General features: G+C 68.8%; 49 protein-coding genes (1 of these 49 cut by a window edge). 27 read left to right on the top strand and 22 right to left on the bottom strand.

Going from position 1 to position 55,660, the window contains the following annotated elements:
* Positions 1–471, top strand: partial view of a LysR family transcriptional regulator gene (locus AC3WVS_RS15160; RefSeq protein WP_010814049.1) — the 3' portion only. It extends 420 nt beyond the left edge of the window; the window shows 471 of its 891 coding nt (coding positions 421–891); its start codon lies off the left edge, out of view; the stop codon is at positions 469–471.
* Here the strand turns inward: AC3WVS_RS15160 and AC3WVS_RS15155 are convergent.
* Positions 468–818, bottom strand: a complete 351-nt coding sequence (locus tag AC3WVS_RS15155; RefSeq protein ID WP_010814048.1) for a four-helix bundle copper-binding protein — start codon at positions 816–818, stop codon at positions 468–470. The genes AC3WVS_RS15160 and AC3WVS_RS15155 overlap by 4 nt on opposite strands.
* Before the next feature lie 322 nt (positions 819–1,140).
* Between AC3WVS_RS15155 and AC3WVS_RS15150 the strand changes: the two genes are divergently transcribed.
* The gene (locus AC3WVS_RS15150; protein WP_010814047.1) at positions 1,141–1,515 is read left to right on the top strand and encodes a hypothetical protein; all 375 of its coding nucleotides are present in this window, start codon (positions 1,141–1,143) and stop codon (positions 1,513–1,515) included.
* Positions 1,516–1,533: 18 nt separating this feature from the next.
* Here AC3WVS_RS15150 and AC3WVS_RS15145 read toward each other — a convergent pair whose 3' ends face one another.
* Positions 1,534–3,525, bottom strand: a complete 1,992-nt coding sequence (locus AC3WVS_RS15145; protein WP_492319316.1) for a sensor domain-containing diguanylate cyclase — start codon at positions 3,523–3,525, stop codon at positions 1,534–1,536.
* Positions 3,526–3,754: 229 nt separating this feature from the next.
* Between AC3WVS_RS15145 and AC3WVS_RS15140 the strand changes: the two genes are divergently transcribed.
* The 4 genes from AC3WVS_RS15140 to AC3WVS_RS15125 all read left to right on the top strand — a co-directional run bounded on the left by AC3WVS_RS15140 (position 3,755) and on the right by AC3WVS_RS15125 (position 11,085).
* Complete coding sequence (locus tag AC3WVS_RS15140) at positions 3,755–7,012, top strand: bifunctional diguanylate cyclase/phosphodiesterase (protein WP_492319315.1); 3,258 nt, start codon at positions 3,755–3,757, stop codon at positions 7,010–7,012.
* Positions 7,013–7,175: 163 nt separating this feature from the next.
* Entirely contained in the window at positions 7,176–8,270 is a 1,095-nt protein-coding gene (locus tag AC3WVS_RS15135; RefSeq protein ID WP_492319314.1) for a putative 2-aminoethylphosphonate ABC transporter ATP-binding protein, read from the top strand.
* Positions 8,267–9,994: a putative 2-aminoethylphosphonate ABC transporter permease subunit gene (locus AC3WVS_RS15130; RefSeq protein ID WP_492319313.1), complete on the top strand. Its 1,728-nt coding sequence runs from the start codon at positions 8,267–8,269 to the stop codon at positions 9,992–9,994. The genes AC3WVS_RS15135 and AC3WVS_RS15130 overlap by 4 nt, the downstream gene beginning before the upstream one ends.
* Positions 9,995–10,056: 62 nt before the next feature.
* The gene (locus AC3WVS_RS15125) at positions 10,057–11,085 is read left to right on the top strand and encodes a putative 2-aminoethylphosphonate ABC transporter substrate-binding protein (RefSeq protein WP_492319312.1); all 1,029 of its coding nucleotides are present in this window, start codon (positions 10,057–10,059) and stop codon (positions 11,083–11,085) included.
* An 82-nt stretch (positions 11,086–11,167) separates the two neighbouring features.
* On the opposite strand, the gene AC3WVS_RS15120 is transcribed toward AC3WVS_RS15125, so the two are convergent.
* Positions 11,168–11,491: a PadR family transcriptional regulator gene (locus AC3WVS_RS15120; protein ID WP_492319311.1), complete on the bottom strand. Its 324-nt coding sequence runs from the start codon at positions 11,489–11,491 to the stop codon at positions 11,168–11,170.
* Positions 11,492–12,007: 516 nt separating this feature from the next.
* On the opposite strand from AC3WVS_RS15120, the gene AC3WVS_RS15115 reads away from it, so the two are divergent.
* The 3 genes from AC3WVS_RS15115 to AC3WVS_RS15105 all read left to right on the top strand — a co-directional run bounded on the left by AC3WVS_RS15115 (position 12,008) and on the right by AC3WVS_RS15105 (position 13,581).
* Complete coding sequence (locus AC3WVS_RS15115) at positions 12,008–12,937, top strand: DMT family transporter (RefSeq protein ID WP_492319310.1); 930 nt, start codon at positions 12,008–12,010, stop codon at positions 12,935–12,937.
* A 76-nt stretch (positions 12,938–13,013) separates the two neighbouring features.
* Entirely contained in the window at positions 13,014–13,268 is a 255-nt protein-coding gene (locus tag AC3WVS_RS15110; protein WP_492319309.1) for a type II toxin-antitoxin system RelE family toxin, read from the top strand.
* Positions 13,252–13,581, top strand: coding sequence for a helix-turn-helix domain-containing protein (locus tag AC3WVS_RS15105; protein ID WP_492319308.1), 330 nt, complete (start codon positions 13,252–13,254; stop codon positions 13,579–13,581). The genes AC3WVS_RS15110 and AC3WVS_RS15105 overlap by 17 nt, the downstream gene beginning before the upstream one ends.
* Positions 13,582–13,603: 22 nt before the next feature.
* Here AC3WVS_RS15105 and AC3WVS_RS15100 read toward each other — a convergent pair whose 3' ends face one another.
* Both AC3WVS_RS15100 and fur read right to left on the bottom strand, forming a co-directional pair.
* On the bottom strand, positions 13,604–13,867 hold the full coding sequence (locus AC3WVS_RS15100) for a hypothetical protein (RefSeq protein ID WP_492319307.1): 264 nt from the start codon (positions 13,865–13,867) through the stop codon (positions 13,604–13,606).
* A 23-nt stretch (positions 13,868–13,890) separates the two neighbouring features.
* Positions 13,891–14,379, bottom strand: a complete 489-nt coding sequence (gene fur / locus AC3WVS_RS15095) for a ferric iron uptake transcriptional regulator (protein ID WP_492319306.1) — start codon at positions 14,377–14,379, stop codon at positions 13,891–13,893.
* A gap of 677 nt (positions 14,380–15,056) precedes the next feature.
* Between fur and AC3WVS_RS15090 the strand changes: the two genes are divergently transcribed.
* The 3 genes from AC3WVS_RS15090 to AC3WVS_RS15080 are packed head-to-tail and all read left to right on the top strand — an operon-like array spanning position 15,057 to position 17,340.
* A complete protein-coding gene (locus AC3WVS_RS15090; RefSeq protein ID WP_492319305.1) occupies positions 15,057–15,350 on the top strand; it encodes a DUF3649 domain-containing protein in 294 nt (97 codons plus the stop codon).
* Positions 15,350–16,993, top strand: coding sequence for a PepSY-associated TM helix domain-containing protein (locus AC3WVS_RS15085; RefSeq protein ID WP_492319304.1), 1,644 nt, complete (start codon positions 15,350–15,352; stop codon positions 16,991–16,993). Before AC3WVS_RS15090 ends, AC3WVS_RS15085 begins: the two co-directional genes overlap by 1 nt.
* On the top strand, positions 16,990–17,340 hold the full coding sequence (locus AC3WVS_RS15080; protein WP_492319303.1) for a DUF3325 domain-containing protein: 351 nt from the start codon (positions 16,990–16,992) through the stop codon (positions 17,338–17,340). Before AC3WVS_RS15085 ends, AC3WVS_RS15080 begins: the two co-directional genes overlap by 4 nt.
* Positions 17,341–17,359: 19 nt before the next feature.
* Here the strand turns inward: AC3WVS_RS15080 and AC3WVS_RS15075 are convergent, their stop codons facing one another.
* The 3 genes from AC3WVS_RS15075 to AC3WVS_RS15065 form a co-directional block, all read right to left on the bottom strand.
* Positions 17,360–17,785, bottom strand: coding sequence for a PRC-barrel domain-containing protein (locus tag AC3WVS_RS15075; protein ID WP_492319302.1), 426 nt, complete (start codon positions 17,783–17,785; stop codon positions 17,360–17,362).
* Between the two features lie 199 nt (positions 17,786–17,984).
* Positions 17,985–19,088 (bottom strand): porin, encoded by a 1,104-nt coding sequence (locus AC3WVS_RS15070; RefSeq protein ID WP_492319301.1) that lies wholly within the window; start codon positions 19,086–19,088, stop codon positions 17,985–17,987.
* Positions 19,089–19,511: 423 nt separating this feature from the next.
* Positions 19,512–20,429: a LysR substrate-binding domain-containing protein gene (locus AC3WVS_RS15065; protein ID WP_010814030.1), complete on the bottom strand. Its 918-nt coding sequence runs from the start codon at positions 20,427–20,429 to the stop codon at positions 19,512–19,514.
* A 188-nt stretch (positions 20,430–20,617) separates the two neighbouring features.
* Here AC3WVS_RS15065 and AC3WVS_RS15060 point away from each other — a divergent pair, with 188 nt between their 5' ends.
* Positions 20,618–21,640, top strand: a complete 1,023-nt coding sequence (locus tag AC3WVS_RS15060; protein WP_492319300.1) for a DUF1338 domain-containing protein — start codon at positions 20,618–20,620, stop codon at positions 21,638–21,640.
* 92 nt (positions 21,641–21,732) lie between these two features.
* Here the strand turns inward: AC3WVS_RS15060 and fusA are convergent, their stop codons facing one another.
* On the bottom strand, positions 21,733–23,838 hold the full coding sequence (gene fusA / locus AC3WVS_RS15055; protein WP_492319299.1) for an elongation factor G: 2,106 nt from the start codon (positions 23,836–23,838) through the stop codon (positions 21,733–21,735).
* A gap of 292 nt (positions 23,839–24,130) precedes the next feature.
* Here fusA and AC3WVS_RS15050 point away from each other — a divergent pair, with 292 nt between their 5' ends.
* Positions 24,131–24,760: a response regulator gene (locus tag AC3WVS_RS15050; protein ID WP_492319298.1), complete on the top strand. Its 630-nt coding sequence runs from the start codon at positions 24,131–24,133 to the stop codon at positions 24,758–24,760.
* Between the two features lie 68 nt (positions 24,761–24,828).
* On the opposite strand, the gene AC3WVS_RS15045 is transcribed toward AC3WVS_RS15050, so the two are convergent.
* Entirely contained in the window at positions 24,829–25,602 is a 774-nt protein-coding gene (locus AC3WVS_RS15045; RefSeq protein WP_492319297.1) for a FadR/GntR family transcriptional regulator, read from the bottom strand.
* A gap of 155 nt (positions 25,603–25,757) precedes the next feature.
* On the opposite strand from AC3WVS_RS15045, the gene gudD reads away from it, so the two are divergent.
* The 3 genes from gudD (at position 25,758) to AC3WVS_RS15030 (ending at position 29,317) form a co-directional block, all read left to right on the top strand.
* Positions 25,758–27,113: a glucarate dehydratase gene (gene gudD, locus AC3WVS_RS15040; protein ID WP_492319296.1), complete on the top strand. Its 1,356-nt coding sequence runs from the start codon at positions 25,758–25,760 to the stop codon at positions 27,111–27,113.
* Positions 27,114–27,195: 82 nt separating this feature from the next.
* On the top strand, positions 27,196–28,218 hold the full coding sequence (locus tag AC3WVS_RS15035; protein WP_492319295.1) for a Bug family tripartite tricarboxylate transporter substrate binding protein: 1,023 nt from the start codon (positions 27,196–27,198) through the stop codon (positions 28,216–28,218).
* Between the two features lie 100 nt (positions 28,219–28,318).
* Entirely contained in the window at positions 28,319–29,317 is a 999-nt protein-coding gene (locus tag AC3WVS_RS15030; RefSeq protein WP_492319294.1) for a Bug family tripartite tricarboxylate transporter substrate binding protein, read from the top strand.
* Between the two features lie 167 nt (positions 29,318–29,484).
* Here the strand turns inward: AC3WVS_RS15030 and AC3WVS_RS15025 are convergent, their stop codons facing one another.
* On the bottom strand, positions 29,485–31,011 hold the full coding sequence (locus AC3WVS_RS15025; RefSeq protein ID WP_492319293.1) for an aldehyde dehydrogenase (NADP(+)): 1,527 nt from the start codon (positions 31,009–31,011) through the stop codon (positions 29,485–29,487).
* A gap of 103 nt (positions 31,012–31,114) precedes the next feature.
* Positions 31,115–32,029 carry a 5-dehydro-4-deoxyglucarate dehydratase gene (gene kdgD, locus AC3WVS_RS15020; protein WP_492319292.1) on the bottom strand — a complete coding sequence of 305 codons (915 nt, stop codon included), beginning with the start codon at positions 32,027–32,029 and terminating at the stop codon, positions 31,115–31,117.
* Positions 32,030–32,439: 410 nt separating this feature from the next.
* On the opposite strand from kdgD, the gene AC3WVS_RS15015 reads away from it, so the two are divergent.
* Positions 32,440–33,420 carry a DedA family protein/thiosulfate sulfurtransferase GlpE gene (locus AC3WVS_RS15015; RefSeq protein ID WP_492319291.1) on the top strand — a complete coding sequence of 327 codons (981 nt, stop codon included), beginning with the start codon at positions 32,440–32,442 and terminating at the stop codon, positions 33,418–33,420.
* Positions 33,421–33,445: 25 nt separating this feature from the next.
* Here the strand turns inward: AC3WVS_RS15015 and AC3WVS_RS15010 are convergent, their stop codons facing one another.
* From AC3WVS_RS15010 to AC3WVS_RS14985, 6 genes are all read right to left on the bottom strand, one after another.
* Positions 33,446–34,402: a DUF1177 domain-containing protein gene (locus tag AC3WVS_RS15010; protein WP_492319290.1), complete on the bottom strand. Its 957-nt coding sequence runs from the start codon at positions 34,400–34,402 to the stop codon at positions 33,446–33,448.
* 58 nt (positions 34,403–34,460) lie between these two features.
* Positions 34,461–35,621 carry a porin gene (locus AC3WVS_RS15005; RefSeq protein WP_492319289.1) on the bottom strand — a complete coding sequence of 387 codons (1,161 nt, stop codon included), beginning with the start codon at positions 35,619–35,621 and terminating at the stop codon, positions 34,461–34,463.
* Between the two features lie 133 nt (positions 35,622–35,754).
* Positions 35,755–36,510, bottom strand: coding sequence for a dipeptidase PepE (pepE, locus tag AC3WVS_RS15000; protein ID WP_492319288.1), 756 nt, complete (start codon positions 36,508–36,510; stop codon positions 35,755–35,757).
* A gap of 44 nt (positions 36,511–36,554) precedes the next feature.
* Positions 36,555–37,748 carry an aminotransferase class V-fold PLP-dependent enzyme gene (locus tag AC3WVS_RS14995; protein ID WP_492319287.1) on the bottom strand — a complete coding sequence of 398 codons (1,194 nt, stop codon included), beginning with the start codon at positions 37,746–37,748 and terminating at the stop codon, positions 36,555–36,557.
* Positions 37,749–37,815: 67 nt separating this feature from the next.
* Positions 37,816–39,423 (bottom strand): OPT/YSL family transporter, encoded by a 1,608-nt coding sequence (locus tag AC3WVS_RS14990; RefSeq protein WP_492319286.1) that lies wholly within the window; start codon positions 39,421–39,423, stop codon positions 37,816–37,818.
* 64 nt (positions 39,424–39,487) lie between these two features.
* Positions 39,488–40,201, bottom strand: a complete 714-nt coding sequence (locus AC3WVS_RS14985) for an IclR family transcriptional regulator (RefSeq protein ID WP_492319285.1) — start codon at positions 40,199–40,201, stop codon at positions 39,488–39,490.
* A gap of 204 nt (positions 40,202–40,405) precedes the next feature.
* Between AC3WVS_RS14985 and AC3WVS_RS14980 the strand changes: the two genes are divergently transcribed.
* Positions 40,406–43,189 (top strand): hypothetical protein, encoded by a 2,784-nt coding sequence (locus AC3WVS_RS14980; protein WP_492319284.1) that lies wholly within the window; start codon positions 40,406–40,408, stop codon positions 43,187–43,189.
* Positions 43,190–43,201: 12 nt separating this feature from the next.
* Here AC3WVS_RS14980 and AC3WVS_RS14975 read toward each other — a convergent pair whose 3' ends face one another.
* Positions 43,202–43,957, bottom strand: a complete 756-nt coding sequence (locus AC3WVS_RS14975) for an IclR family transcriptional regulator (RefSeq protein WP_492319283.1) — start codon at positions 43,955–43,957, stop codon at positions 43,202–43,204.
* Between the two features lie 191 nt (positions 43,958–44,148).
* Here AC3WVS_RS14975 and AC3WVS_RS14970 point away from each other — a divergent pair, with 191 nt between their 5' ends.
* The 8 genes from AC3WVS_RS14970 to AC3WVS_RS14935 all read left to right on the top strand — a co-directional run bounded on the left by AC3WVS_RS14970 (position 44,149) and on the right by AC3WVS_RS14935 (position 53,277).
* Positions 44,149–45,189 (top strand): LLM class flavin-dependent oxidoreductase, encoded by a 1,041-nt coding sequence (locus tag AC3WVS_RS14970; RefSeq protein WP_492319282.1) that lies wholly within the window; start codon positions 44,149–44,151, stop codon positions 45,187–45,189.
* Between the two features lie 216 nt (positions 45,190–45,405).
* Positions 45,406–47,412, top strand: a complete 2,007-nt coding sequence (locus tag AC3WVS_RS14965) for a sigma-54-dependent Fis family transcriptional regulator (RefSeq protein WP_492319281.1) — start codon at positions 45,406–45,408, stop codon at positions 47,410–47,412.
* Positions 47,413–47,647: 235 nt separating this feature from the next.
* Positions 47,648–48,727 (top strand): ATP-NAD kinase family protein, encoded by a 1,080-nt coding sequence (locus tag AC3WVS_RS14960; RefSeq protein WP_492319280.1) that lies wholly within the window; start codon positions 47,648–47,650, stop codon positions 48,725–48,727.
* 71 nt (positions 48,728–48,798) lie between these two features.
* Complete coding sequence (locus AC3WVS_RS14955) at positions 48,799–49,800, top strand: thiamine pyrophosphate-dependent dehydrogenase E1 component subunit alpha (RefSeq protein WP_492319279.1); 1,002 nt, start codon at positions 48,799–48,801, stop codon at positions 49,798–49,800.
* Positions 49,801–49,836: 36 nt separating this feature from the next.
* Positions 49,837–50,853, top strand: coding sequence for an alpha-ketoacid dehydrogenase subunit beta (locus tag AC3WVS_RS14950; protein ID WP_492319278.1), 1,017 nt, complete (start codon positions 49,837–49,839; stop codon positions 50,851–50,853).
* Complete coding sequence (locus AC3WVS_RS14945) at positions 50,853–51,977, top strand: acetoin dehydrogenase dihydrolipoyllysine-residue acetyltransferase subunit (protein WP_492319277.1); 1,125 nt, start codon at positions 50,853–50,855, stop codon at positions 51,975–51,977. The genes AC3WVS_RS14950 and AC3WVS_RS14945 overlap by 1 nt, the downstream gene beginning before the upstream one ends.
* Positions 51,978–52,127: 150 nt before the next feature.
* A complete protein-coding gene (locus AC3WVS_RS14940; protein WP_340525849.1) occupies positions 52,128–52,469 on the top strand; it encodes a carboxymuconolactone decarboxylase family protein in 342 nt (113 codons plus the stop codon).
* 46 nt (positions 52,470–52,515) lie between these two features.
* Positions 52,516–53,277, top strand: coding sequence for a lipoate--protein ligase family protein (locus AC3WVS_RS14935; RefSeq protein ID WP_492319276.1), 762 nt, complete (start codon positions 52,516–52,518; stop codon positions 53,275–53,277).
* Between the two features lie 182 nt (positions 53,278–53,459).
* Here AC3WVS_RS14935 and AC3WVS_RS14930 read toward each other — a convergent pair whose 3' ends face one another.
* From AC3WVS_RS14930 to AC3WVS_RS14920, 3 genes are all read right to left on the bottom strand, one after another.
* A complete protein-coding gene (locus AC3WVS_RS14930; protein WP_492319275.1) occupies positions 53,460–54,281 on the bottom strand; it encodes a hypothetical protein in 822 nt (273 codons plus the stop codon).
* A 432-nt stretch (positions 54,282–54,713) separates the two neighbouring features.
* A complete protein-coding gene (locus AC3WVS_RS14925) occupies positions 54,714–55,103 on the bottom strand; it encodes an OsmC family protein (RefSeq protein WP_010813534.1) in 390 nt (129 codons plus the stop codon).
* Positions 55,104–55,253: 150 nt separating this feature from the next.
* Positions 55,254–55,660, bottom strand: a 407-nt coding sequence (locus AC3WVS_RS14920; protein WP_492319274.1) for a hypothetical protein, incomplete at its 5' end; no start/stop codon positions are given.

Below are 55,660 nucleotides of genomic sequence, written 5' to 3'. Positions count from 1 at the left end.
GCCACCTCGTCGCAGCGGGTGGACGACGCGCGCCTGTCGCGCGTGCTGCTGGGCGTGGACCCGCTGATGCTGGTGGTGCACCGCACCCATGCGCTGGCCGGGCACACCGAAGTGGCCGTCAGTGCGCTGGCGGGTTGCCGCCTGCTGATGCGCGAGCTCGGGTCGACCACGCGCATCGCCACCGAAGACATGCTGGCGCAGGCGCGCGTGAGCCCCGCCGCGCAGATGGAGATCGGCAGCCGGGAGTCGATCCGCGAGGCCGTTATCCGCAATCTGGGCGTATCGGTGATCGCCCGGCACGAGGTGCCGAGCCATCCGGACCTGCGCGTGCTGGGCTTCACCGATGCCTCGCCCTGCCTGCACGAGTATCTCTACTGCCTGCGCGAGCGGCGCGGCGCCAGGCTGATCGATGCCTTCGTCGCGCTGGCCGAGCCGCCGCAGGGGCGGCAGGAATCGGGCGCGGACCGCTAAGCCGTCATCTTCAGGCACTGCTCCATGCAGGCTGCGCAGGCGCGGGCGCATTCCTGGCAGTGCTCGTTGTCATGGTGCTCGCATTCCTCCTTGCACCACTTGCAGACTTCGGCGCAGTCTTCGCACACCAGCGTCGCGAACTCGCTGTTGCGCAGCATGTAGGACGCGGCCAGCTGGGCGATGCCGGCGCAATCCATGTCCAGCGCGATGCAGCGCGCCATCTTGCGCACGTCCTGTTCTTCCAGGCAGGCCGCGGCGCACTTGAGTGCGGCAGCGGATGCGGCATTGCAGGCGGCAATGCAGTCGGCGTAGCGGGCGGCGTTTTCCTGCACGGTGGGTCGGATCATGGAACGTCCTCCTTCGGGGGTAGGTGGATGGGACCAGCATGCCCACGGTGCCGGAAGCGGCGCATCCGCACGTGCACGGGGCATCGTTATCCACAATAGCAGGCGCTGCCGGTTCCTGTCGGCCCGGTATTTGCTGCGCCCCGCTGGTTACAATGCCAACTGAGCGCAGCAGATCGGCGACGGCGCGCACGCAGCGCCGCCGTCACCTGCGACCATGGCCGGGCACCACCGGCCCGCATTGCGCATCTAACAGGCACGGTCCGGCCGCACTGGCGGGGCCGATGCAAACACACACCGGCAGCACGGGGAAGGAAGGCACATCATGGGCGAGGCAAAACGGCGGGGAACCCCCGAGGAGCGTGCGGCACAGGCACGCGCAAAGATCGAGGCCTTGCGCCCCGCCCAGCTGGTCTGCGGGCACTGCAAGACCGCGTTCGCGCAATTCGACGCGCTCGACGTGCCGGGCCTGCCCGGCATCGATGCCGTATTCGGCGGCGAATGCCCCGGCTGCGGCAACGACGTGGTGGTGTTCAAGGGCGCGCCCGATGCGGTGGCCCAGGCCATGATCGCGTGGGAGAAGATGCTGGGCGCCGATGCGCAGCTGGGCTACCAGTCCAGCGATGGCCGCCACGTGCCGTTCGAGCCCGAGGGGGCCGGCGGCGCGGCGTCGGACAAGCCCGGCGGCACCATCCACTGAGCCCCCGGCCGGGGCCGCCTACTGCGGGCTGAGCTCGCCCGCCAGTTCCGGCGGGCCGATCTCATAGCGCCCGCGGCCCGCGCCCTTGGCGCGGTATAGCAGCACGTCCGCCAGCCGCATCAGTTCGCGGTCCTGCGCCGGGCCGCCGTTGTAGAGCGCCACGCCGATGCTGACGTCCACGTCGGCGGATACGCCCTCGAAGTCGAAGGGCTCGTCCATCGCCTGCAGGATGGCCTGCGCCACGCGGCGTGCCGCGGCGGGCTGGGTCATGTCTTCGAGCACCACCGCGAACTCGTCGCCACCCAGCCTGGCGACGGTGTCGCGCTCGCGCACGCAGCGGCGCACGCGCTGGGCAAAGGTCTGCAGCAGCTGGTCGCCGGCGGCGTGGCCGTGGATATCGTTGACGGCCTTGAAGCGGTCCATGTCCAGGTACAGCAGGGCCATCAGCGTGCCATGCTCGCGGCTGCGCACCATCGCCGCGTGCAGCTGGCCCTCGAAGGCGCTGCGGTTCATCAGCTGCGTCAGGTGGTCGGTGCGCGACATGCGCGCCAGGCGTTGCGTCTCCAGCTTGCGCTGCGTGATGTCCTGCACGTGGATATGCACGCCCACCACCTCGCCGCCGTCGGCGCTCCATTCCGGGCGCAGGCTGCTCTCCATGCAGTGGTATTCGGGGTCGCTGTCTTCGGTTTCGAAGGTCACCGCAGTGCCCGCCAGCGCGCGCTGCATGAAGGGCTGCACGCGCGCGTAGCGGGCCTCGCCCAGGATTTCGCGCACGTGCCTGCCGCGCAGTTCCTCCGGCTTCAGGCCGAAGACACGTTCGTAGGCCTGGTTGTTGAACACATAACGCTCATCGGTGTCGATAAAAGCCAGCAGCGACGGCAGCGTGTCGGTCACCGCGCGCAGGCGCCGTTCGCTGCGGTCCAGCGCCTGGCGGCGCTCGCGCACGTCGCGCATCAGCTTGATGAAGGCGCGCGTCAGGTCGCCGATCTCGTCGCGCTGCTGCCGTGTCGGCAGCCGCTCGAACGCGGACAGGTCGTTGGCGCTGGCCTGCACCACCTTGTGCAGGCGCGCCAGCGGCGCCAGCTGGCGCCGCACCGCCAGCCAGATCAGCAGGGCCACCGCCGCCATGGCCACCCCGGCCATGCCCAGGAAGCGCTGCTGCATCTGGTGCAGCGGTGCGTAGGCCTCGCGCGCGGGCAGCAGCGCCACCAGTTCCCAGCCGGTGCTCGACATCAGGTAGCGCGCGATCACCGGCCGAGCCGGCGTGAGGAATTCCAGCGGCGCGGGGCTGTCATCCTCGCCGCAGGTATCGGCCACGGCCAGCGCCGGCTGGCGCGCCTGCGCGGGATCGGGATGGCGGATATAGACCGGCTTGGGGCCGGCCGATACCAGGCAGTAGTAGCCGGTGGTGCCAAGGCGGTTGTGCAGGATCTCGACCAGGAAGTTGGCGCTGGACAGGTCCAGCCAGCCGCCCACCAGGCCGACGAAGGTCCGGTTCGGCGTCAGCACCGGCACCGCCACCATCACCCCCATCTGGCCGTTGGTGCGCGAGCGGATGGGCGGCGACACCACGGGCGCGAGCGAGCGGGCGGCCTCGCGGAAATAGCTGCGGTCGCCAACCTCCGCCCCGCTGCCGCGGTTGCTGACGATGTTGCCCTGCATGTCGGCAACCAGCAGCGCGTTGAACGCGGCCGGCACCGGGATCGCTGCGGACAGCGCATCCAGCGCCCGCTCGCGCACCGCGGCGGCCTGCGCGCCGTGCGCCTGCGCCAGCAGGCCGCTGAGTTGCGCAGCCTGGTGCGACAGCAGCACGATGCGGTCGTTCATGGCGGTGTCGAGCTGGCTGGCGGTCAGCTTGACGACGGAGTCCTGCTGGACCTGCAGCGCATCGTGCAGGTCGCGGTGGGCATCGTACAGGGCGGTCAGTACGATGCCGGTGCCGAACACCGCGGCCAGCACGGTGGTGATGATCGCAATGCGCGCTTTCAGCGTGGGTGTGTAGACGGGCATGTAGGGCGCAGTTGGGGCGCCAGTGGCGCGGACTGTCGCGTACTTGTGGGGCATCTCCGGTGCAACCCTAACATACCCTGCCGTAGTGGGGCATGCGGTCTTTCCCCCGAACGGGTTCATCCCCGGCGGGGGTGTGCGGGCTGCCTGTGCCACGGTATAGTCCCCGGTTAATGCGAAGGCACGTCCACGCAGACGGCATGCCCCTGCTGCATGCCGGAACCGATCGACCATGAGACTGACTTCGCTTTCCCCTGCCCTGTTGTCATTGCTGGTCGCGGCCGGCGGCGCGCTGTTGACGGCAGGGGCATGGCTGCAGGCGGAGCGGCTCGAGCGCCGCGAGGCGCAGCAGCATTTCGACGCGCTGCTGGGACAGGCCGGCAGCGCGCTGCGCGAGCGCATGCTCGAGAACGAACGCCTGCTGCGCGGCGTGGCCGCCGTGCTGAGCGCCAACCCCGACACCTCGCGCACGCAGTGGCGCGACTATCTCTATACCGCCCAGCTCGACGACCTGCCCGCGGGCACCCAGTCAATCGGCTACGCGCCGCTCACGCCGTTGCAGCGCGTGCCGCGGCTGGTGCAGGCCGCCCGTGCCGACGGCCTCGCCGACTATGACATTCATCCCGGCGGCAAGCGCGACCTGTACGCACCGATCTTCTATATCGAACCGCTGGACGGGCGCAACACGCGCGCCGCCGGCTTTGACATGCTGTCCGAGCCGACGCGCCGGGCGACGCTGGAAGCCGCCCGCGACAGCGGCGAACCGCGGCTCACGCCCGGCCTGGCACTGGTCCGCGAAACCGAGGCGGCGCAGCGCCAGCACGGCGCGCTGGTATTCCTGCCGGTCTACGCCGGCGAGGCGCCGGTCAGTACGGTGGCGCAGCGGCGCCAGGCGGTGCTCGGCTATGTCTACGTGTCGCTGCGCCTGGGCGACCTGATGCGCGCAGTCGGCGCCCCGGCGGCGGCGGAACTGGAGCTGTCGCTGTATGAGGGCTCCCCGGCCGCTCCCGGGCCGATGCTGTCCGGCGGGCCGACCGAAGGCGAGCGCCGCGAGGACGGCAGTGCCGCGCTGCTGCAGGGCGAGCGCCAGCTCCAGTATGGCGGGGTCACCTGGACGCTGCGCGGCGCCACGCGCCCCGCCTTCGAAGCCGCGCATGGCCCACGGCAGGCGTACCTGGTGCTGGCCGCGGGCACGCTGGCCACGCTGCTGCTGGCGTGGCTCGCCCATGCACTGGCACGCCAGGGCCGCGCCGCGCGCCAGCGTGAAGCGCAGGCCGTCCATGCCTGGGAAGATGACAACGCCATGCTGCAGGCGTGCATGGCGCAGTCGAACGACGGCTTCCTGCTGGCCGATGCACAGGGCGTGGTGGTGCGAGCGAGCGAGCGGGCAGGGCAACTGTTCGGCGCCGATCCCGCGGCACTGGCCGGGCGCAGCCTGGACACCCTGGTTCCCGGCGCCACCGGCGTAGTCCCCAGCGGCGCTGCCGCAGGGGCCGAGGCCCACCGTGAACTGGCGGGCGTGCGCGCAGACGGCAGCCGCTTCGCGCTGCGCGCCAGCGCCGCGCGCCTGCCTGCGGCCAACGCCTGCACCGCGCACTGGCTGTGGGCGGTCACGGACCTGGAGCCGGAACGGCGCGCCCAGCAGTCTGCCGCGGTGCAGGCCGCACGCTATGCCGGGCTGCTCGACCATGCCGCCTTCTGCGTGATCACCTTCGATGAGGACGGGCTGATCACCGGCATCAACGCGGCTGGCCAGCGCATGCTCTGGTACAACGCCGCGGAACTGGTCGGCCGCATGCACATGACCGGCCTGCATGTTGCCGACGAACTGGCCGACCATGGCCGCGTGCTCAGCGGCGAGCTGGGCGAGCCGGTGCCGCCGGGACTGCCCGCCCTGGTGGCCAAGGCACGGCTTGGCCTGACCGACGAGCGCGAATGGACCTGGGTGCGCAAGGGCGGCTCGCGCATGCCGGTGCAACTGGCGGTGTTCGCCCTGCCGGCGCCCATCGAGGCTCCGGCCGCTGACGCTGCGCCAGCCGGGCCCGCCGATGGTGCCGATGGTGCCGATATGCCCCGCTCCGCGCCGTCGCCTGGCTACCAGGCCATCGGCTACGACCTGACCGAGCGCCGCCGCGTCGACGAATACATCCGCCACCTGGCGCTGCACGACCCGCTGACCGGCCTGCCCAACCGCGCCGAGCTGAGCGAGCGCGCGCAGGCGCTGCTGCTGCACGCGCGCACCCACGGCGAGCGCGTGGCCCTGCTGCTGCTCGACCTGGACCATTTCAAGCACATCAACGACTCGCTCGGCCACCCGGTCGGCGACGACGTGCTGCGCACCATGGCCGACCGCCTCAAGGGCGCGGTACGACAGGGCGACCTGGTGGCGCGCATGGGCGGCGATGAATTCGGCGTGGTGCTGGGCGGCCTGCGCCACGACAGCGAAGCCGAGCTGATTGCCGCCAAGATCCAGGCGCGCGTCAATGAAGAACTGCAGGCCGGCGGCCAGCGCCTGCGCGTGACGCCATCGATCGGCATGGCGATCTTTCCGGACGATGGCGATAGCCTGACCGAGCTGCTCAAGGCTGCCGATTCGGCTGTCTACGCGGCCAAGCACGACGGGCGCGCACAGTTGCGCCGCTTTGCCAGCGCCATGGCCGAGGCCTCGCTGGCGCGCTTCACCATCGAAGGGCTGCTGCGGCGCGCGCTCGCCGGCGATGAGTTCCGGCTGCGCTACCAGCCGATCGTCGATGCCGCGACCCTGGCTATAACCGGCGTCGAGGCGCTGATTACCTGGAACACCCCGGAACGCGGCGCCATGCAGCCGGCCGAGTTCATCCCCATCGCCGAGCAGAGCGGCCTGGTGGCGCCGCTGGGCGAATGGACCCTGGCCACCGCCTGCCGCGAAATCCAGGCCCTGCGCCAGGCGCTGGGCAGCGAGATCGAGGTCGCGGTCAATATCTCGCCACTGCAGCTGCGCCAGGCCAACTTCCCCGATACCGTGGCGCACTGCCTGCAGCAGGCCGGCCTGCCGCCGCAGGGACTGGTGATCGAGGTCACCGAAGGCATCCTGGTCGACGGCGGCGAGACCACCATCGAGACCTTCCGCCGGCTGCGCGAGCTGGGCGTGGGGCTGTCGATCGACGACTTCGGCACTGGCTACTCCGGGCTCAATTACCTGACCCGGCTGCCGATCAGCCGGCTCAAGATCGACAAGTCCTTTGTCGACGACGTGGCCACGCCCGGCCACGACCAGGCGGTGGCCGCGGCGATCATCGCGCTGGGCCACCAGCTGCACCTCAAGGTGATTGCCGAAGGGGTGGAGACGGCGGCGCAGTTCGAGTTCCTGCGGGCGCAGGGGTGCGACGGGCTGCAGGGGTTCCTGTTCAGCCAGGCGGTGCCGCACGAGGTGCTGCGGGAGATCCTGGAAAAGGGGATTCGCGTGCCGACCCCCACGTCTGCGGGCGCCACGGCGCTGCGCGAGTCCTGATCGTCCAGGGGCATCATTTATAACTTGCCGGCGTGCATGCGCCGCTGCCCCATCCCAAATCCCCCGATACCTCCATCGAAATACTTTGCCGATCTGCCACACGGCTGGCATCTGCGCTGCCTATGCTGGCGACCGATTCAACTGAGATTGCGGAGATTCGGTGATGCAGGCAGGCAAGTCCGGGGAGGGCCGGGCATTCCTGGCGGTGGAGCAGGTCAGCAAGCGCTTTGGCAGCTTCGTCGCGCTGGACGGCGTGTCGCTGTCGGTCGGGCAGGGGGAGCTGCTGTGCCTGCTGGGCCCGTCCGGGTGCGGCAAGACCACGCTGCTGCGCATCATCGCGGGACTTGAGCGCGAGGACGCAGGGCGCATCCATGCCGGCGCGCGTGAACTGACCGGCCTGCCGCCGCAGGCGCGCGACTACGGCATCCTGTTCCAGTCCTACGCGCTGTTTCCCAACCTGACCGTGGCGCAGAACGTGGCCTATGGCCTGCATGGGCGCGGCATGGGACGCACGCACCGCGACGCGCGCGTGGCCGAGATGCTCGACCTGGTCGGCCTGGCCGGCAGCGAGCGCAAGTTCCCGGGCCAGCTCTCCGGCGGTCAGCAGCAGCGCGTGGCGATGGCCCGTGCGCTGGCGCCGGCGCCTTCGCTGCTGCTGCTGGATGAGCCGATGTCGGCACTCGACGCGCGCGTGCGCGAACACCTGCGGCTGGAGCTGCGCCAGCTGCAGCGCAGGCTGAATATCACCACCGTGATGGTCACCCACGACCAGGAAGAGGCCATGACCATGGCCGACCGCATTGCCGTGATGGACGGCGGGCGCATCGTGCAGGCCGGCACTCCCGCCGAAATCTATGAGCAGCCGGCGTCGGCCTTTGTCGCCGGTTTTGTCGGGCAGGCCAACTGGCTGCCGGGGCGCAGCGCGCAGGCCGGGCGCTTCACCGTTGGCGAGGGCAGCCAGGCCGTCGAATTCCTGGTCGACACGCCGCAGCCGGCGGCATCCGCCGGCCGGCTGTGCTGCCGCCCGGAAGCGGTGCGGCTGGACCCGGATCCCGCCGAGCCCAACCGGCTGCTGGCGCGCGTGGTCGACCAGACCTACCTCGGCAACCGCTACCGGCTGGCGCTGGAAGCGGACCGCCTGCCGGGGCTGGCCCTGTTTGCCGACGTGGCGCGCGAAGCTCGGCACCGGCTGCCCGACGCGGGCGGCCACAAGTTCTGGATTGCGCTGCCCGCGCGGGCGTTGCGGGTGTTTGCATGATGCGCGCGGTCACTGTCGTCCTGCCCGCGGCTACCCAGGCAGTATCGCCGCGCGGCACCGGCCTGGCCTCCCGGCTGGCGCACGGTGCCCCCGCCGCGATGAAGTGGCTCTGGCTGGCCGGGCTGGCCGTCGGCCTGCTGCTGCCGTTGCTGGCGCTGTTCCGCCAGGCGTGGTTCGATGCGGCGGGGCAATGGGCGCTGGGCGCGCGCATGGCGGCGCTTGTGACCAGCCCCAACTTCCTGCCGATGCTCGGCCGCAGCGTGGCGGTGTCGCTGGCGGTGGTGGCGCTGGTGGTGCCGCTGGCATTTGGCTTTGCCTATGCGCTGCAGCGTTCCTGCATCGCACTGCGGCCGCTGTGGCGCGGCATTGCGCTGTTGCCGCTGTTTGCGCCGTCGCTGCTGCCGGCGATCGCGCTGGTCTACCTGTTCGGCAACCAGGGCATCTTTCGCGGCGCCTTCGGGCCGGGCGGCATCTATGGCTTCTGGGGCATCGTGCTGGGCGAGGCCTTCTACACCTTCCCGCATGCGCTGATGGTGCTGGTGGCGACATTGTCGCTGGCCGATGCGCGCCTCTATGAGGCGGCGCGCGCGATGGGCGCCAGCCCGTGGCGCACCTTCTGCACGGTCACGCTGCCGGGCGCGCGCCAGGGCCTGTTCGCCGCCGCCTGCCTGGTGCTGACGCTGGTGATCACGGACTTTGGCGTACCCAAGGTGGTGGGCGGCGGTTATCCGGTGCTGGCGCTGGAAGCGTACAAGGCCGTGGTCGGGCAGCAGCAGTTCGACCGCGGCGCGCTGATTGGCATGCTGCTGCTGGCGCCCGCGCTGCTGACCTTTGCCGTGGACATGGCAATGCAGCAGCGCCAGCGCACGCAGATGGGCAGCCGCGCGCAGGTGTATGTGCCGGCGCCCGCGCGCGGCCGCGACAGCGCGTGCCTGCTGCTGGTGGCGCTGGTCAGTGCCGCGCTGCTGGCAGTGATCGCCACTGCGGTGGGCGCGTCGCTGGTCAAGCTGTGGCCATACAACCTGGGCCTGACGCTGGCGCATTACGACTTCGACAACATGGACGGCGGCGGCTGGCTGGCCTACCGCAACAGCCTGAAGCTGTCGGCGCTGACCGCGCTGGCGGGCACGGCGGCGATCTTCCTGGGCGCCTGGCTGACGCTGCGCACGCGCGGCCCGGCCTGGCTGCACGGCGTGCTGCGCGCGGGCTTCCTGTTGCCGATGGCGGTGCCGGGGCTGGTGCTGGGCCTGGGCTATGTGTTCTTCTTCAACGCGCCCGGCAATCCGCTGCACGCGCTGTACGGCACCATGGCGCTGCTGGTGCTGTGCAACGTGGCGCACTGCTACACCACCGGCCACCTGACCGCGGCCGCGGCGCTGCGCCAGCTCGACAACGAGTTCGAGGCCGCGGCGCTGTCGCTCGGGGTGGCGCCGCTGGTGACGTGCTGGCGCGTGACGGTGCCGGTGTGCCTGCCGGCACTGCTCGATATCTTCCGCTACCTCTTCGTGTCGTCGATGACCACGGTCTCGGCGGTGATCTTCCTGTACAGCCCCGACACCGTGCTGGCGGCGATCTCGGTGCTGAACATGGACGATGCCGGCGACACCGCGCCCGCTGCCGCGATGTCGACGCTGATCCTGCTGACCTCGGTGCTGGCGGCCTTGCTGCTGCACGCGGTCTCGGCCGGCTGGCTGCGCCGCGCGCAACGCTGGCGCGCCGGCTGACCCTTGCCCGCTTCGCCGTACCCCTGCATTCCGGAACACTGACCGAACCCAAAGGAGAAACCATGTCCCGCATCACCAACCTTGTCGCGGCGCTTGCCGCCGCGGCCGCCCTGCCGATGCTGGCCGGCAATGCCAGCGCCGCCACCGTGCTGACGGTCTATACCGCGCTCGAAGCCGACCAGATCGCCGCCTACAAGACCGCGTTCGAGAAGGTGCATCCCGATATCGAAATCAAATGGGTGCGCGACTCCACCGGCATCGTCACCGCCAAGCTGCTGGCGGAAAAGGCCGCGCCGCGCGCCGATGCGGTGTGGGGCCTGGCCGGCTCCAGCCTGGCGATCCTGGACAAGGAAGGCATGCTCGACCCGTATGCGCCGAAGAACCTGGCCGCGATCGATGCCAAGTACCGCAGCCCGGCCAACCCGCCGGCATGGGTCGGCATGGACGTGTGGGGCGCGGCGATCTGCTTCAACACCGTGGAGGCGCAGAAGCAGGGCCTGCCCAAGCCGACCTCGTGGGCCGACCTGACCAAGCCGATCTACGCGGGCAAGGTGGTGATGCCGCACCCGGCCTCGTCGGGCACGGGCTTCCTCGATGTCAGCGCCTGGCTGCAGATGATGGGCGAGCAGAAGGGCTGGCAGTACATGGATGCCCTGCACAAGAACATCGGCCTGTACACGCACTCGGGCTCCAAGCCGTGCAAGATGGCCGCGCAGGGCGAGTTCCCGATCGGCATTGCGTTCGAGTACCGTGCCATGAAGTCGAAGAAGGAAGGCGCGCCGATCGATATCGTGCTGCCTGGCGAAGGCCTGGGCTGGGACATCGAGGCCACCGCCATCGTCAAGGGCACCAGGAACCTGGACGCCGCGCGCAAGCTGGCTGACTTCTCGGCCTCGCGCGAAGCGATGGCGCTGTATGAGAAGAACTTTGCCGTGCTGGCCGTGCCCGGCATTGCCAAGCCCGATGCGCTGCTGCCCGCCGACTACGAAAAGCGCCTGATCAAGAACGACTTCCGCTGGGCGAGCGACAACCGCGACCGCATCCTGGCTGAATGGAGCAAGCGCTACGAAGGGAAGGCGGAGAAGAAGTAAGGCACAAGGCGCGCCTCGCGGCGAGGAGATGGCCCGCAGAAACGGGTACGCTCCCCGCGCCGCGGCAGCCGCGCTGGCCGGATCAGGCCTGGCGCGGCACTTCGTCGGTGGCCGGCTGGCCGGCGTGCAGGCGGCGGTAGAGATCGTCGATGCGCTGGCGGCTGGCCTGCAGTTCTTCGCGACCGCGCTCGGTCAGCAGGTAGACCCGGCCGATGCCGTCGCGCAGCACGCTTTCCAGATAGCCTTCCATTTGCAGGGCGCGCAGCAACGGGCGCACTGAACCGATATCGACCTGGAAGCCGTATTCCAGCAACATGTCGGCAAGCATGGCCACTGTAGCCGGGACTTCGAGCGCAAATTGCAGGACGTAGACGCGGGCCAGCAGGCCCAGGAACTGTCGTTTCATGTGGACTGGCAACGCGGCAGGCGCCGCGCCGGTTGACGCAGGCGGCGTCCGGAGCTCGGTGTTTGCAGGCGTTGTGATGCCGGCGGCGCGGCAGCCTGTCATCCTGTTGGACTGGTGCGCATGCGCCTGATAAGGCGCATTTTACCCTTTGGACAAAAAAGAAGCCGCCAGGAGCCCTGGCGGCTTGTCGGGAATGCGTCGGAGGGGTCAATTAACTCTGGCGCAGACCAGAGTTTAATTTAATCGAAGGCGGCTTGTCACGCCTCGGTAACAGCGCCCCCTCCAGCGTGGGGTGATGATGAAAGGCTCTGTAAGAAAAGTGACGAGTTTGCGCGACATTGTGCGGAGAACGGCGCTCAAAAATGTTGTAAATCAGTCAACACCACTTGGATTCCTGCCGGAAAGCGGGTCGCCATCGTGGCGACGGCGGGGCACAGGTCCGAATCCGGCTTGCGGTATGCGCCGCACAGGCGTCAAATCGCGGCAACCTTCAACCCGCGCCTCCCGGTTCCCCTGATGAAACCCGCCGATCTCGCCCGCTTGCTTGCCCTGGCCGCCATCTGGGGGGCCAGTTTCCTGTTTATCCGCATCGGCGTGCCAGTGCTGGGACCGATGCCGACCGCCTTCGCCCGGGTGCTGATCGGGGCGCTCACGCTGGCGGCATGCCTGCCGCTGCTGAAGCTGCGCTGGGATTTGCAGGGCAAATGGCCGGCGGTGCTGGCGCTTGGTGTGGTCAATTCCGGTCTCCCGTTTGTCATGTACGCCATCGCCGCGCTGTGGCTGCCGGCCGGTTATTCGGCCGTGTTCAATGCCATGACCCCGCTGATGGGCGTGCTGATCGGCGCGCTGGCGTTTTCCGAACGGCTCACGCGCGCCAAGGCCGCGGGCGTGCTGCTGGGCGTGGCGGGCGTCGCGGTGCTGACCCGCACCGGACCGGTGGCGTTCTCGGCGGACGTGCTGCTGGGCGCGCTGGCCTGCCTGCTGGCCACCGCCTGCTACGGGCTGTCCGGCTTTCTCGCGCGGCGCTGGATCACGCAGCGCGGCGGCCTCGACAGCCGGCTGGTTGCCGCCGGCAGCATGGTCGGCGCCACCGTGTTCCTGCTGCCCTTCTGCCTCGCCGCGCTGTGGCGCCACAACACGCTGCCCGCTGCCGGCGCCGGCGTGTGGGCGGCCATGCTGGGGCTGGGCGTGCTGTGCACGGCGCTGGCCTACATCCTGTATTACCGACTGATTGCCGACCTGGGCCCGGTGCGCTCGCTGAGCGTCACCTTCCTGATCCCGCCGTTCGGCATCGTCTGGGGCGCGCTGTTCCTGGGCGAGGCACTGTCGTGGGCGCACGCGGCGGGTGGCGCGCTGATCGGGGTGGCGGTGTGGCTGGTGTTGCGGCCGGTGGCGGGGGTGGAGCAGGGCGTCAGTCCGGCAGCTGGTGTAGCGGTCAAACGTTGAGCTCCTCCGGGTAAGAATAAACTTATATTCATTGCCATAGTGTCTTTGTTGCCTATAATTTTCTTATATTCGAGTGATGAACTCGATATATTGGGCAACGAAGGCCACGAGGCAAGTCCGAAAGCTCGACAAGCCAATGCGCGTCGCGATCCTTGATGCGATTGAGGGCTTGGGGCATATGCCGAACTGCCAATATGTCAAAGCGCTAGCCAACCATGCCTATGGCTATCGGCTCAGAGTCGGCAACTACCGGGTGCTGTTCGACTGGGACGGAGCGATACGAATCGTGGAAATACAGGAAGTGAGAAAGCGGGATGAACGCACCTACTAACATCCAGACGATCATCGGGCCGGATGGCAAGCCGGCGTTTGTCGTGATTCCCTATGGGGACTACGTCTCGCAATATGCGCGCGCCAGTGATCTGGTTCCGCATGCGGTCGTGCGTCGCGTGCTAGCCGATGACGTGCCGCCTCTGCGCGCCTGGCGCGAGCATCTTGGCCTGACCCAGGCAGACGTCGCAGTGCGCCTCGGCATTTCACAGCCAGCCTATGCGCAGCAGGAGAACAGCACCCGCCTGCGCAAGACCTCGCGTGAGCGCATTGCCGCCGCACTCGGCATCACTGCAGCGCAGCTCGATATCTGAGCCAGGACGCCAGGCCACTGACTCAGGCCTGTGCCGCCGTGCCCGCCGCCACGTTGTACTGCTCGCGCACCATCACCACCACGCGGCGCGCCTGGCGCAGGTGACGCACGGCGTCGGCTTCGCTGCGTTCGGGGAAGTCGACTTCGGCGCTCCAGTTGCAGCCGGTGTGGTCGGGCCGGTGCACGCAGACCGCGCGCAGCTGGCAGTCGTGGCAGCCGGGCTCCTGCCGCAGGCACAGGTTGATCAGGCGTTTCAGTTCGGACAGGGGCTTGTTCAGGCGCTCCATGGATGGCTCCGTCAGGTGCGCGCTTACGCCCGGGCGGGCAGTTCCGGCGTGGGCTCGGCCTCGGTGGCGCCGGCCCGGCATTGCGGGCAGACGCCATACAGCACCAGCATGTGCTCGCGCAAGACAAAGGCGTTGTCGGCGGCTACCTGGCGCTGGCGCTGCTCGATGCTTTCATCGCGGAATTCCTCCACGCGGCCGCAGGCGACGCAGATCAGGTGGTCATGGTGGCCGCCTTCGTTGAGTTCGAACACGGCGTGGTCGGACTCGAAGCTGTGCCGCAGCAGGATGTCGGCCTGCACCAGCTGGTTGAGCACGCGATACACCGTGGACAGTCCCGCATCCTCGTCCTGGGTCAGCAGGATGCGGTAGACGTCTTCGGCGCTCAGGTGGCGCTGGGCGCTGGTGCGGAACACTTCAAGGATCCGCATGCGCGGCGACGTGGCCTTCAGGCCGGCGCGCTTGAGATGGATCGGGTTTGTGCTCTCGAATGACATGGCGGAAGGCATTGGCATGCGGCTGGCGCCCCGCGCGCAGGGCGGCGCCCGGCCTGGCGCCGCGCACTGGCGGCGTCGATGGCTTGGCGGGATTTCAGGCTGAAGCGCCAGGGCCGGACCAGCGCTGGCGCTCCCGTCCCTGGCGGCGCGCCGTGCTTGCACGACGCGCGGAATAAAAAGGTGGCCTGGCTTGTCACCGGAAGACGCGATCGGGAAAGCGGGGTCTGGTTGCTTTCCCGATCTTCCGAAGACTGGCTACTGCCAAACGCTCCGCGTGACGGAGCGGTCCCCACAAAAGTCGGTGTCGAATGCCGCAGCGGCGGCATCCGGAAAATCCTGTCGTTCCTGCCAGCTTCGGTTGCTGCCGCGTGCCGCGGCGCGCCGGAGCTGGCCGGTCTGCCTGTCGGCTGGTGCATCGTGCGTCAGGCAGTGATCGCATAGTAAATGGGAATCGATCTCATTACAAGGAAAATTTTACGGGTGGCCTCGTTTTTTGAGGGTGACCCGGTGGCGCAATGTACGACCTTGAGGTCAGTAATGAGAATTGTTATCATTCTTAACGATTTCTTGCCCCGGTCCTGCGCCATGTATCGACTTTCCTCCCGCCATCGACGCCCCGTCTCCGGCATGCCGCTGCAGTCAGCCTCAGCCGTGACGGCCGGCCTGGCCTGCGGCGCAGCACTGCGCGTGCCGGCATGAGCCAGGCCCACGCGTCCGGCTGGCGCTATCGCGCCGGGGTAGCCTCGCGCGCGGTCGCGGCCATTGCTGGCGGCTACGCGCTGGCGGCGTTGGCCACCGCGGCCCTGTCCGTGTGGCTGCCGATGGCGCGGCCCGATGCCGTGACCACGGCCACGCTGCTGTCCTTTGCGATCTATGCCGCGGCGGTGGTCTGGGTCTTCGCGGTGCGCAGCGCGTGGCGAGCCTGGGCCGGGCTGGCGCTGCCGGCAGCGCTGCTGTTGGCGCTACTGGCCGTGGGACGGGGCGGCTGATGCGCGCGGGTTTCAGGCAGTCGATGGCATGGCTCCATACCTGGAGTGGCCTGCTGGTGTGCTGGGTGTTGCTGCTGATGTTCTGCGGCGGCACCGCCAGCTATTTCAAGGAAGAGATCTCGCTGTGGATGCGGCCCGAGCTGCATCGCACCGCGCCCGCCGCCGAGGTGCCGGCCGCGCAGGTGGCGCAGAACGCGGTGCGCTACCTCAGCCGGCAGGCACCGGATGCCGCGCGCTGGTTCATCACGCTGCCCGACGATCGGCGCCAGGCCGCCACCGTGCGGTGGGTCTACAAGCCGGGCCAGGCGCCGCGCGACGCCGACGGCAAGCCGCGCCGGTTCGACAGCCGCTTGCTCGACCCGGCCACCGGCGCGCCGCTGCAGGCCGCGCGCGAGACCCGCGGCGGCGAGTTCCTGTACCGGCTGCATTTCGACCTGCACTACATGCCGGCCAAGTGGGCGCGCTGGATCGCCGGCTTCTGCGCCATGTTCATGCTGGTAGCCATCGTCAGCGGCGTCATCACGCACCGGCGCATCTTTGCCGACTTCTTCACGTTCCGGCGCGGCAAGGGCCAGCGATCCTGGCTCGATGCGCACAATGCGCTGGCGGTGCTGGCGCTGCCGTTCCACCTGATGATCACCTACACCGGGCTGGTCACGCTGCTGTTCATGTATATGCCCTGGGGGATCGAGGCCGCCTACCGCGGCGGCGAGCGCGCTTTCCAGGCCGAGGCGATGCTACGTCCGCGGCCAGCCAGCTCAGCGGGCACGCCCGCCGCGCTGGCAAGCGTGGCAGACATGGTGGCGCAGGCGGAACGACGCTGGCAGGGGGCCGCGCCGGGGCGCATCACCGTGAACCTGCCGGGCGATGCCAATGCCACCGTGGCGCTGACCCGTGCCGAGCCGCCTACGCTGGCACACGATGCGTCCACGCTTGAATTCTCCGGCACCAGCGGCGCCATGCTGCGCGCGTACGCAGAAGACAAGTCAGCGGCAGAGCTGACGCGCAGCGTCATGACCGGCCTGCATATCGCCGGCTTTGCTTCACCAGGCCTGCGCGCGCTGTTCTTCCTGTGCGGTCTTGCCGGCACCGCCATGGTGGCTACCGGGGCGATCCTGTGGGCGGTACGCACGCGCCAGCAGCAGGCCAAGGCGCTGGCTGCAGGGGCACGCCCCAGCGCTGGCCTGCGCCTGGCCGAGGCGCTGAACATCGGCGCCATCGCCGGCCTGCCGATTGCCTTTGCCAGCTACTTCTGGGCCAACCGCCTGTTGCCGGTGGAACTGGCGCAGCGGCCCGAGGCGGAGATCCGCTGGTTCTTCATCGCCTGGGCCGCCAGCGCGCTGCTGGCGCTGCTGCGCCCCGCGCGCGGCATGTGGCGCGCGCAGTTGTGGGTGGGGGCGGCGCTGTTCGGGGGCGTCCCGGTGCTCAATGCCCTGACCACCGGATCGCACCTGGGCGTGACCTTGCTGCAGGGACGCGGGCCGGCGGCGGTGGCTGGCTTCGACCTGGTGACGCTGGCGCTCGGCATCGCGCTGGCAGCCGCGGCCTGGATGGCCGGACGCAGGCAGCCGGCACCGCGGCGCACGTTGCGCCAGCCGCAGAAGGTGGCCGAAGTGGCTGCCGTCAAGCAGGAGCCCGCATGAATATGCTGGCTGCCTTCGCACTGTCGCTGTCAGGATTCGCCGCACTGGCGCTGTCGCTCGACCGCCACCATGCCGATATCCATGGCCGCGGCAGCATGCCGTCGCGGCGCGCCGTGGCCGGGCTGCGCGCGGCGGGTGCCGGCGCGCTCGCGCTGGCCTGGTCGCTCCATGTTGCTGCCGACGGCGGGCCGCTGGGAACGGTGTCGTGGCTTGGCACGCTGACCGCCAGCGCGTTTGCCGTGGCGCTGGGCCTGTCCTATGCGCCACGCGCGGTGCAGCGCCTGCTGCCGGGCGTGGCGGGTATCGGCCTGGCCGCGCCGGCCGCGCGCTGGCTGCTTGCCACCTGAGCGTAGCCCCTGCGCAGGCCTACAGCGGCGGGGACACCCAGTACGGGTCACGGCCGTAGTATTCGTGCAGCGACTTGCCCCACTGGGGATCGGCCATGCTCGGCCAGCTGTCCTTGTTGAAGCCCGGTGCGGATTTGAGCCGGTCTGCCGTCACCGCAATCCGGAAGCATTTCTCGTCGGTGTCCATGACCAGTGCATTCCATGGGATGGCGTGCAGCGTGTCGCCGATGCCGAGGAAGCCGCCGGTGGTCAGCACCGCGTAGGCGATGCGGCCGTGCGGCACGTCCAGCATGATTTCGGAAATCTTGCCGACGTGTTCGCCATCGGATGAATAGGCCTTGGTGCCGTCAAGGCTCGATGCCGCCATCACTTCAGGGCCCGGGCCTTCGCCCACGCCTGAACCGATGATGGCCGCGCCTGCACTGGTGGGAGGTTGGTTCGGCATGCTGTGCTCCTTGTCGCAAGAGTTGGAATGCATGGCATGCGCAATGACCATGCCTGCGCCGTTTGTGGCGCAGTACGCATGGGGCTGAAGTTGCCGGCTGCCGCCGTGGTAATTCTTTCGTGCGGCATGGAAAAAAAGGCGCGTCAGCATGGCGCTGCGCGCCTTCCTGCAGCGGCACCCGGTGGAGCCGCCGCGATCCTCAGAAGTGATGCCGCATGCCAAGCATGACGCCCACGCGCGTGGTGCTGTCCACGCCCGCGGCGGGCGCGCCGGCCCAGTATTCGGTCTCGCGTCCGACCGCGCCGCCGCGCGCGTGCACGGCATCGGCTTCCAGGTACAGGCTGGTGCGCTTGGACAACGCATAGTCGGCCACCACGGCGATGCTGTCAGCGTTGCCGCTGCCCAGCAGCGCCGGCACGTCCTGGAACTGCGTAGTCACGTTGCCACCCTGCCAGTAGCGGTAGTAGGCGCCCGAGACGTGCAGCGCCGGCGTGAGCTGGTAACCGAGGCCGGCAAAGGCAATATTGAAGCGAGCGTCGCCCGCCGATTCGCGCCGGCCCATATGTCCGAGGTAGGCCGTGGCCTTGCCGAAAGCGTAGGAGCCGCCCACCGAGTAGTTGCGCACGGTGTTGCCGCCGTCGGCGCTCTTGCGCTGGTCATAGGCCGTGCCCAGCGCCAGCGCGCCCTGCTGGAACATCAGCCCGCCCCCCAGCGTGGTGCCGAGCGCCAGGCTGCCGGGCTGCTCGCCGGCGCCGTAGTCCAGCTGCAGCGTGAGCGGGCCTGCGGTCTTCTTGTAGACCACGCTGTTGTTGATGCGGTAGTCCTGGAAGAAGATGTCGCCGCCGATATACAGCGGGTCGGACCAGAAATTGCCCCAGCCCTGGTCCAGCGGATTGAAGGCCCAGCCAATATTGTTCAGCGCGTTGTACTGGCGCCCGAAGGTCAGGCTGCCCCAGTCGCCGGAAAGTCCCGCATAGGCCTGGCGCCCGAACAGCGCGTTGTAGCTGGAGCGGCCGTCGTCACTGCCGATGCCGGCCTCGAGCTGGAAGATGGCGTGGTTGCCGCCGCCCAGGTCTTCATCGCCCTTCAGGCCGAAGCGGCTGCCGACCATGCCGCCGGAGACCAGTGCGGCCTGGCCGTTGTGGTGGCCATCCAGGTTGGAGGTGTAGCGCACGGCGGAGCTGGCGATGCCGTACAGGGTCACGCCTGGCTCGGCGTGGGCGTTGGTGCCGGTGAGGGCGGCAAGGGCGACGAAAGGCAAAAGCCCGGCCGCCAGCAGCCAGTGGCTGGCTGTCTGGTTCATGGATTTCCTCCGGAAGTCCGAGCCGCCCCGGTGCTTGCAGCGCGCCGGCGCGGTTCCGTCAGGCCGATGGCCTGCGGGTTCCAGTCCCGCGCGGGGGCGCGCGGGTCGTCATCGGGCGCAGCGCAACGGATGCGCAGGGCCCGGGCGAAGGTCGAAGTGGGCGGCGATGCCTGGTTGGCGGCGAATGCCGGCAGTGTTGCCGGGCAAGCCTTGGGCAGCGCCGGTTGCCGGCGCCACGGGAGCGGCCCGAAGGCCATTGAGCGGGTTCGCCGGCGCCCGCTTCGGCAGTCATGGCGGCCAGGGCCGATATGACCGGGGAGGCATGTTCCGGGTCGTCCCGGGTGCGGCGAACAGGCGCTAGTTTACCTGCATTGCGCAAACGCCCCCGGAAAGTGCGTCATGGGGCGCAGCGAGGCGGCGCGATCAGTTGCCGGCAGCGGTGGCCGGCGCATCGCGCGACAGGCCCAGGATCCAGTTGCGGAAGGCCGCCAGCGCTTCGGATTCGGGCCGGCCCTCCGGATAAGCAAAGTAGTAGCCCTGCTGTTCGTCCAGCATGCCCGCCAGCGGGATCACCAGCTGGCCGGTCTGCAGCTCGCGCTCGATCAGCAGGCGCGGCGCCAGGCCGATGCCAAGCCCGGCCGTAGCGGCGGCCGTCATCATCGTGAACAGTTCGTAGCGCGGCCCGCGCGAGGCGGCCAGGTCATAGGCCCAGCCCTGTGCCGCGTACCAGTCGCGCCAGGCGTTGGCGCGCGTGCTCAGGTGCAGGTGGCGGCAGCGCGCCAGGCTGGCGGCGTCGGTCACGGGATGCCCGGCCAGGAAGGCGGGACTGCACACCGGCACCATGCCGCCTTCGCGGAAGATCACGCCGCCGCGCGTGCCGGGCCAGAACTGGTCGCCGAAATAAATCGCCGCGTCATAGGCGCATTCCTGGAACGAGAACGGCTGCGAGCGCGCCGCCAGGTTGACCGTCACATTGGGATGGCGCCGCGCAAAGTCCGGCAGGCGCGGGATCAGCCATTGGGTGGCAAAGGTGGGCACCACCGCCAGCTCCAGCGTGTAGCCCATGGCCCGGCCGGTGGTGATTTCCAGCGTGTCGCGCTGCAGGTGGTCCAGGTGCCGGCGAATGCGCGCGGCGTATTCGCGCCCGGTATCGGTCAGCTCCAGGCGCCGGCGCACGCGCGTGAACAGCGCCACGCCCAGGCGCTGCTCCAGCTGCGCCACCTGCCGCCCCACCGCGCTGTGCGTCAGCGCCAGCTCTGCCGCGGCGCGGGTAAAGCTGCCCAGCCGCGCCGAGGCCTCGAAGGCCTGCAGCGCGCCCAGGTTGGGGATGTCGTTTCTCATGGGACTGCGAGGGAAGGAAGGCTGACAGTATAAACAGCGGCGCCAGGCCGCACCGCTACCGCGGTCGTGCGCCGCACGCACAACGTTGTGCGCAATGCGCGCTTGTGCGCGCCATGGGGGTGCCCCTATCCTGCCCCGCGTATCGTCGCCAGCCCGGCTGCCATCCCAGTGTTCACCTGTTTGCGCCCATGACCTCCAATCTCTCCACGCTTCTCACCGCCAACGTCGGCGCCGCCCGCGCCGCGCAACTGCTCGCGCTGGTCACCTTGCCCGCGGATCTGCCGCAGGCCCCGCAGGGCCGCGCCAGCCGCGCGGAAATCGCCCAGGCCCTGAACATGGTGCTGTTCGGCGGCATCCTCGAGCGCGTGCCGAGCGGCCGCGCCTACACCGACGACGTTGCCGCCGCCGGCGGCAAGGTCACCTTCGACCACGGCGCGCTGCGCACGGTCAAGTGGCGCGACAACGGCGCGCTGCCCGAAGGCGAGGCCGCCTTCACCCGCATCCTGCGCCCGCTCGGCTACGTGCTCAACGGCACCTATCCGCTGGACCGCATCGGCATGACCGGCCGCTCATACGCGCATGCCGACGCGCCCGAGGACATCGCCCAGTTCTTCCTCAGCGAATTCCATCCGGAACGCTTCAGCGAAGCCTTCCGCGCCGCCGTCAGCCGCGTCACCGGCACCTCCGCCGACCCGCTCACGCCGCGCGCGCAGACCCTGCTGTGGCAGCTGGAGCGCGACGGCGCGCTGGACCTGGTTGACGGCGCCGAGCTGGTCGGCCTGCTGGTGCCATGCTTCGAGCGCCAGCACGCCACCCCGAGCCTCGCCGACTATGAAACCCTGCTCAGTGAATCGGCGGAGATGGCCTGGGTCGCCACCGAAGGCAACGCCTTCAACCACGCCACCGACCGCGTCGACGATGTGTTCGCGCTCGCCGAGCAGCAGAAGCAGCTGGGCCGGCCGATGAAGGACAAGGTGGAAGTCTCGGGCAGCGGCCGCGTCAAGCAGACCGCGTTCCGCGCGGATACGGTGCGCCGCGCCTTCGTCGGCGCGCACGGCGAGACGATGGAGCGGGACGTGCCGGGATCGTTCTACGAGTTCATCACGCGCGACCGCTTTGCCGATGAAGCGGCAGCGCCGCAGCGTTATGACCTGGGGTTTGATGCCGGGAATGCGCAGGGGATCTTCAAGATGACGGCGGCGGCCTGCTGATCGCGATCAAGGAGGAGGGCACGGGTGCGTGGATGCGCCGGCCCTCTGCCCCGGCCCCTCTCCCGCACGCGGAGGAGAGGAGCAAACCATTGTTACCCCCGCTTCGTCGATATCACCGCCTCAGCCACATTGGCCGGCGCCTCGGCATAGTGCTTGAACTCCATCGTGTACGTCGCGCGCCCCTGCGTCAGCGAGCGCAGCGTGGTGGAGTAGCCGAACATGGTTGCCAGCGGCACCTCGGCGCGCACGATCTTGCCGCCGCCACCGGCGATGTCTTCCATGCCGTGCACCATGCCGCGTCGTGACGACAGATCGCCCATCACGTTGCCGGTGAATTCCTCAGGCGTTTCCACCTCGACGGCCATCATCGGCTCCAGCAGGACGGGCCTGGCCCGGCGCATGCCTTCCTTGAACGCCATCGAGCCGGCCATGCGGAATGCGTTCTCGTTCGAGTCGACGTCATGGTAGGAGCCGAACACCAGCGTGGCCTTGATGTCGACGATCGGGTAGCCGGCCAGCACGCCTGACTGCAGGGTCTCGCGGATGCCCTTGTCCACCGCGGGGATGAATTCGCGCGGCACCACGCCGCCCTTGATGGCATCGACGAACTCATAGCCGCCGCCGTGCGGCATCGGCTCGAGGTTGAGCACCACGTGGCCGTACTGGCCGCGTCCGCCCGATTGCTTGATGAACTTGCCTTCCACGTCCTTGACCGGCTGGCGGATGGTCTCGCGGTAGGCCACCTGGGGCTTGCCGACCGATGCCTCCACGCCGAACTCGCGCCGCATGCGGTCGACCAGGATTTCCAGGTGCAGCTCGCCCATGCCGGAGATGATGGTCTGGCCGGATTCCTCGTCCGTGGTCACGCGGAAGGACGGGTCTTCCTGCGCAAGGCGGTTCAGCGCAATGCCCATCTTTTCCTGGTCGGCCTTGGTCCTGGGTTCCACTGCCTGCGAGATCACCGGTTCCGGGAAGCTCATGCGCTCCAGGATGATGACCTTGTCGGGGTCGCACAGGGTGTCGCCGGTGGTCGCTTCTTTCAGGCCGACGGCCGCGGCGATGTCGCCGGCGCGCACCTCCTTGATCTCCTGGCGCACGTTGGCGTGCATCTGCAGGATGCGGCCCAGGCGCTCGCGCTTGGCCTTGACCGGGTTGTAGACGGTGTCGCCGGATTTGACCACGCCGGAATAGACGCGGAAGAAGATCAGCTGGCCGACAAAGGGGTCGGTCATGATCTTGAACGCCAGCGCGGCAAAGGGCTCGTCGTCGTTGGGATGGCGTTCGGCTTCGCGGTCGTCTTCGGTGTGGCCCAGGATGGCCGGCACGTCGGCGGGCGAGGGCAGGTAGTCGATGACCGCGTCCAGCATGCTCTGCACGCCCTTGTTCTTGAAGGCGCTGCCGCACAGCATCGGCACGATCTCGTTGGCGATGGTGCGCTTGCGCAGGCCGCGCTTGATCTGCTCCTCGGTCAGCGGCTCGCCCGACAGGTACTGGTTGAGCAGCGTCTCGTCGGCCTCGGCGGCGGCTTCGACCATCTTGTCGCGCCATTCCTGTGCGGTCGCCAGTAGCTCCGCCGGGATGTCCTGGTAAGCAAAGCGCACGCCCTGGCTGGCATCGTCCCAGACGATGGCCTTCATCTTGACCAGGTCGACCACGCCCTGGAAATGGTCCTCGGCGCCCAGCGGGATCTGGATCGGCACGGCGCGGCCCTTGAGGCGGTCGGCGATCTGCGTCTGCACGCGGAAGAAGTCGGCGCCGACGCGGTCCATCTTGTTGACGAAGGCAATGCGCGGCACCGCGTACTTGTTGGCCTGGCGCCAGACCGTCTCGGACTGTGGCTGCACGCCGCCGACGGCGTCGTAGACCATGCAGGCGCCGTCAAGCACGCGCATGGAGCGCTCGACTTCGATGGTGAAGTCGACGTGTCCCGGCGTATCGATGATGTTGATGCGGTGTTCGGGGTAGTTGCCGGCCATGCCTTTCCAGAAGGCAGTGGTGGCGGCCGACGTGATGGTGATGCCGCGCTCCTGCTCCTGCTCCATCCAGTCCATGGTGGCCGCGCCATCGTGCACTTCGCCCAGCTTGTGGTTGACGCCCGTGTAGAACAGGATCCGTTCGGTCGTCGTGGTCTTGCCGGCGTCGATATGCGCGCTGATGCCGATGTTGCGGTAGCGCTCGATGGGGGTCTTGCGAGGCACAGTGTTCTCCATGGATGAAACACGCTGGAATAGAGTAGCACCACTGGCTGTTTGCCGTTGTCCCTGCCGTGCGCAGGGGCACACCGCCGCGGCCCGGTGCTCCGGCATGAGCGCGTGTCTGAGGCGGGCCTAGGATTCGGCCTCATGCGAAACCGATTTCTCCCATCCTGCCAGCGTCCGCGGCTCCCTATACTGGCGCAGCGTCGCGCCCCGCGTGTTGATCGCCCTGCCATCCCATGCCCGGGCAGAATGCGCGCCGTCGCCGATGCGTTCCCGGACTACGAAGCCACGCATGACAACCATCCTGATCGTTGACGACCATCCGGCGATGCGGCTGGTGCTCAGGCACCATCTGCTGCAGCTGCTTGGCGTAGACGAGGTGATCGAAGCAGACAACGGACAGTGCGCCATCGAGCTGGTGCGCGCGCGCACGCCGGACCTCGTGCTGCTCGACCTGGACATCCCGCGCTCCAGCGGGCTGGATGTGGCGCCGCGCCTGCGCGCGATCCATCCGCAGGTGCGCATTCTGGTGGTGACGGCGCTGGACCCGGCGGTGTTCATCAGCCGCTCATGGCAGGCCGGTGCGCAGGGCTTCGTCAGCAAGACCCAGGACATCAAGGAAATCCTGCGTGCGGTCGAGGCGGTGCTGGCGGGCTATACCGTGTTCCCGATGCTCAGCCGCGGCGGCGCGCCGCGCCAGGCCATGTCGGCGGATGAGGAGATCCTGCGGCGCCTTTCCGACAAGGAACTGGTAGTGCTGCAGATGCTGGCGCGCGGCATGTCCTACAAGGCCATCAGCGCCAGCCTCTTTATCAGCAACAAGACCGTCAGCAGCTACAAGGCACGCATCATGGGCAAGCTGCAGGTCTCGTCCCTGGTGGAGCTGGTGGACTTTGCGCGGCGTTGCCGGCTGACCCCTTAATTCCTGGTCGTTATCATTAGACATCGTATGACTTGGCGGGCGCACCACACCCAGTGCGGGTGCGCCGCTCAGCCCTGGGCACCGGCCGGCGCCGAGGCCTTGCGCAGCCGTTCGCGGCTGTTGGTCAGGTGCATGCGCATGGCGGCCTTGGCCCCGTCGGGGTCGCGGCGCTCGATCGCGTCGTAGATGTTCTCGTGCTCGATGCTGACGCGGTCCAGGTACTGCTCGCGCTCGGGCGTGCTGACCTGCAGGCGGCTGCGCGGGATCACCATGGTGCCCAGGTGGCCCATGATGTCGGTGAAGTAGCGGTTGCCGGTGGCGCGTGCAATCGCCAGGTGGAAGGCAAAATCGCTCTCCACGGCGTCGTTGCCGGCGCCGGCACTGCGCTTGAGCTCGTCCAGCGCCTGGCGCATCGCGGCCAGCTGCGCGTCGGTGCGGCGCGACGCGGCCAGGCCCGCGGCCTCGGCCTCAAGGCTGACGCGGAATTCCAGCATCGCCATCACATCCATGGCCGTGCCCAGCGCGTCCGGCCCGATGCGGAAGGGCGAGGGTACCTCGGCCGCGCGCGCCAGCACGAAGGTGCCGATGCCGTGGCGCGTCTCGACCAGGCCGCTGGCCTGCAGCCGCGACAGCGCCTCGCGCACCACGGTGCGGCTGACCCCCATCGACGCCATGATCTCCGACTCGGTCGGCAGCTTGTTGCCGGGCTTGAGCTGGCCCTGGCGGATTTCTTCGCCAAGGGCTTGCACCACTTCTTCGGCAAGCGTGCGTCCGCGGCGGCGCAGCGGCGCTTGCGGCGCAGAAACGGGCGGAACGGACTGGGCGGAGGTGGAGTTCGGCATGGTGGATACGGGCGGGGTTTCCCGGACTTGACCGGTTCGAGATGGCCTCATTATACTGGGTTATCAGTCATACGATGACAGATAACATACGCGATGTGATGGTCCGGGTGAACGATACTGCGCCTGCCATCGGAAATGCCGGAGACAACCCAGAGATGACCCCAACCGCCGCCCCCATGGCGTCCGCCCACACCCCGGTCGTGACCGAACTGACCGTGGTGCCCGTGGCCGGGCATGACAGCATGCTGATGAACCTGTCCGGCGCCCATGGCCCGTGCTTCACCCGCAATATCGTGATCGTGCGCGACAGCGCCGGCCACACCGGCGTGGGCGAGGTCCCGGGCGGCGAGGGCATCCGCCAGACGCTGGAAGACGCGCGGCCGCTGCTGGTGGGCCAGCCCATCGGCCAGTACCAGTCCATCCTGAACCGCGTGCGCGCGGCATTCGCCAGCCGCGACGCCGGCGGCCGCGGCCTGCAGACCTTTGACCTGCGCATCACCATCCATGCCGTGACGGCACTGGAGGCGGCGCTGCTCGACCTGCTCGGCCAGCACCTCGAGGTGCCGGTGGCCGCACTGCTCGGCGAAGGCCAGCAGCGCGACGCCGTGGAGATGCTCGGCTACCTGTTCTATATCGGCGATCGCCAGCGCACCACGCTGGACTACCGCACCGAGCCTGATGCCGACAACGCGTGGTTCCGCCTGCGCAATGAAGTGGCGATGACGCCCGAGGGCGTGGTGCGCCTGGCCGAAGCCGCTTACGAGCGCTATGGCTTCAACGACTTCAAGCTCAAGGGCGGCGTGCTGAGCGGCGACGAAGAGATGGAAGCGATCCTGGCGCTGGCCGAACGCTTCCCCAAGGCGCGCATCACGCTGGATCCCAACGGCGCCTGGTCGCTGGCAGAGGCCGTGCGCCTGTGCCGCGACAAGCGCGGCGTGCTGGCCTATGCCGAGGACCCGTGCGGCGCCGAAGACGGCTATTCCGGGCGCGAGATCATGGCCGAGTTCCGCACCGCCACCGGCCTGCCCACCGCCACCAACATGATCGCCACCGACTGGCGCCAGATGGGGCACGCGGTGCGGCTGCAGTCGGTCGACATCCCGCTGGCGGACCCGCACTTCTGGACCATGCAGGGCTCGGTGCGCGTGGCGCAGATGTGCGCCGAATGGGGCCTGACCTGGGGCTCGCACTCGAACAACCACTTCGATATTTCGCTGGCCATGTTCACCCACGTGGCGGCCGCCGCGCCGGGGCGCGTCACCGCCATCGACACGCACTGGATCTGGCAGGACGGCGAAAACCTGACCCGCAACCCGCTGCGGATCGAAGGCGGCCTGGTGCAGGTGCCCAAGACCCCGGGCCTGGGCGTGGAGCTCGACATGGATGCCCTGGCGCGCGCGCACGAGCTGTACCAGCGCAAGGGCCTGGGCGCACGCGACGATGCCGCGGCGATGCAGTTCCTGATCCCCGGCTGGAAGTTCAACAACAAGGCGCCCTGCATGGTGCGCTGACGCAGTACCGGCAACGCCCAACCGGCCGCTGCCGTGATCGGCACGGCCGGCTCATCTGATAAAGACACTGCAGGAGACAACGATGTACACGTTCCAACGCCAGCGCGCCCCGCGCCTGCCTCACTGGCTGCGCGCCTTTGCGCTCGGCTCTGTCGTCACGGTGGCGGCCCTGACCGTCAGCGCCGCCGCATACGCCGCGCCACAGGACTGGCCGCAACGCCCGGTATCGGTGGTGGTGCCGTTCCCGCCGGGCGGCTCCAGCGACGCCATCGCGCGCATGCTGACCGTGCCGCTCAATGAAAAGCTGGGCCAGCCCTTCATCATCGACAACCGCCCCGGCGCGACCGGCGCTATCGGCGCCACCTTCGTCAAGCGCGCGCCAGCGGACGGCTACACCATGATGGTGGCGTCGATCGGCGTGTACGCGGTGAACCCGTTCCTGCAGAAGAACCTGGCCTATGACCCGGCCAAGGACTTCGACCTGCTGACCGTGGCGGTGCGCGCGCCCAATGTGCTGGTGGCCAATCCGCAGTTCCCGGCCAACACGCTGCAGGAACTGGTGGCCTACATGAAGAAGAATCCGGGCAAGGTCAGCTTTGCCTCGTCCGGCGCAGGCTCGTCCGACCACCTGACCGCGGCGCTGTTCTGGCAGAAGAGCGCCACCGACGGCCTGCACGTGCCCTACAAGGGCGGCGGCCCGGCCATCTCCGACCTGCTTGCCGGCCAGGTCGACGTGTCGTTTCAGAACGTCAACGCCGTGCTGCAGCACATCCGCACCGGCAAGCTCAAGGCCATGGCGGTGACCTCCGACAAGCGCTCGCCGGTGCTGCCCAATGTGCCGACCATGGCCGAGGCCGGCGTGAAGGATGTGGAGGTGTACTCGTGGCAAGGCGTGGCCGCGCCGCGCGGCCTGCCGCCCGAGGTGAAGAGCCGCCTGCACGGCGCGCTGGTGTCGTCGCTGAACGACCCGAAGATGCGCCAGAAGCTGTCCGAGAGCGGCTTCGAGGTGGTGGCCAACACGCCCGAGCAGTTCAACCAGTTCGAGGCGCAGGAGCTGCAGCGCTGGAAGACCGTGATCGAGAAGGGCAAGATCGCGCTGGACTGAAGCCATCGCACTGAACCCATACACTGCAGCACAGAACGCGCCGGGCATGCACGCATCGCGTGCCGCGCCGGCGCTCGCGTCATCGACAGGAGACAACAGCATGACCCAGGGACGCCGCACCTTCCTCAAGCAATCCTCCGCACTGGCCGCCGGTCTGGCAGCCGGTCCGCTCGCGGGCCTGTCATCGGCTGCGCACGCCGCGCAGGACTGGCCCACCCGCCCGATCCGCCTGGTGGTGCCGTACACCGCCGGCGGCTCGTCGGACATCATCGCGCGCCTGATCAGCAAGCAGCTGGGCGAGGCGCTGGGCCAGTCGGTGGTGGTGGACAACCGCCCCGGTGCCAACGGCAACGTCGGCGCGGCACTGGTCGCGCAGGCCACCGACAACCACACGCTGATGCTGTGCGATATCGGCGCGCTGGCGATCAGCCCGTCGGTCTATACCAAGCTGACCTTCAATATCGCCAAGGACCTCAAGCCGGTGTCGATGCTGGCCTACTCGCCGCACCTGCTGGTGGTGCATCCGTCGGTGCAGGCGGCCAGCGTGAAGGAACTGGTGGCGCTGTCGCAGCGCAGCCAGCTCAACTTTGCCGTGACCGCCATCGGCAGCGCGCCGCACCTGGCCGGCGTGGCGGTGGAGCAGGCCACCGGCGCCAAGTGGCAATACGTACCCTACAAGGGCGGCTCGCAGGCCATTGCCGATACCGTGGGCGGCAGCGCCCAGGTGCTGATGAACGGCATGCTGGCCACGCTGCCGCACGTGCAGTCGGGCAAGCTCAAGCTGATCGCCCAGTCCAAGCGCACGCGCATGCCGCTGCTGCAGAACGTGCCGACCATCGCCGAGCAGGGCGTGCCGAATTTTGAATCCGGGACGTGGCAGGGCGTGATGGCTCCGGCCAGCATGCCCGATGCAATGGTGGCGCGCCTCAGCGGCGAGTTGATCCGCATCATCCGCGCGCCGGATCTGCGCGCGCAGCTGGTGGCCCAGGGGGCGGAGGTGGTGACGATGACGCCCGGGGAGACCGGGAAGTTCTTTGTTGCCGAGCAGGCGCGATGGGCGGGGGTGGTGAAGCAGGCGGGGATCAAGCTGGAGGCTTGATCTGGGGCTAGCGGGCCGTAGCTGGTTCTTCGCAGATTTGCGGGGTGTTTTTGTTGTTGCCAAGGGCGACAACCGACCGCATGGCAACAAGCCAAAGCAGGGCTTCCCAAATCTAGCGAAGACCCCCCAATAAGAAAAAGGCCCCGCGCACTGCGGGGCCTGCGCGATCAACCCTTCACCGCTTCCGGCAACAACGCCTGCGGCAGGTTCTGATAACAAACCGGCCGCAAGAACCGGTCAATCGCCGTCGCCCCCACCGAAGTCGAACGCGCATCCGAAGTCGCCGGGAACGGCCCGCCATGCACCATCGCATAGGCAACCTCAACCCCAGTCGGATAGCCATTGCACAGCACCCGCCCGGCCTTGCGTTCCAGCACCGGCAGCAGGCGCCGCGCGGCCGCGTGGTCGGCATCGTCGAGCTGCATCGTCGCCGTCAGCTGGCCTTCAAGCTGCCGCGCCACCGCCAGCATCTCTTCAAGATCGCGGCACACCACCAGCACCGTCGACGGCCCGAACACCTCGGCCTGCATCCGGTGATCCGCCATGAACTGCGCCGCGGTGGTCTCGAACATTACCGGCCGCCCCTGGTTGGCCCCGTTGCCGTCGACGCCATCGCCAATGCGTTGCAGGCCGTCGAGCGACGACAGCTGCGCCACGCCTTGCTCAAAGGCGGCGTGGATGCCGGGCGTCAGCATGGTCGCCGCCGGCTTGCCTTGCAGCGCGCCGAGCGCCGCGGCGCGGAACTTGTCGAGCGCGGGGCCTTCAATGCCGATCACCAGCCCGGGGTTGGTACAGAACTGGCCGACGCCCATCACCAGCGAATCTACCAGCTGGCGGCCGATGTCCTCGCCGCGCGCATCGAGCGCCGCGGGCAGCAGGAACACCGGATTGATGCTGCTCATCTCCGCATACACCGGGATCGGCTGCGGGCGGCGCTGGGCCGCCTGCATCAGCGCCAGGCCGCCGGCGCGCGAGCCGGTGAAGCCCACCGCCTGGATTGCCGGATGCGTGACCAGTGCCGTGCCGATGGCATTGCCCGCCCCGACCAGCAGCGAGAACACGCCTTCGGGCAGGCCCGCGTCCTGCACGGCCTGCTGGATCACGCGCCCCACCAGTTCCGACGTGCCCAGGTGCGCCGGGTGCGCCTTGACCACGACCGGGCAGCCCGCGGCCAGCGCCGAGGCAGTGTCGCCGCCGGCCACGGAGAACGCCAGCGGGAAGTTGCTGGCGCCGAACACTGCTACCGGACCGATGGCGATGCGCTGCATGCGCAGGTCCGGGCGCGGCGGGTTGCGCTCGGGCAGCGCGGGGTCGAAGGTAGCCTGCTGCCAGCGGCCTTCGCGCAGCACGGTGGCGAACAGGCGCAGCTGGCCGGCGGTGCGGCCGCGCTCGCCCTGCAGGCGCGCGATTGGCAGCGCGCTTTCCAGGTGGGCGCGTTCGATCAGCGTGTCGCCGAGCGCCTCGATGCCGGTGGCGATGGCTTCGAGCAAGGCCGCGCGCTGCTCTGGCGTGGTGTTGCGGTAGGTGTTGAAAGCGGCTTCGGCCAGCGCACAGGCGCGCTCGACCTCAGCCTGGCCGCCGCCATGGAAGTCAGGGCCCAGGGCTTCGCCGGTGGCGGGATTGATGGCCTGCAGCAGGGCTTCGGTGCCGCGCACGGCTTGCGTGCCGATCAGCATGTCGCCGGTGATGTGCATGGAAGGATTCCTTGTCAGCGTTTGGAACGGGAACGCCGGCCGGAGGGCAAGTGCCCCGCGGCCGGCCTGTCGATATGCAATGCGAGGACGGCTTGCTTGCTGCTTACTGCGGGCCGAGCTTGTTGACCAGCGCGCCCAGCATCTCCATCTCCTCGCCGGTCAGGTCGGTCAGCGGCGCGCGCACCGGGCCGCCGTCGTGGCCGACCAGTCGGGCGCCGGCCTTGACGATGCTCACGGCATAGCCGGCCTTGCGGTTGCGGATGGCCAGGTAGGGCAGGAAGAAGTTGTCTAGCAGGCGGCCCACGGTGTCGTGGTCATCCGCGGCGATGGCGCGGTAGAAGTCCATCGCGGTCTTGGGGATGAAGTTGAACACTGCCGACGAATACACCGGCACGCCCAGCGCCTTGTAGGCCGCGGCATAGACCTCGGCCGTGGGCAGGCCGCCGAGGTAGGAGAAGCGGTCGCCCAGCTTGCGGCGGATGCTGACCATGGCCTCGATGTCGCCCACGCCGTCCTTGAAGCCGACCAGGTTGGGGCAGCGCTCGGCCAGGCGCGCGAGTTGCGTCGCATCCAGCTTCGAGTTGGCGCGGTTGTAGACGATCACGCCGATATCCACCGACTTGCAGACCTGCTCCACATGGGCGGCGATGCCGTCCTGGCTGGCTTCGGTCAGGTAGTGCGGCAGCAGCAGCACGCCGGCCGCACCCAGGCGCTGGGCTTCCTGCGCGTAGGCGATGGCGGTGCGGGTCGGGCCGCCGGCGCCGGCCAGGATCGGCACCTTGCCGGCGCAGGTGCGCACGGCGGTGTCGACCACGGCCGAGTAATCCTGCGGCGTCAGCGAGAAGAACTCGCCGGTGCCGCCCGCAGCGAACAGCGCGGTGGCGCCGTACGGGGCCAGCCACTCCAGCCGCGCGGCGTAGGACTGCGGCGCGAAGTCGCCCTGGGCGTCGAAGTCGGTGATGGGGAAGGACAGCAGGCCTTCGGAGACGATTTGCTTGAGTTCGTTGGGTGCGAGCATTGCGGCAATCCTGAGCGGGCCAGTGGCCCCGGTGGCAGTGGCGGCTGACTACGGCGGTGCAGGTCAGCCGAGTTATCAGTCATCGTACGACAAGGTCCTGGCGAAGGCAATAGGGCTGGCGATCATTCGGGGTTAACCGGGATGCGGCCGGCGTTTTCGCTGGGAAGTCCTGCCGGCGAGCAAAAAAGGACAGAAACATGCAGTCAGGGGCACTTCAAGCATGGATGACGGCCGTCGTACCGTGGGTGAGCCCCGGTGGGGCAGGCGTGTGATGTTGTAGGACAACGTAAGTCGGAGTGGTTTCTGCCAGCGCGCCTGCCACTCAGGAAATTTGAAACACCCATGCAAAGCTGGCGGTGCACGGGCCCCCGGCGACTGGCACACTGGCATCCTGGACTGACGGGGAGAACATGGTGGGAGAGTTACAGGCCTTGCTGGAAAACCACGGGCTGATGCTGGTGTTCCTGAACGTGCTGGTCGAGCAGGCCGGGCTGCCGGTGCCGGCCTACCCGATGCTGTTCGTCGCCGGCGCGCTGGGCGTGCAGGAGACCGGGCCGTCGATCGGCGCGGTGCTGGCGGCGGTGATCTTCGCCTGCCTGATTGCCGATACCGGCTGGTACTTCGCCGGGCGCCGGCTGGGGCAGCCGATGCTGCGCACGATCTGCCGGGTATCGATTTCGCAGGACTCATGCATCCGCCAGACCCAGTCGCTCTATCTGCGCGTGGGGCCGCGCTCGCTGGTGATTGCCAAGCTGCTGCCCGGTGCCGGGGCCTTGTCTACCGCGATGGCGGGCATGACCGGCACGCCGTTGCCGGTGTTCCTGTTCTATGACGCCATCGGCGCGCTGGTCTGGGCCGGCAGCGGCCTGCTGATCGGCGTGGTGTTCAGCGATTTCATCGATGCCATCCTGGAGGCGTTCAGCGCCTACGGGCATATGGCCGTGGTGGGGCTGTTGGTGGCGTTCGCGCTGTTCCTGGCGTGGCGCTGGTGGCGCCGCTTCCGGCTGCTGCGCCGCACGCGGCGCGTGCCGCGCATGACGGTGGATGAGCTGGAAGCGCGCCGGCTCGCCGGCAGCCTGCCGGTGGTGATCGACGTGCGCGCGCACGGCGACACGCCGATGGAGCGCATCCCCGGCTCGGTGGTGCTCGACATGCAGGGCGCGCTGGACAGCCTGGACGCGCTGGGCGTGCCGCACGCCGGGGCCGACATCGTGGTCTATTGCGCCTGCCCCAATGAACTGTCCGCCGCGCTGCTGGCCGAGCGCCTGCGGGTGGCCGGCTACCCGAAGACCTGGGCGCTGGCCGGCGGCTTCGACGAATGGAAGCGGCGCCACGGCGGCACCGCCCCGACCGAGGCGGCCAACCAGCCAGGGCCGGCCGAAGCCGCCTGAACCTGCCAGGCCGCCGGCGCTGCGCTCAGCGCTTGCCCGCGGTCTGGAATACCGACAGGTCCGGGTAGGCCGCGCGGATCTTCTCCCACTCGGCGGCATTGAAGAACTGGCACTTGCCGGCGCCGAAGCGCTTGGACACCTCCACGCAGAAGCGCACGGCTTCGGCGATGTCGATCTCATGGTTGGCCGAGGTCGCGCTGCCCGACACCACCGACTGCGCCGTCACCGCCACGCCGACCACCGGCGCTCCGGTGGCCACGTGCGGCTGCATGATGCTGTTGAAGTGGTACAGGCCGTTGTGGTACGGCGTGATGTCCTGTTGCGAGATCGGGAAGGTCACCGCCGGGCAGCCGGTGGTGGACTCCATGGTCGCCACCAGGTCCGGCGCCACGCGCAGGATGTAGCCCTGCATCGCCGTCGGCGAAATCGCAAAGCCGCGGTGCTTGATGATGCTGTTGCCCTTGGACGCATCGATCGACAGGATCGCGTCCATCTCCGGCAGCACCTGGTAGTCGTTCATGGTGTCGGACGAAACCGGCATGCCCATGAACGGCACCGGGTCGTGCGGCTGCATCGAGACATTGGTCGACAGGTGCGTGGTCACGATCACGTCGCCCGCCAGGTGGTCGCCGCGCGCCTTCATCTGCGCCAGCTTGAGCGCCACCGCCAGGCAGCCGATCGGGCCGTCGGCGTCAGACACCAGCCCCACCAGTTCCGGGCGCGCGCCGATCGCGCCATTGCGGCCGATCACGCCCAGCGTCGGCGCACTGCCGCCGCCACGCTTGCCCGTGGTGCCGGGGATCACGATAGTGATGAAGTCGGTGGTGTTGGCCGTGTTCTCGGGCGGGGCGTTGTGGATCGTGGTCACTTCCACGCTCACGCCGGCGCCGGCATAGGGCGCGAACAGTTCGCTGACGACCGCACCGTTGGCGTGCGGGTTGTCCAGGGCTTCATGAATGACCAGCGTCTGCTGCAGGGCCATGGCTTTCTCCAAATGATGTGCCCTGCCCGCGCGGCGCGGGCAGGGCGTCTACAAAAAGTCAGAACTGGTGGCGCAGGCCGACCATCACCGTGGTCTGGCTGTCGCGCCCGTCCAGCGGCTTGCCGCTGCCGCCGGTCCAGCTGGTGGTGTTGTTGCCGAACAGGCCCGACCAGTCGCCGTGGACACGGTCGTAGGCCAGCGCCAGGTAGGCATCGGTGCGCTTGCTGAAGGCGTAGTCGGCGACCGCGTAGGCAGTGGTGCGGTTGCCGCTGAAGCCGTCGGCACGGGTGCGGTTGTGCATCACGCTGCCGATCAGCGTGACGTTGCCGGTGACCGGGTAGCTCGCGCCCAGCGTGAAGAAGTCGTCGTGGCGGCTGCCGCCGAAGACCGAGCTGATGGCGGCGCGGTTGGTCGGCGTGGCCGCGGTGGACATGCTGGTGATGGTGGCCGTGTCGGTGCCGCCCTTGGACGAATCGAAGCCCGCGTCGCGGTCGCTGTGGATGTAGTTGGCGAACAGGCTGGCGCGGCCGACCGCGGCCTTCAGGCCGGCCAGGTAGATGCGTGCTGCGCGGCTCTGGCTGTCGCGGGTCTGCTGGAAGTCGCCGACTGCGGTGATCGGGCCGGCCGCGTACCTCACGCCGAACGACATCGACGAGGTCGCGCGGGTGTTGCCCGCGGTTTCGCCCAGCGCATATTCGGCGATCACCGACACCGGACCGAAATTGCCGGTGTAGCTGACGGCGTTGTCGTAGCGCTGGCCGGTCAGGTAGACCATCCACGCATTGGACGGCGCCGCGCCCACGCCGAGCGGGTCGACGTAGTACAGCATGGTGTTGGCCGTGGTGTACTGCCGGCCCAGCGCCAGCTCGCCCCACTGGTTGCCGATCTTCACGTAGGCCTGGCGCCCGAACAGCTGGCCTTGCTGGTCCAGCCTGCCGGTGTCGGCCAGCAGGCCGTTCTCCAGCACGAAGCCGGCCTTCATGCCGCCGCCCAGGTCCTCGATGCCCTTCAGGCCGAAGCGGCTGCCCGACAGGAAGCCTTCGCCGCCCTGCTGCAGCCCGATCTGGGCATCGCCCGCGGGGTTGGAATGGGTCTGGTAGGTCAGCGCGGTGTCGATCACGCCGTACAGCGTCACCCCGGACTGCGCCATCGCGGCGGCCGGCAGGCCCAGCAGCAGCGGCAGTGCCAGGCGGGCGGCGTGGCGGATGGTGTGGCTCATCTTGTTTTCTCCTCCAAAGGGCAAAAGGGGGCCCGCGCGGGCGGCACGGCGCGGCCCGCGGGGCGGTTCTTCTTTGTTGTGCCCGGGGCAGGCCCGGGTCAGTGCGTCAGCGGCTCAGGGCAGTGCCGCCGGCTCAGGCAGCAAAGCCCGGCCAGTCCTGCATCCCGGCCGGACCGGTGATCTGCGACAGCGGGAAGGTCTCGCCTTCGCGAATCGTTTCGACCTTGCCTTCGGCCGGGAACCACAGCGCATGGCGCTCGCCCAGCACGGTGCCGCGGGTGCCGTCCGAGAACAGCGCCGAACCTTCCGGCAGCGCAAACACGTGCTCCGGCGCGTTGATGTGCAGGAACTCGGCCAGGCGCTCTTCGCGGCTTTCGCCGTTGTGGCCGGCGGGCTTGCCGCTGATGAAGTGCGGGTTGATCTGGAACGGCACCAGCCCCAGCGCGCGCAGCGACGGCGGCTGCACGATGGGCATGTCGTTGGTGGTGCGGATGGTCGGGCAGGCGACGTTGCTGCCCGCGCTCCAGCCTACGTATGGCGTGCCCGCGCGCACCCTGGCGCGGATCGCGTCGACGATGCCGGCGTCGTACATGCGCTTGAGCAGCGCAAAGGTGTTGCCGCCGCCGACCGCGATGGCCTCGGCCTGCTCCACGGCGCGCAGCGGGTCGGCGCTGTGGTGGATCGATTCCAGCGCGTAGCCCAGCGCCTCGAACACCGGCTTGACCATGCCTTCATAGGTGTCGAAGCTGAAGATCACGCCGGCGAACGGCACGAACAGCACCTTGCGCGGCTCGCGCCTGAGCAGCGTGTGGATCTGCTCGCCGGCGTGCTCGAGGTAGCCGAGGTTGTCCTTGCGCGAGCTGCTCATCAGGAGGATGCGTTGGGTCATGTCTTGGTTTCCGTCAGGAGAGTCTGGTGAAGTTCAATGCGGGATCAGGCGATCGCGGCGCGGATCAGCGCGGCCACGCGGTCGATCTCTTCATGCGTGTTGAAGTAGTGCAGCGAGACGCGCGCCATGGTGGACACGCCGTAGCGCGCCAGGATGGCGTCGGCCATGAAGTTGCCGGCCTCGATGATGCAATGCTGCGCTTCCAGCGCGGCGACGATGCGCGCCGGGTCCACGCCGCGCACATTGAACGGCACGATGCCGATGCGGTTGGCCACGTCGGCCGGGCCGTACAGCTCGAAGCCGGGGATCGACGCGAACTTCGCCACCGCGTACTCGGTCAGGTCGCGCACGCGCGCCTCGATGGCGTCGATGCCGATGGCGGCGGCGTAGTCGATGGCGGTGCCCATGCCGAGGATCGCCGGCACGACCGGGCAGCCAGCCTCGAAGCGCCTGGCGCCAGCGACCAGCGACAGCGCGCCGGTGGCGCGGTCATAGGCGCCGTTCCACCAGCCCACCAGCGCGGGCTCGACCTGCTCGATCAGCGCGCGGCGCACATACAGGAAGCCCGCACCCTCGGTCGCGCGCAGCGCCTTGCGGCCGCAGCCAGCCAGGAAATCGCAGTCCAGCTCGGCCACGTCCGAGCGCAGCATGCCCACGCTCTGCGCCGCATTGACCAGCGACAGCACGCCGTGGCGGCGCGCCACCGCGCAGATCTGCGCGGCCGGCTGCACCGCACCCGTCGAATTGGGCAGGTGCGAGAAGGTGAGTAGGCGCGTGCGCGGGGTGACGGCGGCCGCGAACGCCTCGGGCGCAAGCAGCCCTTCGGCATTGGCCGCGACCATCTTCACGACGATGCCGCGCGATTGCTCCAGTCGGCGCCAGGGCAGCAGGTTGCTCAGCATTTCGGTGTCGGCCACCAGCACTTCGTCGCCGGCGTTCCAGGCGATGCCGCGCGCGACGATCGAGATGCTCTCGGTGGCGTTCTTGGTGAAGGCGACTTCGTCGGCGGCGCAGTTGAGCAGCCCGGCCAGCTTGCCACGCACCGCTTCCACGCGCGCATAGGTCTCCTTGCGGAAGGCCGGCAGGTAGATGCCGACATGGCCGGTATCGAGCAGGTAGCTGCGCACGGTATCGAGCACCGCGTCGGGCGGCAACGAGGCCGCGGCGGTGTCGAGATAGATGGTGGAGGCCGTCAGCGGGGTGTCGGCGCGGATGGCCTGGATGGCTTGGATATCCATGGAACGTCTCGGGTAATGACAGGCGGGACGCGGCGGCCGCGCCCCGAGGTAAGACTCAGTTGCGCACTTACTTGCGCAGCTTGGTGACGGAGCCGAAGAAGCTGAACAGCGCGTCGCCGGCAATCACGCCGCCGGCAAAGGCGCTCATCTCGGCCACGTGCTTGTCGCCGCGCAGGCGCTGCAGCATGAAGCGGATCGCCAGGCCGGCCAGCACTGCCCAGCCGGCCAGCGGCGAGGCAATCAGCATGCCGGTGGAGAGCAGGATGCCGAGCTGGCGCCTGGAGCCGCCGATCAGCTGCAGCAGCGCGCCGGGGATGGCCCAGATCACCAGGTTGCGGGCAATCTCCGCCGACGAGCCCGCCTTGATCGAGGCCGCGTAGACGCGGTCCACCGGCGGGATCAGGTTTTGCGCGAAGAAGGTGCCGTGGAACACCAGCACCACCACCGCGGCCACCGCGAAGCCGATCATCGCGGCCAGGAACTGCTGCTTGCGCCCGGCCAGCTCGGCCTCCATGTCGCGGCCCTCGCCACGCAGCAGGTAGCCGGTCTTGAGGTCATAGCCCATGTCGGCAAAGGCCGGGCCGGTGGCGGCGGAGAAGCCCACCAGCACCGCCAGCGCCGTCGGCGGGAAGCCGATCAGGATGCCGATGGTCAGCGTGATCAGCGCCACCGCGAAGGCCGGGAACCAGCCCGAATGCATCGCCGCGATGCCGACGATCAGCTCATGCACATAGGCGGCAAAGGCGGCATAGAGCACGAACACCACCAGCATGCCCAGCGACATGTCAGAGACATGGCCGGCCAGCACCGAGATCAGCAGCGCAATCGCCAGGTAGATCAGGAAGCCGCCCGACAGGATGCGGCTGGCGCGCGAGGCCGGGACTTCGATGGTGCCCGTGTCCACGGCCGGGGCATGGCGCGCGCGGCGGATTTCATTGGCGACCTGGAACAGCGCGACGATGCCCGCGCCGATCATCAGGCCGTGCGGGATATAGGCGCGGGCGATGTCGATGCCGGTCAGCGCCACCGAATAGCCACGCACCAGCAGGCCGATGCCGAACATGGTCAGTGCCGCCAGGTTGCCCAGGAAAGCGGCGCCGAACGCGGACATCGGCACGCCCAGCCAGGCGCCGCCCACGCCCACGGCAATGCCGAGGCCCAGGAACGCGGCCTTGCGCCCGCCGCGGTCGCCGGCCCAGATGGCCTCGGCCGTGGCGATGCCGGCCGGCCAGGTGCCGGTGGCGGGGAAGATCTTGCTGCCGAAGAGGAAGTACAGCATGGCGCCGTCGACGAACATGGCGATCACCGCGCCGATCAGCATCGGCGTGGCCAGTTCCGGCATGCCCATCGCGTAAGGCACGCCGATCGGGATCATCAGCGAGTTGGCGGCGCCGAAGGTGGCCGACGAGATTGCCGTCTGCACCAGGTTCTGCCGCTCCAGCACGCGGAAGCGCCGCGTGATCTCGAGCGGGATGCGCGAGAACACGATCGCGATCAGCGCGCCGATGATCGAGGTGTTGGCCGAGATCCCCAGCGACACGATCAGCTGCATGCCGATCATGGCGCCGAATACCGACAGTCCCACGGAGACCAGCAGCAGCAAGGGCTCCATGAAGCGTGTCCGTGTTGCAGGCTGCGCCGCCATCGGCGCGTTCAGTTGTGTTGGCATGGTCATGTTGTCCACCGCTCCCCGTAGTGTTGTCTGGTTTTGTCTGTTGTGTGTGATGCCTGGCGCGCGCTCAGCGCATGAAACCCGCCACCGGGCCGATGGTGTTGCGCGCGGTGCGCAGCGCCTCCAGCAAGCGCGGCACCGCCTCAGGCGTCAGGCGCTGCAGCGGGCCGGCGATGGCCAGCGATCCCACCACCGCCCGGCTGTCGCGGTGGCGCAGCGGCAGCGCCAGCCCGGCCACCGTGGCGGCGGATTCCTCGCAGGTGTAGGCCCAGCCGTCGGCGCGGATCTGCGCCAGCCGTGCTTCCGGCTCGGGCGCGTCGCCCGTTACCTGGCGCCGGAACGCTTCCGGCTGGAATGCCAGGATGGCCTTGGCGTGCGCGCCGGCGTCCAGCGTGAAGCGCTGGCCCACTTCGATCGAAAAGCGCAGCTGGTGCTGGCTCTGGGCGATATCCGTGCACAAGCCCTCGCCACCGTCCAGCCACGACAGGAACACGGTCTCGCCGCATTCGCGCGCCAGTGCTTCCAGCGCCGGTTGCACCACCTCGGCCGGCGAAAACGTCTTGCGCATCACTTGTCCCAGCTCGAACCAGCGCAACCCCAGGCCGTAGCGGCCAAGCGCGTCTTGCACCAGGAAGCCGTTGGCGGCAAAGGTCGCCAGCACGCGGTGCACCACGGCGTGGTGCACGCCGCTGTGGCGCGCCAGTTCGCGCACGCCCCAGCTGGGCTGGCGGGCGGTGAAGTGGGTCAACAGCGCCAGGGCGCCGTCCAGGGTCTTGAGCATGGCGGGGTGGTTGCGTCGACTGCTGTTGTCTCTGTATAAGAGACAACGTCTCTTATACAGAGAAATGCTAGGCCTCGTCCCGGCTCTCAACAATCAGGGTTAACGCGGGGCTGGCTGGCGGCGCCGGGCGAGTGCCGGCGGCGGCAACGGCGGAGCGCCGCCGCCTATACTTGGCGCAGACCGACTGTTACCGGGAGGACGCGCATGGCCGCGGAACACCACGGAACCGGCGGATCCGGCGACGAGGCCACCCGCATCGCCCAGCGCCGCCGCCAGCTCGGCATTGCGCCGCGCGCCGGCGACGGCCAGCGCAACTGGGCCCTGGCGCTGGCCGGCGGCGGCATCCGCAGCGCCACCTTCTGCCTGGGCGTGATGCAGGCGATGGCGGGCACCGCGATGCCCGCCAAGGCGGCAGCGCCGGCCCCCGCGCCGGAAGCCGCGACACCGGCGGCGGCCACCGCCGCCGCGGCGCAGACCGTGCCGGGCCTGGCCTCGCTGCTGGCGCAGTTCGACTACCTGTCCACCGTCAGCGGCGGCGGCTACCTCGGCGCCTTCTTCGTCAGCCTGTTCGTGCCCGGCCGCCTGCGCCGCGGCGCGGGCCCGGTCCAGGCCGCCACCGACGCCTATCACACGCTGCAATGCGAGCCGCCGGGGCGCATCCATACCTCGGTGTCCTACGCCGCCGACCCTGGCCGCGGCGCGGTCGCATGGCTGCGCGAGAACGGCCGCTACCTGTCGCCCACCGGTGCCGGCGACAACCTCTATGCCGCCGCGCTGGTGGTGCGCAACTGGCTGGCCATGCATTTCGTGATCGGCAGCGCGCTGCTGGTGCTGCTGGCTGTGCTGGCGCTCGGGCAACACGTCGCGGTGGGGGTTTCCTACGGATTGGGGCGCTATGAGATGGACCTGCTGCACGACGCGCGCCAGGCCTTCAACCAGGGCGAATGCGCGATCTGGTGGAGCACGCTGCTGTGGCTGCCGCTGGCCACCGCGCTGGCTGGCGCGGTGCCGCCCGGGCTGGCCTACTGGCTGATCTACCCGCGCGCCAACGATCCGCAGGCGACGGCCCGCTTCCTGAGCCCCGCGCCGCTGCTCGCCACGCTGCTGGGCCTGATGCTGCTGGCCGCGGCGCGCTGGTCCGAATGGCTCGGATCGGGGCTGGTCATCGGCGAGCTCTTTGCCGTGCTGGGCGTGCTGACCCTGCTGGGCGTGCTGTGGTGCCTGGCGCTGCTGCAGGGCGAGCCGCGCACCGTGGCCGCCTACCGCGTGCGCACCACGCGCGCACTGCGTGGCGCGCTGACGCTGACCCTGTGGCTGGCGGCGCTGGGCATTGCCGACACCATCGCACGCACCGCTTACCTGTTTGCCCACCAGGCCCACCACCAGTGGGGCGCGGCGCTGCCCGCAACTGTGCTGGGCGTGCTGGTCTGGCTGGTGCACTACGGCTCGCGCTGGCTCGATGCCGGCCGCAAGGGCCGCGCCGACACGCCCTGGCGCGCGCTGTGCGCGCGGCTGCCGGTGTCGCTGCTGGCGGGCGCGGCCGCGGCGGTGCTGGCGCTGCTGCTGTTCGTGCTGTGGTCGTGGCTGGTGCTGTGGGTGCGCTGGGACGGGCGCGAGCCGGTCGACTGGCTGGTGTTCGGCAACGCCTATACCGGCCCGGCGCTGGCCACGTTCACCGTGGTGAGCCTGGTGCTGGCGCTGGTGGCGGGGCGCTTCTCCGGCTTCCTGAACCTGTCGACGCTGCAGCCGTTCTACGCGGCGCGGCTCACGCGCGCGTTCCTGGGCGCGTCCAACGGGGAGCGCTTCGCGGCTCCCGACCCGAGTGCCGACCGCGACGGCAGCCAGCGCGCCCGCTTCAGCGTGGCCGAGCCCGTGCCCGGCGACCAGCTCAGCCTGAACGCGTACTACGATCCGCGCGTGCTGGCGCCGCTGCACCTGATCAACGTCACGCTGAACCTGACCGTCGATCCGGCCGCGCAACTGGTGCAGCGCGACCGCAAGGGCATGCCGCTGTGCCTGGCACCCGGACCCTGCGTGGCGCAGGCCGGTACGGCGGCGGCGCTGCCGCCGGACGCCTACGCGCGCTTCACCATCGACGGCTGGGCTTGCTGCCCGGATGTGTCCTGGCCTTCGTCGGGCAAGCTGGCCGAATCGCGCACCGTGGGCGACTGGATCGCGATCTCGGGTGCGGCGGTGTCCACCGGCCTTGGGCGCGCGACCACGCTGGGCACCTCGCTGCTGCTCGGCCTGGCGAACCTGCGGCTGGGCACATGGTGGCCGTCGTATCCGGCCAGCCACGCGCGCGAAGGCGGGCGCCGGGGCCGCGCGCGGCGCCATCCGGAACGCGCCACGCATCCGTGGCTGGCCGCGGGCATCGCGCTGTTCCGCACGCAGTACTACCTGGGCTGCGAACTGAGCGCGCGCTTCCACGGCACGCGGCGCGGCTGGCAGTACCTGTCCGATGGCGGGCATTTCGACAATACCGGCGTGTACGAGCTGCTGCGCCCGGGCCGCGAGGTCGCGCTGATCGTGCTGTGTGATTGCGGGAGCGACCCCGACTACCGCTTCGGCGACCTGGCGAACCTGATCCGGCTGGCGCGCATCGACCATGGGCTGGAGATCGTGGTCGATACCGAGGCTGCCACCACGCACCCGGTGCTGAGCCGTGTCTTTGGCGTACCGGATGATTTCCTGCCGGGCGCTCCGACCGGCGACAAATGCGCGGTGCTGCTCAACGTCTTTCGCACCGGCCCGGAGTGCGGGGCGCCCCGCGCGCGCACCTGCCGCATCGTGCTGCTCAAGCCGCGGCTGGTGTCATGGGCGCCGGCCGACGTGCGCCACTACGGCGCGACCCATCCCGCGTTTCCGCAGGAGGCCACCGGCGACCAGTTCTTCGATGAGGCGCAATGGGAGAGCTATCGCGCGCTGGGCCATGCGATCGGCCAGCGCGTGCTGGGCGGGGCCGTGGGCAAGGCCCTGCTGGTGTGAGGGGACAGCGCGTCAGCGCACGAAGCCGATGACGTCTTCCAGCCGGCCGCTGGCATCGCGCAGCGCCTCCAGCAGGCGCGGCACCGCGGCTTGGTCCAGCCGCTGCTGCGGCCCGGCGATGGCGACCGAGCCCACCACCGCGCTGCGGTCGCGCGACCGCAGCGGCAACGCCAGGCCGGCCACGCTGGCGGCGGCTTCCTCGCGCGTATGGGCCCAGCCGCGCTCGCGCACCTCGGCCAGCTGCTGCTCGATGCGCTCGCGGTCCAGCGTCGTGTGGGGGGCGATGCGCGCCAGCCCCTGGCGGTAGACCTCATCGCGGAAGGCATCGTCCTGGAAGGCCAGCATGGCCTTGGCATGCGCGCCCGCATAGAGCGGGAAGCGCTCGCCCAGCTCGATCGAAAAGCGCAGCTGGTGCTGGCTCTGCACCAGTCCCACGCACAGGCCCTCATGGCCATCGAGCCACGACAGGAACACGGTCTCGCCGCTTTGCGCGGCGAGCTTTTCCAGCACCGGGCGCACGATCTCGTCGGGCGAGAAGCTTTTGCGCACCACCTGTCCCAGCTCGAACAACCGCAGTCCCAGCGAATATTTGCCGGTGACCGCGTCCTGCACCAGGAAGCCATTGGCGGCAAACGTCGCCAGCACGCGGTGCACCACGGCGTAGTGCACGCCGCTGTGCTTGGCCAGCTCGCGCACGCCCCAGGTCGGCTGGCGCACGGTGAAGTGCGTCAGCAGGGCCAGCGCACCGTCCAGTGTCTTGAGTGTCATCGCTTGTTCCTTGGCATCGGGCTGCATGGTACGGGCAAGCGCGGCGCGACTCAATCCTTCCCGCGCCCCCGTGATACCCACGCCGCCCGAAGGGCCGCGATCAGGCTGCCAGCACGATCGAGCCATGGTCTCTAAGATAGCGGGCCATACGCATTGCCCGCGTGCGGCACCAGCCGCCCGCCATCCACCACATGAATCACGACTCTATCCCCAACGGCGCAGGCGTGGCCTGGTCGGTGCTGGACCTGGCCCCCATCCCTGAAGGCAGCGATGCCGGCCATGCCATGCGCAACTCGCTCGACCTGGCCCGCCATGCCGAGCAGCTGGGCTACCACCGCTACTGGCTGGCCGAGCATCACAACATGCCCGGCATTGCCAGCGCCGCCACCGCCGTGCTGATCGGCTATGTCGCCAACGGCACCAGCACCATCCGCGTGGGCTCGGGCGGCGTGATGCTGCCCAACCATTCGCCGCTGGTGATCGCCGAGCAGTTCGGCACGCTGGCCTCGCTCTACCCGGGCCGCATCGACCTGGGCCTGGGCCGCGCGCCCGGCACCGACCAGGCCACTGCGCGCGCCTTGCGCCGCCACCTGTTGGCCGACAGCGCCGATACCTTCCCGCAGGACGTGGAAGAACTGCAGGCCTACTTCGACGACGTGCGCCCCGGCCAGCGCCTGCGCGCGGTGCCCGGCGCCGGGCTCAAGGTGCCGATCTGGCTGCTGGGTTCGAGCCTGTTCAGCGCGCAGCTGGCGGCGGCGATGGGCCTGCCGTTCGCCTTTGCCTCGCACTTTGCGCCGGGCTTCATGCGCCAGGCGGTGGACCTGTACCGGCGCACCTTCCGGCCCTCCGAAGCGCTGGACCGGCCTTATGTGATGCTGGGCCTGAACGTGTTTGCGGCCGAGACCGGGGACCAGGCGCGCCGCCTGTTCAGCTCGCTGCAGCAGCAATTCCTGGCGCTGGTGCGCGGCACTCCGGGGCAGCTGCGCGCGCCGGTGGACGATATCGAAGCGCTGTGGAACGAGAGCGAGGCCGACCATATCCGCCGCTCGCTGGCGTGCTCGGTGGTGGGCGATCCCGACGCCGTGCGTGCCGGCATGCAGCGCTTTGTCGATGACCTGCGCCCGGACGAGCTGATGCTGACCGGGCAGATCCATGACCACCAGGCGCGCCTGCGCTCGTTCGCCATCGCTGCCGATGCGGCGCGCAGCCTGAAGACCTCATCGGCGCTCTGAGCGCCTGCGGTCCTGCGGTATGGCGTGCGCCGCACTTGCGGCATGCGCCCGCGAGCGCCGCTCTAATCCTGTTTGCGTACCGCTGATCCGCTCGGATACATTAGAAGGCCCGAGACACAGAGGCGCGGCTTCCGCAGCACGCGCCCGACAGTCCGCCCGATCCATCACCCCATCCATCACCCATGGGGCCGACGGCAGCGACGACAGGAGACAGCGATGGACCTGCGGCAACGCGAGCACATCGAGACGGTGGTCCAGGCCACCACATACCTTGCCCCGCCGGCCGTGCTTGCGGACCGGATCGCGCACGACGCCATCATCCAGAACTCATGGCGCCGCTGCGTGCACCAGTACGGCCTGGATCCGTCGCGCATGCAGGAGGCGCGCATCTTGCCGCAGCCGCGCCTGCGCGAACACCAGGAACGCATCGACGACTTCGCGCGCATCGCGCGCCACGGCCTGCAGAGCCTGTATGGGCAGGTGGCGGGCCTGGGCTATGTGGTGCTGCTGACCGATGCCCAGGGCGTGACCGTCGACTATATCGGCGAGGCCCGCAGCGACGCCGCGCTGCGCCACGCGGGCCTGTACCTGGGCGCCGAGTGGAGCGAGAGCGGCGCCGGCACCTGCGCGGTCGGCACCGCCCTGGCCACGGGCCAGGCGCTGACGGTGCACCAGGCCGACCATTTCGACGCCACCCATATCCCGCTGACCTGCACCGCCGCGCCGCTGTTCGACACGCACGGCAACCTGCACGCCATCCTCGACATCTCCGCGCTGACCTCGCCGCAGGCCAAGGACAGCCAGGGGCTGGCGCTGCAGATGGTGCGCATCTACGCCGCGCATATCGAGAACGCCAACTTCCTGCGCGCGCACCGCCGCGACTGGATCCTGAAGCTGAACGTGGCGCCGGAGTTTGTCGACGTCAATCCCGAATACCTGCTGGCGCTGGACGAGGCCGGCCGCATCGTCGGCCACAACCACCGCGCCAGGCTGATGCTGGAAGGCGAGCTGGGTGGCGCACCGGGCGCCACCGTGCTGGGCCAGCGGTTCGAGACGCTGTTCGACGCGCGCCTGGAGGACCTGGGCCACTATGTCTATTCGCGCCCGAGCGAGCAGCGCCTGGTGGCGCTGACCCGCAGCGGCGGCCTGCTGTACCTGAGCGTGCTGCCGCCGGCGCTGCGCTGGCAGGCGCCGCCCGCCGAAACGCAGGTGGCGATGCCGGATGCGCTGGCGGCGCTGACCGGCGGCGATGCCGCGCTGCAGCAGCAGTTGCAGCGCGCTGCGCGCCTGGTCGATTCGCCGATCAACCTGATGATCCACGGCGAGACCGGCAGCGGCAAAGAGTTCCTGGCCAAGGCGCTGCATCTTGCCAGCGCCCGCCGCGGCGGGCCGTTCGTAGCGGTGAACTGCGCGGCGATCCCTGAAACCCTGATTGAAAGCGAATTGTTCGGGCACCTGCCCAACAGTTTCTCCGGCGCAGGCCCGCGCGGCAAGCGCGGCCTGATCCAGGAGGCCGACGGCGGCACGCTGTTCCTGGACGAGATCGGCGACATGCCGCGCGAGCTGCAGTCGCGGCTGCTGCGCGTGCTGGCCGAGGGCGAAGTGCTGCCTATCGGCGCCGCGCGGCCGGTGCCGGTGCGGCTGCGGGTCATTTCCGCCACGCACCACAGCCTGGAGCAACTGGTGGCCGACGGGCGCTTCCGCGAGGACCTGTACTACCGCCTCAACGGCGCGCGCTTCACGCTGCCGCCGCTGCGTGCGCGCACCGACCTGGACTGGCTGGTCCGCAAGCTGCTGCAGGAAGGGGGCGCAGAGGGCAGCGAGATCAGGCTGTCGCCCGCGGCACGCGAGCGGCTGCACCGCCACCGCTGGCCCGGCAACCTGCGCGAACTGCGCAACGTGCTGGAGTACGCGCGCGCGGTCTGCGCCGACGGCTATATCGATGTGCCGGACCTGCCTGACAGCCTGGCGGGACCCGCACCGTCCGCCGCCCTGCCGCAGCCAGGGCCCGCCCAGTCACCCGCTGCCGCACCGTTCGATCCGCACCAGTTGCCGCCGGAAGGCATGCTGCTGATGCAATACCTGCGCGCGTCCGGCTGGAACCTGAGCGCGGTCGCGCGGCAGATCGGCGTCAGCCGCATGACGCTGTACCGGCGCATGGAGCGCTACGGCATCCAGTCGCCCAACCGGCGCGACGGCGGCCCGGAGCCCACCGACGCATAAGCCGGCAGGCAGCACGGCGCACGCGCGCCATCCCTGCGATACGGTTGTCCATCCCCTGTACACCTGCGCTGTGACACCTGTCACAGCGCAGCGTCGTTTTTGCCCTGCCGCCTCGGGGTAATCCCTCGGATCCGACCCCGCCGAGGCCGCTGTTTCCCCTGTTTTCACTGCCTGCGCGCACTGGCACAGCCATTGCAAATACGCCTGGCAAGACAACGACAACAGGAGACAGGCAATGGGGCACGCAGCAGGCGCCAGCGCGCAGATCGCGCCAGTGGTCGGCATCATCGCCAACCCGATTTCCGCGCGCGACATCCGTCGTGTGATCGCCAACGCCAACAGCCTGCAGCTGGCCGACCGCGTCAATATCGTGCTGCGCCTGCTGGCCGCGCTGGCCTCCTGCGGCGTGGAGCGCGTGCTGATGATGCCCGACCGCGAAGGCCTGCGCGTCATGCTGGCGCGGCACCTGGCACGCCGGCAGGGGCCGGACTCGGGCCTGCCCGCGGTCGACTACCTCGACATGCCGGTCACCGCGCGCGTCGACGACACCCTGCGCGCCGCGCGCTGCATGGCCGATGCGGGCGTGGCCGCGATCATCGTGCTGGGCGGCGACGGCACCCACCGCGCGGTGGTGCGCGAGTGCGGTGCTGTGCCGATCGCGGGCCTGTCGACCGGCACCAACAATGCCTACCCCGAAATGCGCGAGCCCACCATCATCGGGCTGGCCACCGGCCTCTATGCCACGGGCCGCATTCCCCCTGCGCAGGCGCTGGCGTCGAACAAGCGGCTCGACATCGTCATCCGCGACGGCAACGGCGGCTTTCGCCGCGATATTGCACTGGTGGATGCGGTGATCTCGCATGAGCACTTCATCGGCGCACGCGCCTTGTGGAAGACCGACACGCTTGCCGCCGTCTACGTGTCCTTTGCCGACCCCGAGGCCATCGGCCTGTCATCCATCGCCGGGCTGCTGAAGCCGGTGGGCCGGCGCGAAGAGGGCGGCCTCGCGATCGAACTGGCCGCGCCCGGCGAAGGCGAATTCGACCTGTGCGCGCCGATCGCACCCGGCCTGATGTGCACCGTGCCGGTGGCCGGCTGGCAGCGGCTTGAACACGGCCGTCCCCATCGCGTGCGCCAGCGCAGCGGCATTGTCGCGCTGGACGGCGAGCGCGAGCTGGCATTTGGCCCGGACGACGAAGTCACCGTCACCCTGCATGACCACGCCTTTCGCAGCATCGACGTCGCGGCCTGCATGCGCCATGCCGCGCGCCACCACCTGATGCGCAGCCTGCCGCAGCCCGCCGCGGTGGGATGACGCGCGGGCACCGCGTCCGCCCGCTTTTCCCCTTTCTTGAAGTGCAACACCTGAAAACGAAGGAGACAGACATGACAGCCAGAGCTTCTCAAGATTCCGCAGCGCTGCCGCTCGACAAGGAGACGTTGCTGACGGTGTACCGGAAGATGCGCACCATCCGCGATTTCGAAGAACGCCTGCACGTGGACTTCGGGCGCGGCGACATCCCGGGCTTCGTCCATCTATACGCGGGCGAGGAAGCCACGGGCGTCGGCATCCTGCACCACCTGGACGATGGCGACCGCATCGCCAGCACGCACCGCGGCCACGGCCACTGCATTGCCAAGGGCGTCGATCCGGTGGCGATGATGAAGGAGATCTACGGCAAGAAGGGCGGCTCGTGCAATGGCAAGGGTGGCTCGATGCATATCGCCGACCTGTCCAAGGGCATGATGGGCGCCAACGGCATCCTGGGTGCAGGCGCGCCGCTGATCTGCGGCGCCGCGCTGGCTGCCAAGTTCCGCGGCAAGGGCGAGGTCGGCATCACCTTCTGCGGCGACGGCGCCTCCAACCAGGGCACCTTCCTGGAAAGCCTGAACCTGGCCGCGGTCTGGAACCTGCCGGTGATCTTCGTGATCGAGAACAACGGCTATGCCGAATCGACCTCGCGCGATTACGGCACCGCGGTGGACAGCTACGTGGACCGCGCCGCCGGCTTCGGCATCCCGGGCGTGACGGTGGACGGCACCGACTTCTTCGCGGTCCATGAAGCGGCCGGCGAAGTGATCCGGCGCGCGCGCGAAGGCGGCGGACCGTCGCTGCTCGAATGCAAGATGGTCCGCTTCTATGGCCACTTCGAGGGCGATGCGCAAACCTACCGCGCCGCCGGCGAACTCGACGACATCCGCGCCAACAAGGATTGCCTGAAGCTGTTTGGCCGCGCCGTGACCCAGGCGGGAGTGGTCGCGCGCGAAGAACTCGACACCATCGACCGCGAGGTCGCCGCGCTGATCGAGCATGCCGTGCAGGAAGCCAAGGCCGCGCCGCAGCCCGGGCCCGAAGACCTGCTCACCGACGTCTACGTCAGCTACTGATCCGCCACGCGCCAACCCAATATCAGGAGACAAACCATGGCTCGCAAACTGAGCATCAAGCTGGCGATCAACGAGGCGATCGACCAGGAAATGACCCGCGACCCCAGCGTCATCATGCTGGGCGAAGACATCGTCGGCGGCGCCGGCGCGGACGGCGAGAAGGACGCCTGGGGCGGCGTGCTGGGCGTGACCAAGGGCCTTTACGCCAAGCACGGCGACCGGCTGCTGGACACGCCGCTGTCTGAATCCGCTTACGTGGGCGCCGCCATCGGCGCCGCGGCCTGCGGCATGCGCCCGATCGCCGAGCTGATGTTCATCGATTTCATGGGCGTTTGCTTCGACCAGATCTTCAACCAGGCGGCCAAGTTCCGCTACATGTTCGGCGGCAAGGCCGAGACCCCGGTGGTGATCCGCGCGATGGTCGGCGCGGGCTTTCGCGCGGCCGCGCAGCACAGCCAGATGCTGACGCCGCTGTTCACGCATATCCCCGGCCTGAAGGTGGTGTGCCCGTCCACGCCGTACGACACCAAGGGCCTGCTGATCCAGGCGATCCGCGACAACGACCCGGTGATCTTCTGCGAGCACAAGAACCTGTACGGGCTGGAGGGCGAGGTGCCCGAAGGCGCCTACGCGATCCCGTTCGGCGAGGCCAATATCGTGCGCGACGGCAAGGACGTGTCGATCGTCACCTATGGGCTGATGGTGCATCGCGCGCTCGAAGCGGCGGCAACGCTGGCCAAGGAGGGCATCGAGGCCGAGATCGTCGACCTGCGCACGCTCTCGCCGCTGGACATGGACACGGTGCTGGAATCGGTCGAGAACACCGGCCGCCTGGTGGTCGTGGACGAGGCCAGCCCGCGCTGCAATATCGCCACCGATATCTCCGCGCAGGTTGCGCAGCAGGCCTTCGGCGCGCTCAAGGCCGGCATCGAGATGGTGTGCCCGCCGCACACGCCGGTGCCGTTCTCGCCGACGCTGGAGGACCTGTACATCCCCAGCGCCGCGCAGATCGTCGCCGCCGCGCGCAAGACCATGAAGGAGGGCAAGCACTGATGGCAACCGAAATTTCCCCCACGATTATCCCGATCGTGATGCCCAAGTGGGGCCTGTCGATGAAGGAAGGCACGGTCAATGCCTGGCTGGTCGACGAAGGAACCGTGATTACCGTGGGCCTGCCGATCCTGGATGTGGAAACCGACAAGATCGCCAATGCGGTGGAGGCGCCCGACGCGGGCACGCTGCGCCGCAAGGTGGCGCAGGCCGGCGACGTGCTGCCGGTGAAGGCGCTGCTCGGCGTGCTGGCACCTGCGGAGGTGAGCGATGCGCAAATCGATGACTATGTCGCGGCTTATGAGACGCCGGCGGACGACGCTGGCGAAGAAGACGCCGCTGCCGCGTACCAGTTTGCCGACGTCGACGGCATCCGGGTCCGCTATGCCCGCAAGGGTGGCGGCGCCGAAACCGTGCTCTTCATCCACGGATTTGGCGGAGACCTGGACAACTGGCTGTTCAACCTCGATCCCCTGGCCGACGCGTACACCGTGGTGGCGCTCGACCTGCCCGGCCACGGACAGTCGTCGCCGCGGCTCGCGGGCGCGACGCTGGCGCAGATGGCCGGCTTTGTAGCGCGCTTCATGGACGAGACCGGGATCGAGGCGGCGCATGTGGTCGGCCATTCGATGGGCGGCGGCGTGGCGGCGCAACTTGCCGTCGATGCACCGCAGCGGGTGCTGTCGGTGGCGCTGGTGTCGCCGGTGGGCTTTGGCGACGCCGTCAACAGCGGCTATACCGAAGGCTTCGTCAGTGCCCAGTCCCGGCGCGAGCTCAAGCCCGTGGTCGAACTGCTGTTCGCCGACGCGGGGCTGGTCAGCCGCCAGATGCTGGACGACCTGCTGCGCTACAAGCGGCTGGACGGCGTCACCGAGGCGCTGACGGCGCTGGGGCAGGGGCTCTTCGGCGGCGGCCGCCAGAGCGAGCAGCCTGGCCAGCGGCTGGCCAACAGTGGCAAGCGCGTGCTGGTGGTGTGGGGAGGTCAGGACCAGATCATCCCGGTCGCGCACGCTGAAGCCGCGCCGCCGGGAGCCACCGTCAAGGTCTTTGCCGATGCTGGCCACATGAGCCAGATGGAGAAGGCCAATGACTTCAACGCGCTGCTGAAGATGCATCTGGCCGGCTGATGCCGCGCGCGGATGGCGCCGCCCAGGGCGCCATCCGCGNNNTACCTACCCCCCCCCCCCCCCCCCCCCCCCCCCCCCCCCCCCCCCCCCCCCCCCCCCCCCCCCCCCCGCGGCCAGCTCGCCTTGTTCGAATTCAAGACAGGAGACCTCATGACCACAGACCTGAAGACCCGCCTGACCGAGATCAACAAGCAATTCGGTGCGCTCGGCCAGGCCCAGCCCGCCGCCATGAGCGCCTTCCAGGGCGTGATGAAGGCCGCCACGCAGGACGGCAGCCTGCCCGCCGCCGTCAAGGAACTGGTTGCCGTCGCGCTGGCGGTGCAGAAGGGCTGCGACGACTGCGTGCTGTTCCACACCAGCCAGGCGCTGCGCCATCGCGCCACGCGCGAGCAGCTGGCCGAAGTGCTGGCCATCAATATCGAGATGGGCGGCGGACCGGGCGCCATGTACGCGTCGAAGGCGCTGGCGTACTTCGATGCGCTCAATGCCTAGTGTTGCTAGACTCGGCACGTTGCCATCCGGAGGCTGGTGCCATCCCATGCCGTTTGAATTTGTCGATGCGGCCCATGCCGGGCAGGCGGGCAGCGACCCGCTGCAGGATGAGCTGGCCTTGCTCGACCTCGCGGCACAAGGCCGGCAGGTGGCGCAGCTGTGGGAGGCGCCGCTGTCGCTGGTGGTGCCGCGCACCTACCTGCGCCATGCCGCGCTGGAAACCGCGCGCGCCGACTTCGCGCAGCAGGGATGTCCGGTATTCCTGCGCATGTCGGGCGGCGGGCTGGTGCCGCAGGGCCCTGGCATCCTCAACCTGAGCCTGGCCTACACAGTGGAACAGCCGCCGGGCGCGCGCAGCGACGCGGTCTACCTGCACTTGTGCGAGGTCATCGGCGACGCGCTGCAATCGCTGGGCGTCGACACGCACTGGCAGGCGGTGGCCGGTTCCTTCTGCGACGGCCGCTACAACCTGGCCTGGGGCCCGCCCGAAGCCGCGCGCAAGATCGCCGGCACGGCGCAGTACTGGCGCCGCGCACCCGCGGCCATGCAAGCGCCCGACGGGCAGCGCCACCTGGTGCTGGCCCATGCGGTGCTGCTGGTCAGCGCCGACCCCGTGCAGATCAACGCGCGCGCCAATGCGTTCGAAGCTGCCATCGACAGCGGCCGGTGCTATGACGCGGGCAAGGTCGTCAGCGTGCGCGAGGCATTGTCGGCCAGCGGCCGCGCGGTCGATGACGACGCCGCGCTGATGGCGCAGGTATCGGATGCGCTGCGGCGAAGCGTGGGGCAGACGCCGCCACCGGCGTAGCCGCTTGACCGGGCGGCGCTAATTGGCGATCCCAAAAAAAATCGCGGCCCACGCGGGGCCGCCAAAAATCGGGAATGCGAGGCGTGTCAGATGCCTCAGGAGACGTTATCGACACAATGCGGGCCACCGAGACCCCACTTCGGTGGGGTCTATCGAGCACAATCATTGAGGCGAGTGATCGCTTACGCGATCAGGTAGGCAGAGTGCGGATCCGGCCGGATGGCAGCGCGCAGCTTGCGCACGCTGGCTTCCAGTTCGGCATGGGCGGCATCGAGCCAGGCCACCCGATGGCGCACCGGATCCTTGGCCGACAGGTCGCTGGCGGCGATCTCGCGCAGGAAGTAGCGCACCATGCTGCCGGCGCGCGCCGGCACGGGCATCATCCCCAGCAGTTGATGCTTTCCCAGCAGCCGGCGGCTGACTGCATGCCGCAGCCCTGCCCAGGCGGTACGGCCCAGCGCGATGTACAGCGCATCCGTGCGCATCTGGCGCACGGCTCCCAGGAACTGCGCTTCGAATACCTCGCGCAGCATCGGGGTCTCCAGCAGTTCTTCCAGTGGGCCGTCGAACGCCAGACCGCGCCGCGTGGTGGCATGCGGCAGCAAGGCAAGCGGTTGCAGGCGCTCGAATCCATCGTTCCACAATGCCGCGGCGTGCGGCAGGCCGACCAGTTCGGGCACCCGGAAGTGGTCGAGCATGCGGATCAGGTTAGGCCGCACCAGCTTGCCGCCCAGTTCGACGCGCCGCTTGTTCTCGCGCTGAATTACGCTGCCAGGTGCATGGGCGCGCATCAGTTCTTCGGTGACGGCGGCGGCCAGCCGCACATGGGCGTGGCCGGGCGTGGTGCTGACCAGCACCAGAGGTGCCTGGATGTTCAGGTATTCGCAGGGCACGTAGTGCATGGCGTAGGTGCCGTCCTGTGCCACCACAACCGGTTTGGCGATCACGCCGACTGCGCCCGCAAGCCGAACCTGCGCGCAATACGCTTCGATGAAGTTGGTCAAGGAATCCCCCCGCTCGCTTCGATGTATCGGCGCTTTCTGTTGGCGCCTTCTACTTGTTCTGCTTTCCGTTCATGGTAAGCCTGCGGTGCATGGCAGATAAAGCGTACGGCGCCGGTTTGCCCGGAAAGCGACGAAACCTTGGTGGGCCAGCCAACACACCGGGGCAGGATGCCCCTCGAACGGGTGGGGCACGCGCCTGGTCCACGCCAGGTACGGTATCGCACCACGTGCGTCAGGACGATGACATCGGGCAGGAGGGAATCGGCCGGAACGGGGCCGCCGCGACGGTAGGTCGCCGGAAAGAAAAGACCGGACACGTCCGTGTCCGGTGAACCCATTTGCTGACTCAGGACGTGTCACAGCCTGAGGCATAAATGATAACGATTATCATTTGGGCTGACAATAGCAGAGAGCGGGATCTTGCCAGGGTGGTCAGGCAATCGACGTCTGGATGGAAAACTGTCCCGACAAGGTCTTGTGCACCGGGCAGCGATTCGCCACGCGGAGCAGGTCATCCAGGATCTGGGGCGTGAGTTCTCCGCTGACCTTGACCTCCCGGTTCATGGTGTAGGTCCCGTTGGCCTCTTCATGACCGACCGATACATGGACTTCGGTGATGGCGTAGCCCTTGCGTTTGGCGTACAGCTGCAAAGTCAGCGTGGTGCAGGCGGCCAGGGCCGAATCCAGCAGGTCATGCGGGTTCGGGTATTGGGTGTCGCCGCCGGCAGATGCATCCAGGTCGGCCTGCCACTCGGCAGTCCCGTTGGTCAGGTGGCAGATGCTGTTGCCCTGGCTTGGTTGCCAGGTCGCTTGGATAGTCATCAAACGTCCCCATCTATAAAGAGCGGCCCGGTGGGCCGGAACAGCCATTCTATAAGCAGCGCCCGACGACAGCTGAAGTGGCTTGGAATGCGTTTTTTAGGCGGGTTGGCTTTTTTTCGAAGAACCCCTTGCCAACCCCGCTGCGGTCACTTAATATTCGCCCCCTCGCAACACAACGCAGCGCTGCAAAGCAGACGCAGCAAGGGTTGCGGGGTCGACCGGGATGGTTGGCGCAGCGAAGTTGGCGCGCTGGCCGCAGCAAAAAAAGATGCTGAAACGGTTGACGAAACGAGGAAAGCTCTGCATAATCTCGTCTCTCTGCTGCAGACAACGCAGCAGCGCTGAACGGCAAAGCCGGCGGCGAAGTTCTTTAACAACCAAACAACCGATAAGTGTGGGCGCTGGGTAGCGGACGCCGCTGTCTTCGGACAGTGTTGCTTCACAAGTTATACAGTGCTCGCACAGCAAAACGTGACTGGATCTTCGGATCTGGTCAGTCAGTTTTCTGAGAGTGAGCGACCGCTCGAAAGAGCGAGGGAGCCGCGAGGCTTCCACAC

It is taken from the genome of Cupriavidus sp. CPT47-8839-RL05A (assembly GCF_058792255.1).
The sequence above is the reverse complement of the archived record's forward strand: the minus strand, read 5'-3'. Positions and strand labels throughout refer to the sequence as shown.

What these genes read in the sequence shown, in the direction of transcription:
- AC3WVS_RS15155 (WP_010814048.1), bottom strand. Translation starts at nt 818, where the DNA reads ATGATCCGACCCACCGTGCAGGAAAACGCCGCCCGCTACGCCGACTGC.
- AC3WVS_RS15150 (WP_010814047.1), top strand. Translation starts at nt 1,141, where the DNA reads ATGGGCGAGGCAAAACGGCGGGGAACCCCCGAGGAGCGTGCGGCACAG.
- AC3WVS_RS15145 (WP_492319316.1), bottom strand. Translation starts at nt 3,525, where the DNA reads ATGCCCGTCTACACACCCACGCTGAAAGCGCGCATTGCGATCATCACC.
- AC3WVS_RS15140 (WP_492319315.1), top strand. Translation starts at nt 3,755, where the DNA reads ATGAGACTGACTTCGCTTTCCCCTGCCCTGTTGTCATTGCTGGTCGCG.
- AC3WVS_RS15135 (WP_492319314.1), top strand. Translation starts at nt 7,176, where the DNA reads ATGCAGGCAGGCAAGTCCGGGGAGGGCCGGGCATTCCTGGCGGTGGAG.
- AC3WVS_RS15130 (WP_492319313.1), top strand. Translation starts at nt 8,267, where the DNA reads ATGATGCGCGCGGTCACTGTCGTCCTGCCCGCGGCTACCCAGGCAGTA.
- AC3WVS_RS15125 (WP_492319312.1), top strand. Translation starts at nt 10,057, where the DNA reads ATGTCCCGCATCACCAACCTTGTCGCGGCGCTTGCCGCCGCGGCCGCC.
- AC3WVS_RS15120 (WP_492319311.1), bottom strand. Translation starts at nt 11,491, where the DNA reads ATGAAACGACAGTTCCTGGGCCTGCTGGCCCGCGTCTACGTCCTGCAA.
- AC3WVS_RS15115 (WP_492319310.1), top strand. Translation starts at nt 12,008, where the DNA reads ATGAAACCCGCCGATCTCGCCCGCTTGCTTGCCCTGGCCGCCATCTGG.
- AC3WVS_RS15110 (WP_492319309.1), top strand. Translation starts at nt 13,014, where the DNA reads ATGAACTCGATATATTGGGCAACGAAGGCCACGAGGCAAGTCCGAAAG.
- AC3WVS_RS15105 (WP_492319308.1), top strand. Translation starts at nt 13,252, where the DNA reads ATGAACGCACCTACTAACATCCAGACGATCATCGGGCCGGATGGCAAG.
- AC3WVS_RS15100 (WP_492319307.1), bottom strand. Translation starts at nt 13,867, where the DNA reads ATGGAGCGCCTGAACAAGCCCCTGTCCGAACTGAAACGCCTGATCAAC.
- fur (WP_492319306.1), bottom strand. Translation starts at nt 14,379, where the DNA reads ATGCCAATGCCTTCCGCCATGTCATTCGAGAGCACAAACCCGATCCAT.
- AC3WVS_RS15090 (WP_492319305.1), top strand. Translation starts at nt 15,057, where the DNA reads ATGAGCCAGGCCCACGCGTCCGGCTGGCGCTATCGCGCCGGGGTAGCC.
- AC3WVS_RS15085 (WP_492319304.1), top strand. Translation starts at nt 15,350, where the DNA reads ATGCGCGCGGGTTTCAGGCAGTCGATGGCATGGCTCCATACCTGGAGT.
- AC3WVS_RS15080 (WP_492319303.1), top strand. Translation starts at nt 16,990, where the DNA reads ATGAATATGCTGGCTGCCTTCGCACTGTCGCTGTCAGGATTCGCCGCA.
- AC3WVS_RS15075 (WP_492319302.1), bottom strand. Translation starts at nt 17,785, where the DNA reads ATGCCGAACCAACCTCCCACCAGTGCAGGCGCGGCCATCATCGGTTCA.
- AC3WVS_RS15070 (WP_492319301.1), bottom strand. Translation starts at nt 19,088, where the DNA reads ATGAACCAGACAGCCAGCCACTGGCTGCTGGCGGCCGGGCTTTTGCCT.
- AC3WVS_RS15065 (WP_010814030.1), bottom strand. Translation starts at nt 20,429, where the DNA reads ATGAGAAACGACATCCCCAACCTGGGCGCGCTGCAGGCCTTCGAGGCC.
- AC3WVS_RS15060 (WP_492319300.1), top strand. Translation starts at nt 20,618, where the DNA reads ATGACCTCCAATCTCTCCACGCTTCTCACCGCCAACGTCGGCGCCGCC.
- AC3WVS_RS15050 (WP_492319298.1), top strand. Translation starts at nt 24,131, where the DNA reads ATGACAACCATCCTGATCGTTGACGACCATCCGGCGATGCGGCTGGTG.
- AC3WVS_RS15045 (WP_492319297.1), bottom strand. Translation starts at nt 25,602, where the DNA reads ATGCCGAACTCCACCTCCGCCCAGTCCGTTCCGCCCGTTTCTGCGCCG.
- gudD (WP_492319296.1), top strand. Translation starts at nt 25,758, where the DNA reads ATGACCCCAACCGCCGCCCCCATGGCGTCCGCCCACACCCCGGTCGTG.
- AC3WVS_RS15035 (WP_492319295.1), top strand. Translation starts at nt 27,196, where the DNA reads ATGTACACGTTCCAACGCCAGCGCGCCCCGCGCCTGCCTCACTGGCTG.
- AC3WVS_RS15030 (WP_492319294.1), top strand. Translation starts at nt 28,319, where the DNA reads ATGACCCAGGGACGCCGCACCTTCCTCAAGCAATCCTCCGCACTGGCC.
- AC3WVS_RS15025 (WP_492319293.1), bottom strand. Translation starts at nt 31,011, where the DNA reads ATGCACATCACCGGCGACATGCTGATCGGCACGCAAGCCGTGCGCGGC.
- kdgD (WP_492319292.1), bottom strand. Translation starts at nt 32,029, where the DNA reads ATGCTCGCACCCAACGAACTCAAGCAAATCGTCTCCGAAGGCCTGCTG.
- AC3WVS_RS15015 (WP_492319291.1), top strand. Translation starts at nt 32,440, where the DNA reads ATGGTGGGAGAGTTACAGGCCTTGCTGGAAAACCACGGGCTGATGCTG.
- AC3WVS_RS15010 (WP_492319290.1), bottom strand. Translation starts at nt 34,402, where the DNA reads ATGGCCCTGCAGCAGACGCTGGTCATTCATGAAGCCCTGGACAACCCG.
- AC3WVS_RS15005 (WP_492319289.1), bottom strand. Translation starts at nt 35,621, where the DNA reads ATGAGCCACACCATCCGCCACGCCGCCCGCCTGGCACTGCCGCTGCTG.
- pepE (WP_492319288.1), bottom strand. Translation starts at nt 36,510, where the DNA reads ATGACCCAACGCATCCTCCTGATGAGCAGCTCGCGCAAGGACAACCTC.
- AC3WVS_RS14995 (WP_492319287.1), bottom strand. Translation starts at nt 37,748, where the DNA reads ATGGATATCCAAGCCATCCAGGCCATCCGCGCCGACACCCCGCTGACG.
- AC3WVS_RS14990 (WP_492319286.1), bottom strand. Translation starts at nt 39,423, where the DNA reads ATGACCATGCCAACACAACTGAACGCGCCGATGGCGGCGCAGCCTGCA.
- AC3WVS_RS14985 (WP_492319285.1), bottom strand. Translation starts at nt 40,201, where the DNA reads ATGCTCAAGACCCTGGACGGCGCCCTGGCGCTGTTGACCCACTTCACC.
- AC3WVS_RS14980 (WP_492319284.1), top strand. Translation starts at nt 40,406, where the DNA reads ATGGCCGCGGAACACCACGGAACCGGCGGATCCGGCGACGAGGCCACC.
- AC3WVS_RS14975 (WP_492319283.1), bottom strand. Translation starts at nt 43,957, where the DNA reads ATGACACTCAAGACACTGGACGGTGCGCTGGCCCTGCTGACGCACTTC.
- AC3WVS_RS14970 (WP_492319282.1), top strand. Translation starts at nt 44,149, where the DNA reads ATGAATCACGACTCTATCCCCAACGGCGCAGGCGTGGCCTGGTCGGTG.
- AC3WVS_RS14965 (WP_492319281.1), top strand. Translation starts at nt 45,406, where the DNA reads ATGGACCTGCGGCAACGCGAGCACATCGAGACGGTGGTCCAGGCCACC.
- AC3WVS_RS14960 (WP_492319280.1), top strand. Translation starts at nt 47,648, where the DNA reads ATGGGGCACGCAGCAGGCGCCAGCGCGCAGATCGCGCCAGTGGTCGGC.
- AC3WVS_RS14955 (WP_492319279.1), top strand. Translation starts at nt 48,799, where the DNA reads ATGACAGCCAGAGCTTCTCAAGATTCCGCAGCGCTGCCGCTCGACAAG.
- AC3WVS_RS14950 (WP_492319278.1), top strand. Translation starts at nt 49,837, where the DNA reads ATGGCTCGCAAACTGAGCATCAAGCTGGCGATCAACGAGGCGATCGAC.
- AC3WVS_RS14945 (WP_492319277.1), top strand. Translation starts at nt 50,853, where the DNA reads ATGGCAACCGAAATTTCCCCCACGATTATCCCGATCGTGATGCCCAAG.
- AC3WVS_RS14940 (WP_340525849.1), top strand. Translation starts at nt 52,128, where the DNA reads ATGACCACAGACCTGAAGACCCGCCTGACCGAGATCAACAAGCAATTC.
- AC3WVS_RS14935 (WP_492319276.1), top strand. Translation starts at nt 52,516, where the DNA reads ATGCCGTTTGAATTTGTCGATGCGGCCCATGCCGGGCAGGCGGGCAGC.
- AC3WVS_RS14925 (WP_010813534.1), bottom strand. Translation starts at nt 55,103, where the DNA reads ATGACTATCCAAGCGACCTGGCAACCAAGCCAGGGCAACAGCATCTGC.